Raw genomic sequence first — 54616 nt, forward strand, 5'->3', positions numbered from 1 at the left:
CCCTTGTGATAGGGTAGAACGAAGCGCATCGGCCAGATGACATGCGGCGCCATTGCCCAGAGCACCTCGCGCTCCATCAGCGCCTCGCGCACCAGCCGGAACTCGTAATGCTCGAGATAGCGCAGGCCGCCATGAATGAGCTTGGTGGAGCCGGACGAGGTGCCGGAGGCGAAGTCGTCCATTTCGGCAAGGGCGACCGAATATCCCCGGCCGACCGCATCACGCGCAATGCCGCATCCGTTGATGCCGCCGCCTATGACAAAGACGTCGAAGATTGCCTGCTCTGACACCGCGATTGCCCCTCCACTTTTCGCAATGCACAAATTTATGTCATCGCGAAAGTGAAGGCAGTTAAAATGAAAACATTTCGAATGTCAAACGAATGTTTCCCGAATCTCGCCGCAGCCCGCCGGCGCGCTCAAGCCTCGGTTTCGACCAGCTTGACCCCTTGCTCGGAACAGATCTTGCGAACGTTTTCAATGATGCACCGGTCGGTGATGAAGGTCTGGACCTGGGAGATATGGCCGATCCGCACAGGCGCGGTGCGTTCGAACTTCGTGGAATCGGACACGAGGATGACGTGCCGGGCGTTGGCGATGATCGCCTGTGCGACTTTCACCTCGCGATAGTCGAAATCGAGAAGCGCGCCGTCGTGGTCGATCGCGGAGGCGCCGATGACCGCGAAATCGACCTTAAACTGCCTGATGAAATCGACCGCCGCCTCGCCGACGATGCCGCCGTCCGAACCGCGCACGACGCCGCCGGCGATCACCACCTCGATCGAGGGGAAGACCCGCAACCGATTGGCGACATTGATATTGTTGGTGATGACCATCAGTTCCTTGTGGTCGAGAAGCGCTTCTCCGACCGCTTCGGTGGTGGTGCCGATATTGATGAAGAGCGAGGCGTTGTCGGGGATGAGGGCGGCGGCGGCTCGGCCGATGGCCTGTTTCTCCGACGCGGCGATCTGGCGGCGCGCGTCGTATTTCACGTTCTCCTTGCCGCTCGGAAAGATCGCGCCGCCATGGATGCGGTTCAGGACCCGGGCATCGCAGAGGTCGTTCAGGTCCTTGCGGATCGTCTGCGGCGTCACCGAGAAACGCTGCGCGAGTTCCTCGACGAGCACCCGGCCTTCGGCCTTGGCCAGTTCCAGGATCTCCGCTTGCCGTCCGCTGAGATACATGCTTCGCTCCCTCTGCTTTCGTTTGCTTTCATAATATGCAAAAACGAAAGCAGCGCAATTTCAGAATCAGCGCTTGGTTGCGGTTTGGCAGTTCGACTGCAGCAATCGCCGCGGCCAACCATTGCAATCCGTCATGCGATGCGCCAGCGTGGTTTTCCAAGAGGGAGGTAGGCAACCCATGTATCATCCGGCCTTGTTCAAGGGCATGAATGTGGTGGTGACCGGCGCCGGCCGGGGCATTGGTCTCGAGGTTGCGCGGGAGTTCCTCGATTGCGGTGCGCGCGTGCTGGTCCATGTCGGCCGGACGCTTTCCGATGTCCGCCCCGATTTTCTCGACCTGGCGGCGGGGGAGGGCAGGGCGTTTCTCGCGGCGGCGGATTTTCTCGTCCCGCGGGGCGTCAAGTCCCTTGCCGACGAGGTGAGGAGCCGTTTCGACAGCCTCGACGTTCTCGTCAACAATGCCGGCACGATGGTCGGCCGCTTTCCGGCTGCTGATTTGACCGACGACGAATACCGGACGATCGTCCAGCTCAATCAGACCTCGGTCGTGGAGATGACCCGGGCGATGCTGCCGCTCCTACGCAAGGGCGCGCATCCGGCGATCGTCAATACGGTGTCGATCTCGGCGCGCTCCGGCGGCAGCGCCGGTTCGTCGATCTATTCCGCTACAAAGGCCTTCATCGCCACCTATTCCAAGGCGTTGGCGCGCGAACTGGCACCGGAAGGCATCCGCGTCAATTGCGTCTCGCCCGGCACGATCACCACCGATTTCCACGAGCGCTATTCGACGCCCGACAAGCTGGAGGCGACGCGCAGGTCGATTCCGCTCGGACGGCTCGGAACCGCCGAGGATTGCGCCCCTGCCTATCTCTTCCTCGCCTCGCATGCGCTTTCCGGCTATATCACCGGCCAGGTGCTGGAGGTGAATGGTGGGCAGTTGATCTGCTAGGAGTTGCGCGAGTCGTGCGCGGTTCCGCCCCTCATCCGCCTGCCGGCACCTTCTTCCCGCATGCGGAGAGAAGGGATATGCCGCGCCGTTGAGGTCCCTCTTTCCCGCACTCAGGGAGAAGGAGCAAGCGGCTTCGGCGCGTGGCAGAAGGGACAAGCCGGGCGATTCCGGTCCCCTCTCCCCGCGTGCGGGGAGAGGGCTAGGGTGAGGGGCTGTCGCCAGCAGCAATTTCTAAGGGCGAGAAATGATCGACAAACTGGAATTCTTCCTCGTCCTTGCCCGCGAACGGCATTTTGGTCGCGCGGCGGAAGAGTGCGGCGTGACGCAGCCGACGCTGTCGGCGGCGATCCGCCAGCTCGAGGACCAGCTCGGCGTCATTCTCGTCAATCGCGGCTCGCGCTTTCAGGGGCTGACGCCGGAGGGCCAGCGGGTGCTGGAATGGGCGCGGCGGATCGTCGGCGATACGCGCACCATGCGCGAGGAGATGCGCGCGGCGCGCAAGGGCCTTTCCGGCCACATCCGCCTCGCCGCCATCCCGACGACGCTTTCCATGGTGCCGCTCATCACCGCTCCCTTTCAGGAGAAGCATCCCGACGTCACCTTTTCGGTACTTTCGACCACGTCGCTGCAGATCCTGGCGCTGCTCGAAAATCTCGAGATCGACGCGGGACTGACCTATCTGGAGAACGAACCGCTCGGCCGCGTCACTAGCGTGCCGCTTCAGATCGAGCAATATCATCTGGTTACCGCCGCCGAGAGCCCGCTTTCCGATCGCGAAAGCGTGACCTGGAAGGAAGTTAGCAGTATTCGGCTTTGTCTATTGACGGCCGACATGCAGAACCGGCGCATCATCAATCAGCATTTTGCCGAAGCCGGCGCGGTGGCGAGCCCAACGCTCGAATCGAACTCGATGATCGTCCTCTTTTCACACGTAAGGACAGGACGCTGGGCGAGCATCATGCCTCATAACGTCGCGAAATCCTTCGGGTTTCCTCAGGATATCCGGTTGATTCCGATCGTCGAGCCGGACGTGCGCCACACGGTCGGCCTGGTGGCGACCTATCGTGAGCCGTTTACGCCATTGGTCTCGGCCTTGCTGCACGAGGCACGCATGCTCAGCGAGCGCAATGCCGTTTAATAGATTTTTTCTATCGATCGACGGAACAGCATTATTGACCCTTCTGCCCTTAAGCGCGAAGCTTATTGCCTGTCGCAGAGGCGAAGAGGCTCCGATCTCTGCAACAGCCTATGAAATCTGGCGTGGCGGTCCAAGCAAGACCTCGATGCGCTGCGAGCCGGGAGGGCTCTTCGGGTGAATATTCATCTGCCGCGCGCAGACGTGACCGAGCGCACGCTGGCGATCGTCGGCGAACTCAAGGGGCTGGAAGGCCCGCTTCTGCCGATCCTGCACGAGATCCAGGACGAGTTCGGCTATGTGCCGCAGGAATGCCTGCCGGTGATCGCCCGCGAACTCAACCTGTCGCGTGCCGAAGTCTACGGCGTCGTCACCTTCTACCACGATTTCCGCGAGCACCCGGCCGGACGGCATGTGTTGAAACTCTGTCGTGCCGAGGCCTGTCAGTCGATGGGCGGCGATCGGCTTGCCGAGCGCGCCAAGGCGCTGCTCGGCATCGATTTCCACGAGACGACGCCGGACGGCGCCGTGACGCTCGAACCGGTCTACTGTCTCGGGCTCTGTTCCTGCTCGCCGTCGGCGATGCTCGATGGCGAGGTGCATGCGCGGCTTGACGATGCGGAGCTCGAGGCGCTGGTCGCGGAGGCACGCCGATGACCGTGAAGATCTACATTCCACGCGATGCCGCAGCGATTGCCCTTGGCGCCGAAAAGGTGGCGGCAGCAATGGCCGAGGCGGTCGCGGCGCGCGGCCTCGACGCAACGATCATCCGCAACGGCTCGCGGGGCATGCACTGGCTTGAACCGCTAGTCGAGGTCGAAACCGCCGAGGGGCGCATTGGCTACGGTCCGGTGAGGGCCCGCGACGTCGCCTCGCTCCTCGATGCCGGGTTCATCTCGGGCGACGCGCATCCGCTCTGCCTCGGCAAGACGGAAGAGATCCCCTTCCTCAAGAACCAGACGCGGCTGACCTTCGCGCGCTGCGGAGTCATCGATCCCCTGTCGCTCGACGACTATCGCGCCCATGGGGGGCTGTGCGGTCTTCAGAAGTCCGTCTCGCTGGCGCCGGCGGCGATCGTCGCCGAAGTTACCGAAAGCGGCCTGCGCGGTCGCGGTGGTGCCGGCTTCCCGACCGGCATCAAATGGAAGACCGTCCTCGAAACGGCGGGGCCGCAAAAATACATCGTCTGCAATGCCGACGAGGGCGACAGCGGTACCTTCGCCGACCGGATGATTATGGAGGGCGACCCCTTCGTGCTTATCGAGGGCATGGCAATCGCCGGCATCGCAACAGGCGCCACCAAGGGTTACGTCTACACCCGCTCAGAATATCCGCATGCGATCGCGGCGATGAGCGCTGCGATCGAGGTCGCGCGCGCCGCCGGCGTGCTCGGCACCTCCGTTCTCGGTTCGGCGCATGCCTTCGACATGGAAGTCAGGACCGGCGCCGGCGCCTATGTCTGCGGCGAGGAGACGTCGCTGTTGAACAGTCTCGAGGGCAAGCGCGGGCTGGTGCGCGCCAAGCCGCCGCTGCCGGCCCACAAGGGTCTGTTCGATTGCCCGACGGTCATCAACAACGTCATCTCGCTCGCTTCGGTGCCGGTGATTCTCGAGAAGGGCGCCGCCTACTACCGCGATTTCGGCATGGGCCGCTCGCGCGGTACGATCCCGATCCAGATCGCCGGCAACGTCAAGCATGCCGGCCTCTACGAGACGGCGTTCGGCCTGACTCTCGGTGAGATCGTTGACGCGATCGGAGGCGGCACGGCAAGCGGCCGACCGGTTAAAGCGGTGCAGGTCGGCGGTCCGCTCGGCGCCTATTTCCCGCGGGCGCTGTTCGATACGCCGTTCGATTACGAGGCCTTCGCGGCGAAAGATGGGCTGATCGGCCATGCCGGCATCGTGGTTTTCGACGACACGGCCGACATGCTGAAGCAGGCGCGCTTCGCCATGGAGTTCTGCGCCGTAGAGAGCTGCGGTAAGTGCACGCCCTGCCGCATCGGCTCAACCCGCGGTGTCGAGGTGGCGGACAAGATCGCTGCCGGCATCGAACCGGAGAAGAACCGCGAACTGCTCGCCGATCTCTGCAACACGATGAAGTTCGGCTCGCTCTGCGCCCTCGGCGGCTTCACGCCCTATCCGGTGATGAGCGCCATGACACATTTCCCGGAGGATTTCGAGCCCGCGCCGGTGGTGGAGGCTGCGGAATGATGAACGCGGCGAACACCCCCCTCTGGCCTGCCGGGCATCTCCCCCACAAGGGGGGACATCGACTCGCGGCTGGCCGCCCGCTCCCGCCAAAACGATTCTGCGGGTGGAATTCTCCGGTGTGGATGCAGAACGTGCCACATCCATTCTCCCCCCTTATGGGGGAGATGCCCGGGAAAGCAGAGGGGGGCGAGCCCTCGCTGAACGCAATTTCTCAGGAGGCCCAGAATGTCTCTCGTTCATGAAATCAATTACGGCACTCCTGCTTCCAAGTCCGAAAAGCTGGTGACGCTGTCGATCGACGGGCAGGAGATCACCGTGCCAGAAGGCACGTCGATCATGCGGGCGGCGATGGAAGCGGGCATCGAGGTGCCGAAGCTCTGCGCTTCGGACATGATGGATGCCTTCGGCTCCTGCCGCCTCTGTCTAGTCGAGATCGAGGGCCGGGCCGGCATGCCGGCTTCCTGCACGACGCCAGTCGCACAGGGCATCAGCGTCTCGACCCAGACGCAGCGCCTCAAGGACGTTCGTCGCGGCGTTATGGAACTCTATATTTCCGACCACCCCCTCGACTGCCTCACCTGTGCGGCCAATGGCGATTGCGAGCTGCAGGACATGGCCGGCGCCGTCGGCCTGCGCGACGTGCGCTATGGCTATGACGGGTCCAACCACGTCAAGGCGCGCAACAACGGCGAGATCAATCGCCAATGGGCGCCGAAGGACGAATCCAACCCCTATTTCACCTTCGATCCGGCGAAATGCATCGTCTGCTCGCGGTGCGTGCGCGCCTGCGAGGAAGTGCAGGGCACCTTCGCGCTGACGATCAGCGGCCGCGGTTTCGATTCGCGCGTTTCCGCCGGCATGAGCGAGGATTTCGTCTCCTCGGAATGCGTCTCCTGCGGCGCCTGCGTGCAGGCCTGCCCGACGGCGACGCTGACGGAAAAGTCGGTGATCGAGATCGGCCAGCCGGAGCATTCGGTCGTGACCACCTGCGCCTACTGCGGCGTCGGCTGCTCCTTCAAGGCGGAGATGCGCGGCGAGGAGCTGGTGCGCATGGTGCCGTGGAAGGACGGCCAGGCGAACCGCGGCCATTCCTGCGTCAAGGGCCGCTTCGCCTATGGCTATTCCAGCCACAAGGACCGCATCCTCAATCCGATGATCCGCGACAAGATCAGCGATCCCTGGCGCGAGGTGACCTGGGAGGAGGCCTATGCCCATGTGGCTTCCGAGTTCCGCCGCATCCAGTACCAGTACGGCCGCGATTCGGTCGGCGGCATCACCTCGTCGCGCTGCACCAACGAGGAGACCTATCTGGTGCAGAAGCTGGTGCGCGCCGGTTTCGGCAACAACAATGTCGATACCTGCGCCCGCGTCTGCCATTCGCCGACCGGCTACGGCCTCAACCAGACCTTCGGCACCTCCGCCGGCACGCAGAATTTCGACAGCGTCGAGCACACCGACGTCGCGATCATCATCGGCGCCAACCCGACCGACGGTCACCCGGTCTTTGCCTCGCGGCTGAAGAAGCGGCTGCGCGAGGGCGCCAAGCTGATCGTCATCGACCCGCGCCGGATCGACCTCGTCCGCTCGGCCCATGTCGAAGCCTCGTACCACTTGCCGATCAAGCCGGGCACAAACGTCGCCATCCTGACGGCACTCGCCCATGTCATCGTCACCGAGGGCCTTGCCGATGAAGCCTTCATTCGCGAGCGCTGCGACTGGTCGGAATTCGAGGACTGGGCCGCCTTCGTGGCCGAGCCCTATCACAGCCCGGAAGCGACCGAGGCCCATACCGGCGTCCCGGCTGAACTGGTGCGCGGTGCAGCGCGCCTTTACGCCACCGGCGGCAATGGCGCCATCTATTACGGTCTCGGCGTCACCGAGCATAGCCAGGGCTCGACCACGGTGATGGCGATCGCCAACCTCGCCATGGTGACCGGCAACATCGGCCGGCCGGGTGTCGGCGTCAACCCGCTGCGCGGCCAGAACAACGTGCAGGGCTCCTGCGACATGGGCTCCTTCCCGCACGAACTGCCAGGTTACCGGCACATATCCGACGACGCCACGCGCGAAACCTTCGAGAAGCTCTGGGGCGTGACACTCAACAACGAGCCGGGTCTGCGCATCCCGAACATGCTCGACGCGGCGGTCGACGGCACCTTCAAGGGCATCTACATCCAGGGCGAGGACATCCTGCAGTCGGATCCGGACACCAAGCATGTGGCCGCCGGCCTCGCGGCAATGGAATGCGTCGTGGTGCAGGACCTCTTCCTCAACGAGACGGCCAACTACGCGCATGTCTTCCTGCCGGGCTCGACCTTCCTCGAAAAGGACGGCACCTTCACCAATGCCGAGCGCCGTATCAACCGCGTGCGCAAGGTGATGCGGCCGAAGAACGGCTATGCCGACTGGGAGGTGACGCAGAAGCTCGCCCAGGCGATGGGATTGGACTGGAACTATGGTCATCCGTCCGAGATCATGGACGAGATCGCCGCAACGACGCCGACATTCGCGCTCGTCTCCTATGACTATCTCGACAAGATGGGCTCGGTGCAGTGGCCCTGCAACGAAAAGGCGCCGCTCGGCTCGCCGATCATGCATGTCGACGGCTTCGTGCGCGGCAAGGGCAAGTTCATCCGTACCGAATATGTGGCGACCGACGAGAAGACCGGCCCGCGCTTCCCACTGCTGCTCACCACCGGCCGTATTCTCAGCCACTACAATGTCGGCGCCCAGACGCGGCGTACCGACAATGTCGTCTGGCACCCGGAGGACCGGCTGGAGATCCACCCGCACGATGCGGAGCAGCGCGGCATCCGCGACGGCGACTGGGTCCGGCTTGCCAGCCGCTCGGGCGACACGACGCTCCGGGCGCTGATCACCGACCGCGTCGCGCCGGGCGTCGTCTACACCACCTTCCATCACCCGACGACGCAGGCGAACGTCATCACGACCGACTTCTCCGACTGGGCGACCAACTGCCCGGAATACAAGGTGACGGCGGTGCAGGTCTCGCCCTCGAACGGTCCGACCGACTGGCAGCTCGACTATGACGAGCAGGCCCGCCAATCGCGGCGGATTGCCGGCAAGCTGGAGGCAGCGGAGTAGGAAGCGCGATGGCAGGAAAACGACGCCCGCCTCCCATAGCCGCCACCGTCGGCGCGGCGGAAAGGAGCCGCTTCACGACGACGGCGAAGGTTCCGGAAGTGGCGCGGCGGGCGGGCGTGCTCGTCTCGCAATCGCGCCTCGTGCCGGAGGAGACGGCGATCGCGCTCACCTATGGCGGCTCGACGCATGCGGTGATGATGGCAACGCCCGCCGATCTCGAGGATTTCGCCGTCGGCTTCAGCCTGACCGAAGGCATCATCACCGACCCGGACCAGATCGACGACGTCGAGGTCATCGCCGAGGACAAGGGCATCGACCTGCAGATTCGCCTCCGGGACGAGCAGAACGAGGCGTTGCGCCTGCGCCGCCGCCATATGGCGGGGCCTGTCGGCTGCGGCCTTTGCGGTATCGAATCGATCGAGCAGGCGGTTCGGACGACGCCGGATGTTTCCGGTTCGTCGCTGCGGCTTTCCGATGAGGATGTCGTCCGCGCCGTCGGGATGCTCAACGGTCAGCAGCCCCTGCACCTAGAAACGCGCGCCGTTCATGGTGCTGCCTTTTACGTGCCGGGCCGGGGGCTGATAGCGGTTCGCGAGGATGTCGGCCGCCACAATGCGCTCGACAAGCTGACGGGGGCCGCCGCGCTGGCCGGCTTCAGGGGCGACCAAGGCGCCGTCGTCGTCACCTCGCGGGTCTCCGTCGAGATGGTGCAGAAGACGGCGATCACCGGAAGCCCGGTGATCATTGCCATTTCGGCGCCGACGGCGCTTGCCATCCGCACGGCGGAGCAGGCCGGCATGACGCTGATCGCGCTGGTGCGCGGCGACGAGTTCGAAATTTTCACCCACCCCGAGCGCTTGGAGCGGGACGAGGAGGAGCGGGCGCCGTTCTCCCCGCGCGCCTCTCGCTCTGAACCATTTTGAGAGAAGCGGAGCTGTCGCCGATGTCTGCAAGTACCAACGCCAAGCTCATCTACATGGCGAACCAGATTGCCACCTTCTTTCAGAGTCAACCGGCGCATGAGGCGGCGCAGGGCGTGGCGACGCATATCAACAAATACTGGGAGTCGCGGATGCGTCGCAAGCTGTTCGAGCACATCGAGCACGGCGGCGAGGGATTGAACCCGCTGGTGCTGGAAGCAGCACCGAAGATCCGGAAGCCGGAAGCAGCGTAGGCCAACAGCAATGTCAGGCATTTAACCGGCAAGGGAAGGCGGCACAGGTGCCGCCTTCCCTTGTTCGAGCGCGAGGTTCGGGGTGCGCTCAGAAATTCTGCCAGCCTTCGGCAGCCGAAACGACCGCGAGGTTTCCCTTTTGGACGCCTCTTGCCGCCCTCGGCGCGCGTAGCCGAGCCGGTGAGGCGGAAGTCTCGGCGTGCACTTCGGCCGGACGACCGGCCATAGCCTGGCCGATGCGGAATTGCCGAAGAAGGTCGTAGAGAGCCTCTGCCTCGCGCGACATGGCGTGGCTTGCGGCGGTGCTTTCCTCCACCATGGCTGCGTTCTGCTGCGTTGCCTGATCCATCGCGTTGACCGCCTGGTTGATTTCCCTGAGGCCCGTCGCCTGTTCCCGCGCCGCTTCGACGATCGCCGAGACGTTAAGGTTGATCTCCTGGACCTGCCGTGCCCGTCTGTCCGACCCGCGAGACGCGTTGCGGACATGCTCGCCGGAGGTGGTGATCAGCGCCTTGATATCCTTCGCGGCGCTTGTCGATCGCTGGGCCAGTTCCCGCACTTCGGTCGCCACCACCGCGAAGCCCTTGCCGGCCTCGCCGGCGCGCGCCGCCTCCACGCCGGCATTGAGCGCCAGGAGGTTGGTCTGGAAGGCAATATCCTCGATGACGCCGATGATGTTGCTGATTTCGCGACGATTGCGCGATCTGGTCCATCGCGCCGATGGCGTTCTGGACGACCAGTTTCGAGTGTTCGGCTCCATCCTTCGCCTTTGCAACGAGCAGGCCGGCTTCCTCGGCTCGGCGGCTCGAATCGGCGACGGTGGTAGTGACTCGTCGAGTGCCGCGGCCGTTTCCTCGACAGATGCGGCCTGCTGCTCGGTCCGCTTCGACAGGTCGTCGGCGGCGGATCGGATCTCGCGTGCGCCCCCGGCAATCGCACCGGCGTTTTCTCCGACCGTTTGCATGGCGCGACAGAGGCGGACGACCGCATCGTTGAAGTCGCTGCGGCACGGCCTCCATGCTCGGCACGAATGGCGTGTCCAGTGACCGGGTCAGGTCGCCCTCCGCCAGCGACCGCAGGCCGGCGCCGAGCGTGTTGATCGCCGCCATGCGTTCGCTGACATCGGTCGCGAACTTGACGACCTTGTAGACCTTGCCGTTCGGATCGCGGATCGGGTTGTAGGCGGCCTGGATCCATATCTCCTTGCCGCCCTTGCCATGGCGGACGAATTCGCCGGCGATGAACTCGCCCTGGGCAAGCCGCCTCCAGAACTCGCTGTACTCGGCGGTCCGGGCATAGTTCGGCTCGCGTCAGGCGGCGAGGTCTTCCACCTCACGCTCCTTGAACATGCGGGCGAGGTTGAGGAAGCAGATCATGCCGCTCTCGTTGGCGATGATGCCTTCCGCGAAGCTCTTGTCGAAGGAAGCGGTGACTTCCGGCACCGGCTGCACCTGGTTGCCCTGCACCGTCAGGATGTCGGAGACGCGGTCGACGACAAGGCCGATCACCATGTTGTGGACTTCGGCGACAACGATGGCGCTGCGCTCGTTGGCAACGGTCGATTTCATGCCGAGCTTGTGGGCGAGGTCAATGATCGGGATCACCGTGCCGCGCAGGTTCATGACGCCGATCACTTCCGGCGGCGAATGCGGGATCGGCGTCGACGGCGCCCAGCCGCGGATTTCGCGGATCGTCGTCGTCTTGACGCAGAATTCCTGATCGTGGAGGCGGAACGCGATGATCTCCAGCGTCTCGCCGTCAAATCCAGCCGTTTTCAACGTGCCTGTCATTTAAAGCTCCTTGCCGTCGGCGCCCGCAAGGCGCGACTTGGTGATGGGGTCCGCCGACGACATCCGGCGACGCGCAAGCCGCATCATGCGCGGGGAGCCCGCCTTGCGCTTTGGCGGACATCCTAGTCCGGGATTCGTTAAGAGTTGCTTTTTGCGAGGCCCTGCAAGGCCGGCCCTCCCCGCCGATGCCGACTCAGACGGAAGCGAGCACCGCCGCAAAGTGCTCGAGCGCCCAGTCGACCTCGCCCGCAGTGATGACGAGAGGCGGGGCGATGCGGATCGTGTCGCCATGGGTGTCTTTGGCGAGGATGCCGCGCTCCTTCAGCGCCTCGCAATATTTACGGGCGCCGCCGGCCTCGGGCACGAGTTCCACGGCGAGCATCAGGCCGCGGCCGCGGACTTGCCTGATGATGTTGGAGCGAATGTCCGTCAGCCCGGTCATGAGGCGCTCGCCCATCAGCGCCGAATTCTCGATCATGCCCTCTTCGGTGAGCACGCTCAGTGCCGCCCTGGCGATCGCGCAGGCGAGCGGGTTGCCGCCGAAAGTGGATCCGTGCTGGCCAGGTTTCAGGACGCCGAGAACCTCCGAATTGGAGAGCACGGCAGAGACAGGGTAGAAGCCGCCGGAGAGCGCCTTGCCGATCAGCGTCACATCCGCCTCGATGCCCTCGTGCTCTTCCGCAAGCAGCTTGCCGGTGCGGCCGAGGCCGGTCTGGATCTCGTCGAGTACGAGCGTGATGCCGTGCTTGGTGCAGAGTTCGCGCACCGCCTGGAAATAGCCGGTGGGCGGCACGATGACGCCGGCCTCGCCCTGGATCGGCTCGACCAGAAAGGCGACGGTGTTTTCGCTGATCGCCGCTCGGAAGGCGCCGATGTCGCCAAAGGGGACGATCTTGAAGCCGGGTGCGAAAGGGCCGAAGCCGTCATGCGATTCCGGATCGGTTGAAAAGCCGACGATGCCGGTCGTGCGGCCGTGGAAATTGTTGGAGCAGACGATGATCTCGGCGCGATCGTCGGCAACGCCCTTGACCTCGTAGCCCCATTTTCGGACCGCCTTGAGCGCCGTCTCCACCGCCTCGGCGCCGGAATTCATCGGCAGCACCTTGTGCGAGCCGGTGAGGGCGGCGACCTCCTCATAAAAGAGAGCTAGTTGGTCGTTGCGGAAGGCGCGCGAGGTGAGCGTCAGCTTCTGCGCCTGCTCGACCATCGCCCTGAAGATCTTCGGGTGGCAATGGCCCTGGTTGACGGCTGAATAGGCGGATAGGCAGTCGAGATAGCGGTTGCCCTCGATGTCCCAGACATAGACCCCTTCGCCGCGCGTCAGCACGACGTCGAGCGGCTTGTAGTTGTGGGCGCCGAGCAGGTGTTCGGTCTCGATCAGGGCTGCCGTGGTCTTCATCATTCCCCTCCGCTATCTCCTTCCGGCCGCCGCTTCGGATCGGCGGAGGTCCGGATCGATCATTCTCAGGCGCTCCGGGTCGGCCGGTCAAGGATGCGGCGGCCGAAGAGGCTTGCGGTCAGTTCCACCAGGATGCGGGCGCTCTTGCCGCGGTCGTCGAGGAACGGGTTGAGTTCGACGACGTCGAGCGAGGAGACGAGGTCGCTGTCGCAAAGCATCTCCATGATAAGATGGGCCTCGCGAAAGGTGGCGCCACCCGGCACGGTGGTGCCGACCCCCGGGGCAAACTCCGGATCCATGAAATCGACGTCGAGGCTCACATGCAAGAGGCCGTTGGCGGCGCGCACCTCGTCGAGGATCTGACGCATGATATGGGCCATGCCGATCTCGTCGACGGCGCGCATGTCGAAGACATTGACGCCGTGTTCGGCGATCTCCTCGCGCTCGCGTGCATCGACCGAGCGGATACCGACCTGGTAGACCCTTTTCGGATCGACGAGCGGCCGGTTCGACTGAAGGATCGGGGCGAATTCCGCCTCGCCGCAGAAGAAGGCGACCGGCATGCCGTGCATGTTGCCGGAGGGCGAGGTCGAAGGCGAATTGAAATCCGCATGAGCGTCGAGCCAGAGCACGAAGAGCGGCCGGCCAACCTCGTGTGCATAGCGCGCCATGCCGGAGACGCTGCCCATCGAGAGGGCATGGTCGCCGCCGAGAATGATCGGAAAATGCCCCTTGCGCGCCGTGTCGTGCACGGTGTCGTTGAGCGCCCGGGCAAAGGCGGCGACCATCTGCAGATTGTTTGCGCCCGCATGGTTTGGAAGGTCGCGGGCCGGCAGCGGCGTTAGGTCGCCTTCGTCGTGAACGGTGTGACCAAGATCCGCGAGGACCGTGTCGATGCCGGCGATCCGGAGCGCCGTCGGGCCCATCGCAGCGCCGCGACGCCCCGAACCTTCCTCGATGGGTGCACCGATCAACGTGATGGTTTTCATGTCCTTCTTCCCTCGCTCGAATCTGTGAGTCCGGCAGAGATTATCGCCAATAGCTGTGACGGCAAAAAGATGGAAAACTGCCGATAAGAAGGCTACTCTTCTCACTATGAAAAGCAATGTTCGACAAAATGACAGAGAATGGACGACCTCGACCAGGCCCTGATCAGCGCCCTTCGTCAAAATGCGCGGACACCGGTTTCGACGCTGTCGGCGATGACCGGCGTTTCGCGCGCCACCATTGCTGCCCGCATCGACCGGCTGGTGAGGAATGGAACGATCGCCGCATTCACCATCCGGACGGGATCGGAAATCCCCGCCTCGGGGGTTCGCGCCGTCGTCATGATCGAGGTTCACGGCAAGATGGCCGACCGGGTTGCCGAGCAGTTGCGCGGCCTGCCGCAGGTGAGGGCGCTGCACAGCACCAACGGGCGGTGGGACTTCATCGCCGAGCTTGAGGACCGCGACCTCGCGAGCTTCGACGAGACCTTGCGCCGCATCAGGCTAATTGATGGGATCACCGTCACTGAAACGAACATCCTGCTCAAGACGAGCAAATTGTCCGGCGCGTTTTAGTCGCACGGATTCGGGCTGCGCGGACAATTTGTTCTTGATTTGTTCTAATGCCCGTGTAGGATGCTCCGTCTCAGCGAACAAGGGAGGATGTCATGGCCATTTCCGGTGGCGGCCCAATGGCGCGACAGATCTGCATCAAACTGTTCGTCAGGCATGGAGACGAGGAGCGGGCAATCGCCTTCTATCGCGAGGTTTTCGGTGCAGAGCTCCTCCAGCGCCATGAATGGAGCGGCATTCTGACGAGCGCTGATCTCAGCATTGGCGACTCGATCTTCCGGGTCGCCGGCGCCAATCCGCGCCGCGATGCCGAACCGCATCTCGGGGGACCGCGCTCGCCGCATGCGCTCGGCACCACCGCGGCGATCCTCGAGCTGCAGATCGACGATGTCGATCGTGTGCTCGCCCGGGCAATGGGCGCCGGCGCCAGCCTGCGTAACGCCGTCGAGACCCTGCCGACCGGCGACCGTGTCGCCGCCCTCATCGACCCGTTCGGCCATATCTGGGCACTGTTCACGGCGGTCGACGAGAGTGAATTTTTGAATGCCTTTGGGGCTGACAGGAATGCGGCTTGAGAGAGGATTGTGTTCCTGACCCAAGGCCCCACCCCAACCCCTCCCCACAAGGGGGAAGGACTTCGATGCCGCAGCCGCTTCCTCTCTTTTTTGACCGTTGCAGCCGTCTCATAAGAATTGCGGGACTGGAGGAGGGCGCTGCGCGTTAAGCCCCTCCCCCTTGTGGGGAGGGGTTGGGGAGGGGACTTTCCTCAAGCCCCGATTAATACTCTCTCTCGAAGAAAATACCGCCGGCAGCCGAACCATCGCCGGCTGCCTCGCCTTTCAGTTTCACGCCGCGGCCGACATCGAGGTTGATGATCGCCTTACTGGAGGCCGAGTCGGAGCCCTGCTGCAATTCGAGATAGGTCCGGTCGTTCAAATACTTGCCAGCCCGCACCTGGGCGCCGCCGCTCTCGTCGGTGGTGATGTCGAGGTCGTCGACACCAAGCTTGTTGCGCAGGCCGTCGAGCAGCGACGTCGAGCCGCCGCCGGCAAGCTGGCTGACGGCGGAGGCGAGTTGGGCGATCTGGAACGCCGAAAGATTGTTGAGCGAGCGGTTGAAGATCAGCTGTGCCAGGATCTCGTCCTGCGGCAGCGCCGGCGAGGAGGAAAAGGTCACCGTCGGGTTGTTGGCCGGCCCGGCAATGTTGACCGTGATGGTGGTCGAGCCCGCGCTCGAGGTGGCGTCGAGGTCGAGCGTCGGAATGAGGTCGCCGCCGAAGCCGATGTGACCGTCCGTGAAGGTCAGCCTCTTGCCGAGGATTTCGAGCCGGCCGCGCCGCATGTCGAAATCGCCGGAGACGATCGGCCTGACGGCGGTGCCGCGGATCGTCAGGTCGCCACCGAGCTCGGCATCGATGCCGCGTCCGCGGACGAAGAACTGCCCGGGCGAACGGACCGCGAGATCGAAGGCGATGACGCCGCCGGCATTGACGCCTGCACCGCCCGACGAGGACGTTTCCCTGCGCACGTCGCGTGCCATCTGCCGCACGCCGGCCGGCGCATTCCGATGGTGGATGTCGATCGCCGACAGCGAGGTCGGCAGTTTTTCCGGCACGGTGATCGCCGCCCTGTGGATCGTCAGCTGGCCGCCGAGCGTGGGCGTCGCGACGAGCGGACCTTTCAGCGTCAGATCGCCGGCAAGATTGGCGGTGAAGAGCGTGCCGTCGACATAGGTGGCGTTGTTGAGGCGGATTCTGAGGTCGGCCGGGAAGTTGGAAGCGGCTGCAATGCCGACAGTGCCGCTCGCCTCGATCGACCCGCCGCTGGCGAGATTGCCGGAAAGCCGGCTGATCGTCGCCTGCCGGCCGTCGAGCGTAACGTTGGCCGCAAGGTCGTTGAGGGCAAGATTGCGCCGGACATCGACGAGCCGGCCGCCGGTGGTCGCAACCGTGCCGGTGATCTGCGGCGCGCGGGCCGGACCGGAAAGGGAAAGATCGACCCCGGCCGAGCCGGTGAGGGTGAAACCTTGCTCCGCCAGCTTGGCGGCAAGCAGCGCGAAGGGCACGTCGCCGGCGAACTTCATCGACATCGGCATGCTGCCGGCGACATCGACATGGCCGCCGCCCCGGAAGGAGAGGCCACCCGGCCCGGAGATGGTCGCGTCGAGCGTGACGCGATTATCGGCAAAGCGGCCTTTTGCCGTGATTTGGAGCCCCGATACGCCGGCGCCGCGCGCGGCCGAGACCGAAGCGCCGCTCCATCTCAGATCGTAGTTGACGACCGGCGCTGCGGCAGTGCCGCTGATCTCGACCGTTCCGTCGATCGTCCCTTCGGCGCCGAGCGTCGCCGCGAAGGTGTTGATCAGCGCCGCGGGCAGGGCATTGAGCTTCGCGGAAATGTCGAGCGTCGCGCCGGCCGTGCCGGCGACGGAAATCGTACCCTTGGATGCCTGGATGGTGAGGTCGCCGAGGCGGACGGTGCCGTTGTCGATAGCGACGACGGTCGGCTTGGCAAGCGTCAGCGGCAATCTCCGCGGGGCTGCCGAAAACGAGGCCAGACGGATCTCGGTGCGGCCGCCGGCGCTTGCCAGATCGCCCTTGGCCGAGAGCGGAGCGCCGTCATATTGGCCGGCGATCTCGAACCCTGTTCGGCCACCCTGCTGGTCGAAGGCGAGGTTGACGGCGGAGACGCGGTTCTGCCCCTGGGCAACGCTTTCGGCCCTGACGCTGCCACGGATTGCCAGGGCGGCGATATCGGCGATGCGGATATCCGCCACGGGCTTGGTGATCGTCAGCGCGTCGCGCTTTATGCTGCTGCCGCTGGCCTTGACGGATACGGAAGTGATGCCGTTCGAGGTCGCGACCGTCGCCGATCCTGAAAGGTCGCCGGACGCCTTCTGGCCGGCCATGGCGGCGACCAGGCCGAGATCGGGCAGGTTGAAGTCGACGGTGCCGTTCGGCTTGAAGTCCGCCGTGAGCTCGATCGCGCCGGTGACGCGGTTGTCGCCGATCTTAGCCTCGAGCGTCGGGATGGATGTGCGGCCATCCGCCGATACCACTTCGGCCCTGACGTCTATCGGCTGGCCGTCGAGCCCGCCGGTGGCGGTGAGCTTCGCCTGCGGGCTGCCCGGCTTGACCGTTGCGTCGGCGGTGACCGTCAGGTCCGTCAGCGATCGGCCGGCAAGCATGGCGCCGCTCGAGGTCAGCTCTCCCTTGACGGCGAGCGCGTCAAGCGGGCCGGAAATCTCTGCGTTGAAGCCGGCCTTTCCTTGCGCGTCGGCGAGCAGCTTGCCGAGATCGGGCAAGGTGCCCTCGACATCGGCCGTCAGCTGACCTGCCGCGATCGTCGCCGAGCCCTTGGCGTTGACGGTGCCGGACTCGACCTCGAGGGCGCTCAGCCTGACGCTGCCATCAGCGCCGGTCTCGACCTTGCCCGAGACAGTCACCGGCGTGTCGAATCTCGCGGCCAGGCCACCCGGCAGGAAGCTCGGTTCGGCACGCACGTCGAAGGTCGCCGTTGCCGCTTTTTCGGCGCGGGCGAGGCTGCCGGTGAGATTGCCCCGGAAGCCGGGGCTCTCGATCACCGTCGGGTCGAAGCTGATCGCCGCCTCCGTGACGGAGACCGTGCCCTTGGCGGTCAGGTCCTGCGCGGCAAGACCGCCGGCGCGCAGCGAGGACATCGAGGCGCCGCTCCAGGCGAGGTCGTAGGCGACCACCGGCGCCTGCGCCTCGCCGTCGATATCGACGGTGCCGGCAATGGTGCCCTCGGCACCGAGCGTCGGTGCGAAGGTGTTGATGAGCACGGCGGGCAAGTCGTTGAGATTCGCGCTGAGGTCGAGCCGGTCGCCGGCCGTGCCGGAGACGGCGACGGTACCCGTCGATGCCTGGATGGTGAGGCCGTCGAGCCGAGCCGCGCCGTTTTCGATCGCGATCACGGTCGGCGCTGCAAGCTGCAGCGGCAGGCGCCGCGGCGCCGCAGAGGCGGAGGCGAGGCGGATTTCGGTGCGGCCGGCCTCGCTCGTCAGTTCGCCCGAAGCCCTGAGCGGTGCGCCGTCATAGAGGCCCTCGGCCGAGAAGCCGGTGCGGCTGCCCTGCTGTTCGAAGGCGAGATTGAGGTCCGCCATCCGGTTTTCACCCTGCGCAACGCTCTCGGCGCTGACATTGCCCTTGATGGCCGGCCTGGCAATATCGGCGATAGCTAGATCGACCGCTGGTTTTGCGATCGTCAGCGTGCCCCGCTCTACGCTGTTGCCATTGGCTTTGAGCGCCACCGAGGTAACGCCATTTGCGGTCTCGAGCGTCGCCGAACCGGCGAGGTCGCCGGATGCCTGCTGGCCGGCCATGGCGGCAAGCAGCCCGAGATCCGGCAGGTTGAAGTCGAGCTTGCCGTTCGGCTTGAAATCGGCCGTCAGGTCGAACGCACCGGTCAAGCTGTTGCCGCCGATTTTCGCTTCCAGCGTCGGAACGGCGGTAAGACCGTCCTTCGAGACGACGTCGGCGCGAATGTCGATCGGCTGGCCGTCGAGCGTGCCGGTGGCGGTGAGCTTCGCTTCGGGGCTGCCGGGCGTCGCCGTCGCATCGGCGTTGATCGTGAGTTCGCTTAAAGTACGCCCGGCAAGCGTCGCGCCGCTCGACGTGATCTCTGCCTTGACGCCGAGCTTGCTCAAGGGCCCTGATGCGGCCGCCTGGAAATCCGCGCTGCCCTTCACGTCAGGCAGAAGCCGGCCAAGCTCCGGTAGCGTGCCCCTGATATCGGCCGTCAGCGTCTCGCCCGAAAGCGTCAGCGAGCCGGAGGCTTCGACGGCTTCGGATTTGACATCGAGGCCGCTCAGCTGGACGCTGCCGTCCTCTTCGGTCACCAGATTGCCGGAGACGGCGATCGTCTTTTCGAATTTTTCGGCAAGCGCCGGCGGCAGAACTGCCGGCACTGCGAAGAGCTTGAAGGCGGCTTCGAGTGTGCTGTCGGCGCGATCGAGTGCCCCGGTGACGGAACCGCCGATGCCGGGGCTTTCAAGCGTCAGCGGATCGAAATGGATGGCATCCGGCGCGATCCCGATCGTGCCGGCGAGCTTCATCGGCGCCTGTATCGCCCGATCGAGATCCGCGTTTGCGAACCGCGCCTCGCCGATCTCCACGGTTGCCTTCAGCGATCCGGCCTGCATTTCCAGGTTGAAGGCGTCGCTTTGCGCCGCGAGCCGGATGGCGCCGAGACTGCCTTGAGGCAGTCCGAGCGAGACGACGTCGGCGGCGACGTCGAGGATCGCCGATTGTCCCTCGCCGATCAGCGACAGGTTCGCCGTGTTGACCCGTGCTTGCAGCTCGCCATCCTTCAGCGGCCAGCGGAAATCGAACGGACCGCTCGTGCCGGCGACGCTTGCCTGAAGATTGTTCTCGCCGCGGCTGTCGACCGTGCCCGAGGCGTTCAGCGTCAAGGCGCCGGTCGCAAGCTTGCCCGCTTCGATCCGGACCTTGCTCTTTCCGTCGAAGGCGGCGGTCAGGTCGATGCTGGTCGATCCCTCGAAAAGCGGCCTGAAAGCGGCCGGCATCAGCTGGGCGAAAGCCCCGCCGCCGGTGAGCTTCAGATTGTGCATGCCGTCGGCGGCTAGCACGTGCCGGCCTTCCAACCGGAGAAGCTCGCTGCCGTCGAGCGATGCGGTGCCGGAGCCCGTCCAGTCGGAGAGGGGTCCTTGTCCGGTCACCTGGATATCGACTGCCGGTTCGCCCGGCAGCCGCAGCAGCTTGGCGAGCAGCCCGCCCTTCGGCTCGGCGATCTCGGCCTCGAGCCTCAGCTCGTTTCCGGCCGGATTGAAGACGAGATCGGCGACGGCGCGTGCTTCCGGGCGGTCGCGCTCGGCTGCATCCAAGGCGAGCGCGATCCTCGAATTCGTCGCGTCGACCCTGCCTTTCGCGGTTAGGAACTGGTCCTTGCCGGCGATCGCCTTGCCGATAACGATCTCTTTGAGATCGAAGGCATCGATTTTCACGTCCACGGGCAATGCGAGTGTCCGTCGGACCTCTTTCGTTTCGGTGGAGGGGATCGGCAGCCGTTCGAGGCGTACGGAAGCCGCCGAGATGCTGCTTGCATCGAAGCGCATCGACAGAAGCTCGGCCGGCGACCAGTTCACCGAGAGGTCGCGGACCTCCGCATAGATTCCCTCGCCGTCGAAGAGCGTCACCGTTCCGGCGGTGAAGTCACCGGTGAGCAGCGCACCCGGATCGGAGATGCGGACGATCTGGTCAGGGGTCGCCGCATATTTTTCGATCGCCCAGGCGACGACACGTGCGCCGGGCACGGTGAAGCCGAGAAAGGCGACGAGGAGAAACAGCGCAACGACGACCACGCCGAGAAAGGCGAAGACGTAGCGCAGCGCTGACCGAAATGTGCCGATGACCTGATTCATGTCCTATCCATAGACCATGTTACGCCGCTCTGGAATCGGCAGGACGGAACCTCATCGCCCGCAGGCGGATTTGCCTACTGCATGTCTTTGTCCGTAAATCGACCTGGACTTAGGGACAAAGACATGCAGCAATTCAAAGTGCTACAGCGACCTTTGCGCGTCTGATAAGACGCGCGGCGCTGTAGTTTACCATGGCATTGCCGCGCGCATCAGAAAGATTGTCCGATGCCCGCATATATCCCGTATTCGGTGCCGCCCGGATATTTGTTGAGCGGCACCGCGAAATCGAGACGGATGGGCCCGAAGGGCGTCGCATAGCGCAGGCCGATGCCGGCCCCGGCGCGGATGTCGGAAAAATCCGGCGCCGTGCTCGTCGAGACGCTGCCGGCATCGATAAAGGGCACGACACCGATCGTATCGGTTACCGCAATCCGGACCTCCAGCGAACCGTTCACATAGGAGCGGCCGCCGGTCTCCTCGTTGTCGTCATTGCGCGGGCTGATCTCCTGGAAGGAATAGCCGCGCACCGAGCCGCCGCCGCCGAGGAAGAAACGCCGGGTTGCCGGAATGTCGGAAAGTTCGTCGCCGCCGACGAGCACGCCGGCGCCGAGCTTGCCGGCCAACACGAAGCGATTTTCGCTGCCCGGCGCGTAATAGGCGGAGGCGGAGGTCTCGAAGGAGCTGAAGAAGGTCTGACCTTCGATCTCGTAGCTCGGCTTCGCGTTGATCATCGCCCGGTAGCCTTCCGTGGGGTTCAGCTTGTCGTCGCGGGTGTCGCGGACATATTCGAGCGGGATCGCGGCCGTCAGATAGGAATTCGAGCCGAAGGCGTCGTCGATATCGGCCCAGCTGAGCTCGGCGCCGACGGAAACGGTATCCTCTGGCGTAAGCTCGAAGCCGGCGCCGGCCGCGGCGGTGATCGTCTTGGCGTTATAGGCATCCGGATCGACGATTGCCGCCTTGAGGCTTGCCGTGAACGTCGATGCCGGACCGAAGGCGCCGGGCTTGGCAAAGAGAATACCGGCCGAATAGTCGAGCCCGCCGACATCCGTGGTCTCGCCGATCCGGTCGACGGAGCCCTCGATCCGGAGCGACTCGGCCCGGCCGAAGAGATTGCGATGGCCCCAATAGCCCTGCAGACCGAGCCCGTCTGTCGTCGATACCTGGCCGCCGAATCCGAAATAGCGGTGCTTGCCCTCCGACACCTGGATGTTCATCGGGATGGTGCCGTCGGGAGCAAGCTGATCAGCCTCGACAATGGTGACGCTGGAGAAGACGTTCAGCGTCCTGAGCCGCTCGGCGGCCTTGCGGATGTTTTCCGGCGAATAGGGCCGGCCATGGTTGAGCCGCGAATAGTCGCGAACGAAATTCGGGTCGACGGTCCTGGTGCCGGTAACCGTGAGAGCGCCGACCGGCGCGACCGGTCCGGATTCGGCCCTGATCGTCACGTCGACGGTGGAGGTGGCATGGTCGGCGACGACGCTGCGCTCGGTGATCTTGGCAAGTGGCCGGCTCTGTTCCTTGAGATCGACGACGATCTGCTCTCCCGCCTTGATGATCAGCGTGGAGTCTGCACGGGCGCCGCGTGTGAGATCATAGGTCGCCGGGTCGAGCCCTGCCGCATCGCCCTCAAACCTCACCGAGCCGAGAGTGAAGGCTGGACCCGGCGCGACGCGCACGGTCACCGGCACGGCCTGGCCATCGGGGAAGGAGGGGTCGGGCGGCAGGCTGTCGATGTCCTGGCCGTTGATCAGGATCGTCACGGTGCCGCCGTAGCGCGCCTTTTCGTAGAGCGCGGCGAGCAGCCGCTCCCGGTCGTCGCGCGCCTTGATCAACAGGCCGAGGTCGCCGGAGACCGGCTTTTCCTGATCCTGATTGAGCTGCGAAGCATTTTCGAGCGCCTCGCGCAGCTCCTCATCATCCGTTCCAGGCTCGAATGTAAGCGTGTAGTTGACCGGGTCGAGAACCTGGACCTGCTCCTCGGCGCTTTCGAAAAAGCGCATGCCGAAGATCCGGATCGCCTGCGCTTGGCCGGCGAAAATCGGGCCGAGCGCCGTCGAGGCCGCAAGCGCGAACACTGTCGCCGCCTTCAAATACGCAGTACTCGAGCGTGGTGGAGACATCCTCCGCATCCCGTTTCAGGCGACTCTTTACTCAATGCCTGCATGTGCGGCAATGGGCACTCTAGCAGGGCAAAGTTTTCCATTTGTTAACGATCAGGGCCGGTTGCATCCACCCTGCAGCGGCGATTCGGGTCGGATTCTGGCCAAAAAGGACTCGTTCTGTGGTGCTTCGGGCACAAAGAGCGGCGGGTAGGCGGCTGGGGAGGATCGGGGCCGCAAGCGGCCGTCGCAGCGATCCTGACTGCTCGCCTCCTGCTTCCGGAATGCCGCCTCTCCGTCGCTCGATGCTCGGTCTACTTCTTGTCTGGAGCCTCGCTTTCGACGTAGCTGTCGTGCCAGTTCCACCACTTGTAGGGCGGGGTCTGGGGATAGCCCTCGGGCGAATCCTCCCAGACCTCCTGCCGGCCGAGGGGCGTTAAGTCGAGATAGTTCCAGGTGCTCCCCATCTGCTCGTCGCCGCGGTTGTTGATGAAATAGGTGCGGAACAGGCGGTCTCCGTCACGATAGAACACGTTCGTGCCGTGCCATTCGTCAACGCCGAAATCGGCGTCGAAGCCGTCCGTAATCGTAAACCATGGGATCTCCCAGCCCATCCGCGCCTTCAGCCGCACGATGTCCGCCTGCGGCGCCCGTGATATAAAGACGAGGGTGGTGTTACGAGCATTGAGGTGGGCGAGGTGGGCGACCTGGTCGGCCACCATGGAACAGCCTACGCAGGCGTGGTTGGGCCAGCCTTCCACGCCGGGCTCGAAGAAGGCGCGGTAGACGATCAATTGGCGCCGGCCGTCGAACAGGTCGAGCAGGCTCACTTTGCCTGCTGGCCCCTCGAAGACATAGTCCTTCGTCACAGCCATCCAGGGCATCCGCCGGCGCTCGGCGGCGAGCCGGTCACGGGCGCGTGTCAGGGCCTTTTCTTTCACGAGCAGATCTTCGCGGGCCGCCTCCCAAGCCTCCGGCGCAACGACCGGTGGTGTGGGCATGGCAGGCTGTCCGCCCGTCGGTTGCTTCTCGGCTGATGTGGTCATGGCTTCCTCCTCGGTTGCCGCGCCTCATGGCTGAGCGCGCGTTCCATTCGGTTCATCACAATTGCTTGTCACACAGTCTTGCACACAAGTGTGGCGGCAACCCGATGCAAGGCTGATTGGAGCCCGCGTCGTTCGGCGCCAATTGATCGGTATCCTCGCCAGTCGAGTTGACTGGAAGTTGAGGTATTCGTGACTATGTATTCGTCTTTCACGGGAGTGAGCGGATGGCCGACAAGGCGAGAATGGAGAAGAAGGCCGACACCAAGCGCATGTCTGCGAAAGCCAAGTCGCCCGAGCCGGCTGCCAAGTCACCCGCCCGCAAGCCTACTAAAGCCGCGGCGAAGGCATCTCCGGCGCGCTCCGCAATGCCTGAATCCACCGCAGAAAACAGCGAAAGCGCGGAAGCGGCGACGAAGCCGAAGCTTCTCTCAGGCGGCAATCCGCAGATCGCCAAGGGCTACGGCGACGCGCCGGTGCAGGCCTATATCGCCGCAATGCCCGGCTGGAAAAGCGATCTCGGACGCCGCCTCGACGCGCTGATCGAGCGGACCGTCCCCGATGTCCGCAAGGCGGTCAAATGGAACTCGCCGCTCTATGGAATGGAGGAGCAGAGCTGGTTCCTCGGCATTCACTGTTTCACGAAATACATCAAGGTGGCGTTCTTTCGCGGCACCTCGCTGCATCCGGTGCCGCCAGGCGAGTCCAAACAGAAGGAAGTGCGGTACCTGAACATCCATGAGGACGAGGAGCTGGACGAGGCTCAGTTTGCCGCCTGGGTGAAGCAAGCCAGCCAATTGCCCGGCGAACGCATGTGAGCGGAGAGGGCAAGGGCGTGCGACGGCAATCATGAAGAGAGTGAAACAGCCATGGAGAAGAGGATGGAAGGGGAAAACTCTCCCTCGCAGCTGATCGATGCGAGGATAGAAGAGCTGGGCGACTGGCGGGGCGAGACGCTCGCCCGCGTGCGAAAGCTTATCAAGGATGCCGACCCGGACGTGGTCGAGGAGTGGAAGTGGCGGGGCGTTCCGGTTTGGTCGCATGCCGGAATCATCTGCACCGGCGAGACCTACAAGAGCGTCGTCAAGCTGACCTTCGCCAAGGGTGCTTCGTTGGAGGATCCTGCGAGCCTGTTCAACTCCAGCCTCGAAGGCAATACCAGGCGCGCCATCGATATCCATGAGGGCGAAAAGATCGACGAAGAGGCGTTGAAGGCGCTCATTCGGGCGGCCGCGGCACTGAACCTATCGTCAAAGGCTGGTCACCCCCAGAAAAGATCGAAGAGCGCCTGAGAATCATCGTGCAATCGGCCCAATGACGGCGCCGCAATCCCGCCAAATGACTCCACGCAAAAAGAAAGCCCCGGATTGCTCCGGGGCCGTTCGTTCGATGATTGCCGGTGGCGATCAGCAACGGTCGATATAGCGGCGGCCGTAGCGGTCGCGGTAGTAGCACTGGCCCGGCTGCTCGGTGACGTTGCCGATCACGGCGCCGGAAACGCCGCCGATGGCGGCGCCGACCGCCGCGCCGCGCACGTCGTTCGTGATGGCGCCGCCGATGATCGCGCCCGACGCCGCGCCGATGCCGGCACCCTTCTCCGTCTGCGTGCAGCTTGCAACCGACAGGGCGACCAGAACAAGTGCGATGGCTTTCTTCATGTTGTCCTCTCCGATCTCTACGGATGTCAGCCTGTCGCTTCGTCCGTCTCTTGGGTGGTGGCGGCGAGACGCGACCCGCGTCCCTCCACTTGAACTTGCAATGCGGAAAATACCCCGCCGCCCAGGAAAGTCCACTGGAGGCGGCGCGGTCGTCCGGCCGCAAGATAATGCGATCCTTCCTGAACAGAAGATGAAGGCGCTGTTTCCGCCGTTACATGCCGTGACGGATTTTTTTGCCCTTCTGCGGCCGAGACGGTTGCGACATTCGGCAAAAAGACAAATGATACAATGTCGACAATGGTCCGGGAGGAGCGGACCACTGGCAAAGGGCATTGATATCAGGGCGCGTACTTTCAGTCGCGTGAACATATCTCACCCGATTCGAAGCCGCGCTCGCCCTGGTACGGACCGACCCCGGAGGAGCGAAATGGCGAAAGTAACAATGACGGTCAACGGCCGCCAGGTAAGCGGCGTCTGCGACGACCGGACGCTGCTGGTGCACTTTATCCGCGAAAATCTCGGACTGACCGGTACTCATGTCGGCTGCGACACATCGCAATGCGGTGCCTGTGTCGTCCATATGAACGGCCAATCGGTGAAGAGCTGTTCCATCCTTGCGGCGCAAGCCGCAGGTTCGGCGATCACGACCATCGAGGGATTGGCGCAAAATGGCGAGCTCCACCCAGTGCAGGCAGCCTTCAAGGCGCATCACGGCCTGCAATGCGGCTTCTGCACGCCCGGCATGGTGATGACGGCGGTCGACATGATCAGGCGTCACGGCAGCGGTCTCGACGAGGCGACGGTCCGCTTCGAACTCGAAGGCAATATCTGTCGCTGCACCGGCTACCACAACATCGTCAAGGCGATCCTCGCCGCGGCCCAGGAAATGGGCGGCGTGCGTCAGGCAGCGGAATGAGCGGCACGCCGCTACCGGCAGAACCAATCCAGCTGAATGTCTCGGGAGGAGATAGGCAATGGGCGTTGATGGCATCGGCGCGCGCGTGGCGCGCAAGGAAGACAGGCGTTTCCTGACGGGCAAGGGGCGCTATACGGACGACATGTCGGTTCCCGGCATGAAATATGCGGTCTTCGTGCGCAGTCCGCATGCGCATGCGACGATCACCGGCATCGACGCGACCGCCGCCAGGGCGATGCCGGGCGTCATCGATGTGCTCGACGGGAAGCAATTGCTGGCCGACGGGATCGGCAACCTGATCTGCGGCTGGATGATCCACTCCAAGGACGGTTCGCCGATGAAGATGGGCGCCTGGCGGCCGCTGGCCGACAAGACGGTGCGTTATGTCGGCGACGCCGTGGCGATCGTGGTGGCCGACAGTGTCGCCGAGGCGCGCGATGCGGCCGAAGCGGTGGTCGTCGACTACGACCTCCTGCCGGTGGTCACCGATCCGCTGCAGGCGCTCGCCTACGGAGAGCCGCAGCTTCACCCCGAGGCGCCCAACAACCTGATCTTCGACTGGGAGCTGGGCGATGCCGCGGCCGTCGACCGGGCGCTTGCGGCCGCGGCCCATGTGACCGAGCTCAAAATTTACAACAACCGCCTGGCGCCCAATCCAATGGAGCCGCGCGCCACGCTCGGCATCTACGACGCCGGCGACGATCACTATACCTGCTACACGACCAGCCAGAACCCGCATCTGGCGCGGCTGGTAATGAGCGCCTTCTACAATGTCGCACCGGAAAACAAGCTCAGGGTGATCGCCCCCGACGTCGGCGGCGGCTTCGGCTCGAAGATCTATATCTATCCGGAGGAGATCGTCTGTCTCTGGGCCTCGAAGCGGACCGGCGTGCCGGTCAAGTGGACCTGCGACCGCACCGAAGCCTTTCTCACCGACGCCCATGGCCGCGACCACGTCTCGACCGTGAAGATGGCCTTCGATGCCGGCAACCGGATCATCGCGCTGAAAGTCGACACCATCGCCAATCTCGGCGCCTATATGTCGCTCTTCTCTTCCTGCGTACCGACCTATCTCTACGCGACGCTGCTTTCCGGTCAGTACGACATCCCGGCGATCCACGCCAATGTCCGCAGCGTCTATACCAACACGGTGCCGGTCGACGCCTATCGCGGCGCCGGACGACCGGAGGCGACCTACCTGCTCGAGCGGACGATGGAGACGGCGGCGCGCGAGCTCGGCATTTCGCCGGCGGAACTGCGTCGCACCAATTTCATCCGCTCTTTCCCGCACCAGACGCCGGTGATCATGAACTACGATGCCGGCGACTACGAAGCCTCGCTCAACGCGGCGATGACGACGGCAGACTGGAGCGGCTTTGCGGCCCGCAAGGCCGAGGCCGAAGGGCGCGGAATGAAACGCGGCATCGGCATGAGCTGTTACATCGAGGCCTGCGGGCTTGCGCCCTCGGCGGCGGTTGGTTCGCTCGGCGCCGGCGTCGGACTGTGGGAATCGGCCGAGGTCAAGGTCAACATGGCCGGCACAATCGAGGTAATGACCGGTTCGCACAGCCACGGCCAGGGGCATGAAACAACCTTCGCCCAGCTCGTCGCCGACCGGCTCGGCCTGCCGATCGACAGCATCAACATCGTCCATGGCGACACCGACAAGGTGCAGATGGGCATGGGCACCTACGGCTCACGCTCCGGCGCGGTCGGCATGTCGGCGCTGGCCAAGGCGCTCGACAAGGTCGAGGCCAAGGCGAAGAAGATCGCCGCGCATTTGATGGAGGCGGACGAGAGCGACATCGTCATCGAAGACGGGGCGCTGAAGGTCGCAGGCACCGACAGGTCGGTCCCCTGGTTCCAGATGGCGCTTGCCGCCTATACCGCCCATAACCTGCCGCCGGGACTCGAGCCGGGGCTGAAGGAAAGCGCCTTCTACGATCCGGCCAACTTCACCTTCCCGGCTGGCTGCTACATCTGCGAAGTGGAGGTCGATCCGGAGACTGGCCGCACGCATATCGTCCAGTTCGTCGCGGCGGACGATTTCGGCAACATCATCAATCCGATGATCGTCGAGGGCCAGGTGCATGGCGGGCTGGCGCAAGGCATCGGCCAGGCTCTGCTCGAGGGGGTCCGCTACGATGACAGCGGCCAACTGCTGACGGCGAGCTACCTGGACTACGCGATGCCGCGCGCCGACGACGTCCCGTCGTTCAACGTGTCGACCTCGAACACCCCCTGTCCGAACAATCCGCTCGGCGTCAAGGGCTGCGGCGAGGCTGGCGCGATCGGCTCACCGCCGGCGCTGATCAACGCGATCACCGACGCGATCGGCAACAATCAGCTGACGATGCCGGCGACGCCGGAAAAGGTCTGGTCAGCGGCTCAAGCCGCGCACTGATCGGGAGGAACTTAGGATGTATGAGACCAACTATCACAGAGCCTCCTCGATCCAGGAAGCGGTGCAGATGATGGGCGCCGCGGCGGAGGGCAAATATCTCTCTGGCGGCATGACGCTCATCCCGACCATGCGCTTGCGGCTCGCCGCGCCGAGCGATCTTGTCGATCTGCGGCACATCACCGAGTTGAAAGGGATCGCGGTCGACGGCCGCTCCGTCCGGATCGGCGCTGCTGCGACGCATGAGGAGGTCGCCATCTCAGCCGAGCTCGGCGCGGTCTGCCCGGCCCTCTGCGACCTCGCCGGCCACATCGGCGACCCGGCGGTGCGCCACATGGGAACGATCGGCGGCTCGATCGCCAACAACGACCCGGCGGCGGACTACCCGGCCGCGATGCTGGGGCTCGATGCGGTGATCGTCACCGACCGGCGTGAGATCAAGGCGGACGACTTCTTTACCGACCTGTTCGAAACGGCGCTGGAGGAAGGAGAAATCATCACCGCCGCGCGCTTCGACGCGCCGGCCAAGGCTGCCTATCAGAAGTTCGCCAACCCAGCCTCGCGATACGCCATGACCGGCGTCTTTGTCGCCCGGCGCGACGACGGCAATGTCCGCGTCGCGGTGACGGGAGCCGGCTCCAACGGCGTCTTCCGCCATAACGGCCTGGAGGCGGCGCTTTCCGCCAACTGGTCGCCGGATGCGGTGGCGAATGTAACGGTCGACGCATCGGATTTGCTGACAGACCTTCACGCCAGCGCCGCCTACCGCGCCAATCTCGTCAAGGTTATGACCAAGCGTGCCGTGGCGGCTGCCTGAGGACGCGAGAAGGAAAGAAAGGACGGCCGCGGCCGTCCTTTTTGCAATTGCTTGACTTCGATCAAAGTTAAGGGGATTGAGTTGCCTTAGCCGTTTTGGAATAGTTCAAAACTAGAGGCCTTTTGCCGCAGTCGCGTGGCCGGAGGCCGTTCCGGGGTTGACCCCTGGTCGCTTTGAATGAAGAAAGGCGGCAGGGCATCGGAGATGATGATGGATTTCGAGAGTTTCTTCAAAAACGAGCTGGACGGGCTGCATTACGAAGGCCGCTATCGGGTCTTCGCCGATCTCGCCCGCCACCGCGGTGATTTTCCGAAGGCGACGCGCTACACGGCCGACGGCACCCAGGAGGTCACGGTCTGGTGCTCGAATGATTATCTCGGCATGGGTCAGTCGCCGGTCGTCACCGAAGCGATGAAGCGGGCGATCGACGAATGCGGCGCCGGCGCCGGCGGAACGCGCAACATCTCCGGGACCAATCACTACCACGTTCTCCTCGAGCGCGAACTTGCCGACCTGCACGGCAAGGAATCGGCGCTGCTCTTCACCTCCGGCTATGTCTCCAACTGGGCCGCCCTCGGCACGCTCTGTTCCAAGATTCCCGGCGTCATCGTCTTCTCGGACGCCGGGAATCACGCTTCGATGATCGAGGGAATCCGGCATTCGAAATGCGAGCGCGTCATCTTCAAGCACAATTCGGTGGCCGATCTCGAGGCGAAACTGGCGGCTGCTGATCCGCGTGCACCGAAAATCATCGCCTTTGAATCCGTCTATTCGATGGATGGCGACATCGCGCCGATCAAGGAATTCTGCGATCTCGCCGACAAATATGGCGCGATGACCTATCTCGACGAGGTGCATGCGGTCGGCATGTACGGCCCGCGCGGCGGCGGCATTGCCGAGCGCGAGGGGCTGATGCACCGGTTGACGGTGATCGAGGGTACGCTCGGCAAGGCCTTCGGCGTCATGGGCGGTTACATCACCGGTTCGGCGGCGCTCTGCGATTTCATCCGCTCCTTCGCCTCCGGCTTCATCTTCACGACCGCTTTGCCGCCGGCGCTTGCCGCCGGCGCACTCGCCTCGATCCGGCATCTCAAGGAAAGCCAGCGCGAACGCTTCGCCCATCAGGAGCGGGTGCGCCGGCTGCGATCGCTGCTCGATCAGCGCGGCATTCCGCACATGGTTAATCCGAGCCATATCGTCCCGGTGATGGTCGGCGACGCCGCCAAGTGCAAGTGGATCTCCGACCTGCTGCTCGACAATTTCGGCGTCTATGTCCAGCCGATCAACTATCCGACGGTTCCGAAAAAGACCGAGCGACTGCGCATCACGCCGACGCCGCTGCATTCGGATGACGACATCGACCACCTGGTCGGCGCGCTGCATTCGCTGTGGTCGCGCTGCGCGCTGGCAAGGGCGGTCGCGTAAGCTACGGCGAACCTGGATCAGATCAGCCCGGCCGCCGCATGCCGGGCTTTTTCATCCGCCGCGAAGACGTCGTCCATGGTCATCGCGGCCGGCAGGTCTGAGAGCCGATCCATCACTTTTTCGACGATTTCCGCCATGGCGAGAAAGCCGATGCGGCCCTTGATGAAGGCTTCGAGGGCAGTTTCCTTGGCGCCGTTCAGCACCGCACCCTGAATCCCGCCGGCCTCCATGGCGCGTCGCGCCAAGCGGAGTGCCGGGAAGCGCGCCTCGTCCGGCGCCTCGAAATCGAGCCGCGCGAGCTTGGCGAAGTCGAGCCGCTCGATCGGCAGGTCGCAGCGTTTCGGATAGGAAAGCGCATAGCCGATCGCCGTACGCATGTCGGGGCAGCCGAGTTGGGCGAGCACCGATCCGTCGCTGTAGCCGACCATCGAATGGACGATCGACTGTGGATGGACGATCACCTCTATCTGGTCTGGGCGCAGGCGGAAAAGATGGCGCGCCTCGATCATTTCGAGCGCCTTGTTGAACATCGAGGCGCTGTCGATCGAGATCTTCAGCCCCATCGACCAGTTCGGGTGGGCGCGGGCGATGTCGGCGGTCACATGCCGCATCTCTTCGAGCGTCTTCGTGCGGAACGGACCGCCCGAGGCCGTCAGGACGACCCGTTCGACGGCATGGCGCTGGTCGTTCTCCAGCACCTGGAAGATCGCATTGTGCTCGCTGTCGACGGGCAGCAGCCGGCCTCCGCCCTTGCTGACCGCCTCGATGAACAGGCTGCCAGCGGAGACGAGGCATTCCTTGTTGGCAAGCGCGATGTCGGCACCGCGCCGCGCCGCAGCAAGCGTCGGCGCAAGACCCGCATTGCCGACGATTGCCGCCATCAGCCAGCCGGAATCGCGTTCGGCCGCCTCGACCAGGCCGCTCCGCCCGGCGGCCACTTCGATGCCGCTGCCGGCAAGGGCATCCTTGAGTTCGTTGTAGCGGTGTTCGTCCGCGGTTACCGCCAGCTCTGCCCCCATGCGCCGCGCCTGCTCGGCGAGAAGGGGTATGTTGCCGTTGCCGGTCAGGGCCGCGATCTCGAAGCGGTCGCGCCCGCCGAGCCGCTCGACGACGTCGAGCGTGTTGGTGCCGATCGAGCCGGTCGAGCCCAGTACCGTCAGGCGGCGCTTGCCTTCCTCGCCGGATGCCATTGCCAGATCCCGTTTTCTTCTTGTTGATACGTTTTGGATAGGCTCTACAGCCGAAACCCGCCGGCAACAAGCGTAGAAGCGGCCGCTCTTCTTTATCCGGCGCTCCTGGGGTAGGAATCGATGCGGCGGCAATGCCGCAGCGATCGCATGAGGAGTTCCGATGCTCAACGTCCTGACAGCCGCATCCTGCGCCTGCGTGCTGATCGAGCTTGCCTCGCTGCGATCGGTCGGCGCCGAAAACGTGCCGCAGGAATTGATCGGTTCCTGGCGCGCCGAGACCATCAACTCCGGCGAAGCGGTCGACGATCCCGAGGCGGTTCTCGAAATCCGCGAGGACGGTACCTATGGCGGCACGGGCGGCTGCAATTTCTTCACCGGCGCCTTCAGCCTCTCGGAAGGAACGATCACCTTCGGCCCGACCGAGGTGACGCATACCACCTGTTCCCCCGCCGTCATGGAGCAGGAGCAGAGGCTTCTCGACATGCTGAAAGCCGCACTCGCCTGGAAGGTGAATGGCGCGATGCTTGCTCTGGCAGGACCGGACGGCGCGTCGGTCATGCGTCTTGTGAGTGTCAAGGGCTAGCCAAGTCTTATCCGCAGCATCTCCAGATGTTCGAGGTGTTCTTCGATCAGCAGGCGGGTAAGCCTTGCGACGTTCCGTCGCTCGCGGTCCCGGCCCGATCTCACATATTCCTCGTGGATCGCCAGAAGTTTCTTGTGCCCGTCAGACTGCAGCAACACATAGGCCTTGTCGAAGGCGGGCCCCTGCAAGCTTCTGAGCTTTTCAAGCGCGGTGCGGCCTTCCGCGTCCAACATCGTTTCCAATTGAGCGTCGGCGGGCGGGCCGGAACCGTCGCTTGTCCCGCCATAGGGTTCCATCGATCGAAGGACGTTGGAGGCCGCCTCCTGCTCGGCGATTTCCCATTTGGCAAATTGCTTCAGGAGGGCGTCGCTCGTCGTGTTTTCGGCCGTACGGCTGGCGGCCAAGGAGAGGGCGCCGACCCGCATTGCCGATCGGGCGTGTTTCCGCTCGGCATCATCAGCCGCCATCTCTTGGGCGACAGCGCTTTCCAAGGGCGGCCAGATAGGCAAGGCGCCGGCGGCGGCCAGACAGAGAACATGACGGCGTCTCATGACGGATCCTCGCGAGCGCTAAGGGACGGTAGACACGCCCCGGCAGTGCCCGCAGATGCGGACACTGCCTACAGCGAAGGTGGGGGACTTGATTGTCGCTACCATCTCTGGAGCGATGCCCAATTAATTCGCGACGCGGAAAATTGTTCCAGAGCGCGGAAAGCGAAGCCGACTACCCCGCGTAAGCTGCTCCGCGGCCGGTGGTGCCGTTGCTCCGGAACGTCGGCCAATGGTCGCAATCGACGGCCGCAGGAACAATCGGCCAAATCCACCATTACTCCCTCCGTTGCAAGAAGATCCGGATCGAGCGAAGGAGACAGACATGGCGGACTCACATGCGATTTCCCGTCCGCAGCGGGATGCAGACTATCCGGGCCGGCAGGCAGACTGCGTCGCGGCTCTGAGACCGGCGGTGGCGGACCTCGCTGCAAAATCCCAGGACAGTATCGTGGCAGCCATCGGCGGAGAAATGACCGACGACCTGGCCGCTCTGGCTCACCAGGCCGAAGCGGCAGGCTGGAGCTACAAGGAAGCGTCTTCCGCCATCGAGACACTGGCGCGCGAATATGAGGGCGCAAAAGGGGCGATCTTCGACTGAAGAGCTCTGCACCTTCGAGGAGGAACATTCGCTCTCGGACACCGGTACCCAGGGCGTTTGCGCGTGCAAAAATCAGCCAAAGCGCCTCAACTGCTCCGCTTCCTTCTCGAGTAGTTCGGCCACTTCGTCCAGCGACATGTGCGTGGCACAGAGGTGAATGGCGCATTCGAGAAAACGCGTCGACGACCGGCGCAGGTAGAGCGCCTCTTCCCGGGCGGACAATTCCGGAAGGGGGTTTCTTTTGTCGGGGCGAGGATCGGGCATTCGAAACTCCTTCGGTTCGCCACGTCGCGAGACGGCGTGCCCCATCACAGCCAGTCGGCGGCGACGGCGTAGATCAGAATGGTTGCGGCAAGCACAACGCCGAAGATCAGCAGCGACAGTCCCAGCCGCGGCCTCGAGGGGCGGTCATGTTCGGTGGCAAAGGGGCGCATGGCATCGCCGAACTCCGTGGAGACAGCCGGTTCGCCGTGATGCTGCGCTGCTCTCGCTTCTTGCGTCATCTGCGCATCGAGCGGAGTTCCCGCCGCCTCGCCGTCGGTCTCGAGCGGTGCCGCGGCCGGATCGAACCCCGGCCTCTTGTCGCCGGTCCTGCCGTGCTGGATGTCTCCGCGCAACTGTGCCGGGTTGTTTGCCGTCTTGGGCAGCTTGGACATGCTTTTCTCCCTTCTGCCGCCAGAACAACTGGCTTTTGCAGCGTTTGTTCCCGTTCGGGCCCGCCACCGATTCGCTCCGGAACCTCCAGGAGTGCCCGAGCGTTGGGTGCAGCGGGAAGCACCGGTGGGATTGACCGAGCCTCGAGCTATGGACAGAAAAGCGTTCTACGAAGAGTGTTCGCGTATCCTCGGCGCCTCCCACGCTTATGAGGCGCCGCGCTACCGCGAGGTCAATCGCTGGAACAATCGGCGCCCCGGCAATGGACGGTTTCCTGGCTACGGTCTGATCCGAGCGTCCGGACCGCATCATATCCAGATCGCTTTGCGGCAGCCGGTCGAGCTCAATCTGTTGTGCCACTCGGAAGGGGAGGCGCTCGCGGCATTGGAACGCACGGCGAGGCAAGCGGGTCCTGAGGCGACTTAGCGAGCGTTGTTTTCCGGAGGACGCTCGTAGAGCCTATCGATCTCGCGCTTCTGGGCTTCCTTCGTCACGGGCGGGAGCGCTTTCTGCCGCATGATCGCATAGGCGATGGCCGCGCCGAGGAGGAAGGCACCGCCACCGGTCACCAATAGCCAGAAATAGTCCATCAACATGTTCGGTGCCTCCTTGCGATAGAGCCCCGGCCGCGGGTCAGTCAGGCTTCGGCGCCTTCACATCGCCGAAGCGCACCTCTTCGCGCGAGGGATTGTCGGCGATCGACTGCTCCTCTTCGTCACTTGGAAGGGTCTCGTCCGGATCGACGTTCTGCTCGTCTCTGCTGCGCACCGGGCGTACACGGCCTTGGACGACCGGTCGGACTTTCATGCTTTCCGGCGTGCCCGGCACCTCTTCATCGGCGGGCGGAGCGGGGTTCCTGCGAGGGTCGTTTGCGCTGTTGCGTACCATCGTGTCCTTCCTTCTTCTGAGAGAGGAAAGCGGAGTTAAAGAGTTTGTTCCCCTGGTTGGGGCGTGCCACAGGGCTGGCATCACCTATCAATGCTTGGCAGTCACGCCGCGCTGATCCCGCTCCAGGAAGGTGCGAGTGATTTCCGCCGCATGCTGGTCGAGCCACTCGGCCATCTCGACTTCCTGCTGTAGGATGGTTTCGCAGACCCGCTTCGTCTCCTCGTCGCCCGCATAGTCTGCGGCAGCGATCAGGATCTTGTAGCTGGCGATTTCCATATGTTCGAACGTGTAGCTGGCAAGCGAACCCTTGACGACTTCGTCGCTGACGAAGAGCCCGCTCAAACCCTGCCCGATGGCTACGATCTTGCCGCTGATATCCTTGACTGCGGAGGTCCCGCCATGCAGTCGCTCCAGGCACCGCTTGAGCATCGCGGCCTGGTCGCGGGTCTCCTGCAGGTGGCGATCGATCCGGGCTTTGAGCTCAGGATAGTTTTCCAGCCGCCGGGATTGACTGGTCAGCATCGTGATCGCCTGCTCCTCCATGGCATGCGCATCCCGGAGCCAAGCCTGTAAGTGTTCGCTCGCCTTGTGCATCGCTTGTTCCTCCTGATTGGACGTGATCCAACCGGCCTTGCTGCGAAAGGTTCCGTGGGGAAGGGTGGAGTGCGAAGACCGCCGCGGAACAATTCCAATCCCTGGCGATTGATAGGAAGCAGCAAAACCGCAGGTTTTTCTGATTCAATCACAGCAATCGCCGGAAGGTACGATGTCGAAGACCGTGGCCGCAGCAGTGATCGTCGCCCTGATATTGGTTGCCGTGCTTTGGACGATCTTTCCGTTCGACGGACCGGCCGAAGAGGGGCAGCCGGCGCCCCATGCGATCGACCAGTCGGAATGACCACCTCGAGGAAGCTCATGCAGGAAGAACTGAAGATTTACCGGCTAACGCCGCTCGCTGATCCTGGGGACCCGAACTGGCAGAATGCCAGGTACCAGGGTGAAGTGGTCGTCGCAGCACGCTCGGCCGGTGACGCCCGGATCGTCGCCTCGGAAGCCGAGCTCGATTTCCGTGAGATCGACGCAAAGCCGGCGGAAGGCGTGACTACCGACATGGCGAGCGCCTTTCGCAATGAAAAGCTCTATACCGTGATCGAAGAGGGACCGGCGCCTCCGGGCTGGGAACGCGGACTGATCGCCGGCCAGGTCACGGTCGACAACATCATTTCCACCCAGCTTTGAAGATCGCCCGCAACGGCAGGCGCGCACTCCGTTCATAGTCCGAAGGGGAAGGTCTCGGGCAGGCCCGGTCCGACATGTTCGCGCGCCAGCGGTATAACCGGCGACGTTTTGTCGAACCAGACAAAGGCGTCGAACTGCCGCGGCAGCGAGGCATGGGCATAGTGGCTCAGCCGCTCGGTATCCGGCCGGTAGATCACGCCGATGAATCGCTCGATCTTCGGTTCGAGCAGACGGTCGCGAAGTTCCCGGTCTTGGGAGAGGTCCAGGAGAAAGCGGCCGACCCGTGAATCATGGAAATGCCGCTCGTAACTGCCCCCGAGCGACGGCCGTATCGCCTTCACCTCCATCTCGCTTCCCCAGTCGCTTGCCGCGGCGACCTGCCCGTCATGGGTGCCGAAGCCGATCAGCGCCGTCTCATCGGGGAAATGCTCGCGGCAGAGCTGACCGATATTGAGCTCGTCGCGTGCCGTTCCCATGTCCGTGTGGCGGGCGTCGCCGATATGAGAATTATGGGCCCAGACGACGGCTTTGGCGCCGGATCCGCGCGCATTGAGAACATGCCGCAGCGTCTCGAACATATGGGTGTCGCGCATGTTCCAAGACTCCGCACCGGCGTAGTACATGACGCGGTAGTATTTTTCCGCCGAGGCGACGAGCCGCGCATTCTGCGCAGCATCCAGCAGGTCGTCGCCGCTCTCCCGGCCGGCCTCAAGTTGTCTTTCCAGCAAGTCGCGGCACTGCCGGACGACCGCCTCCTCGCATTCGCGGAAGCTCTTGCTCAAGGCCGCCCGGCCATAGGTGGACGGTTCGTTCTGCCAAGGCGTCAGGCATCCATAGCGCTGGCGTGCAATCGCTCCCGCCTGCGGATCGACCTTGTCGAGATATGCGAGGACTGCGGCAATCGAGCCGCTCATATTGTAGATGTCAAGGCCATAGAATCCCGCTCTCGACGCTTCATCCTTTTCCTCGTTGTGACTGCGCAGCCATTCGACGAAGTCCATTACCTCGCGGTTTCGCCACATCCAGGTGGGGAAGCGCTGGAAGGGAACCTGCGGTCGGGCGCTCGGCGGCCGGTGGCGGACGTAGCGATCGACCGCCGCGGCATCCGGCCAGTCCGCCTCGACGGCGACGATGGTGAAGCCATGCGCCTCGATAAGCCGCTGCGTTATGGCGGCGCGCGCGCGATAGAATTCCGACGTGCCGTGGCTTGCCTCGCCGAGCAACACCAACCGGCGTTCGGCGAAGCGGTCGAAGAGGCGCCCGAAGGCGGGGTCGTCGAAATCGGGGAGCGGTTCGGCCGCGTCGGCGATCAACTCGGGCAGGCTGCGCGAGCGGCCGGGTTGGTTCCTCTCTTCCTGCCAGCCCTGCTCACCGATGAGCGGCACGAACCTAACGCCGCCGAGATCCTGTTCCTCGAACGTAGTGGCATTGACGCGGGTGATCCTCATAAGGCGCTGCGCGTCACGCGGGCCGATCGGGATTACCAAATGGCCTCCGAGATCCAACTGCTCCTTGAGGGCCTGCGGCACGTCCGGACCGCCCGCTGCCACGAGGATGGCATCGAACGGCCCGGCTTCCGGCCAGCCCGTCGTTCCATCGCCGACCCGCAGGGAGATATTGTCGAAGCCCAGCTTGGTGAAGCGACTTTCGGCGGCCTCGGCCAAGCCGGCATGGCGCTCTACCGTGTAGACGTGGGCAGCAATGCGGCTCAAGATCGCCGCCGCATAGCCCGATCCGGTGCCGATCTCCAGAACGGTATCGCCCGGCTGCAGCTCCGCCTTTTCCGTCATTAGCGCGACGATGAAGGGCTGCGAAATGGTCTGGCCATGGCCGATCGACAGCGCCGAATCCTCATAGGCGAATTCCTCGAAGCCGGGCTCGACGAAGGCCTCGCGAGGGACGATCCGCATCGCTTCAAGAACGTCGGGATCCCGGATGCCGCGGCGCGAGAGGTGGGACAGGATCATTCTCTCGCGAGCATGGGAAAAATCGATCATGACGGACCCTCCTTGCAGCGATGCAACCGCCGGCACCGACGCCGCTCAGTCCGACAGCCGCGAAACGCACCGATGTCCCATGCCCGCGAGGCGTGGCGCAGCCGCTGGCGGCGAGCGGGATGCCGCTACAGTATCGGCTTGCCACCGGTCACGGCGATCGTCGCGCCGGAGACGTAGCTGGACAGCGGATCCGCCAGCATGACGTAGGCCGAGGCGAGTTCCACCGGTTGCCCGGGCCTTTTCATCGGCACCTGCTTGCCGAAATTCATCACCGTATCCTCGGGAAGGGTCGAGGGGATGAGCGGCGTCCAGATCGGACCCGGCGCCACAGCGTTGGCGCGGATACCCTTGTCTGCAAGCATTTGCGCCAGGCCGGCGGTAAAGTTCTGGATGGCGCCCTTGGTGGTCGCATAGGCGAGCAGGATCGGGTTCGGGGCATCCGCATTGATCGAGGCGGTGTTGATGATCGAAGAGCCCGGCTTCATATGCGGCACCGCTGCGCGGGTGAGGAAGAACATCGCATGGATGTTCACGCGGAAGGTCAGCTCCCATTCTTCGTCGGTGATGTCGGCGATATCCGGGAACGAGGCCTGGTGGGCCGCGTTGTTTACGAGAATGTCGATGCCGCCGAGTTCGTTCATCGCCGTCTCGACGATGCGCTTGCAGTGTTCCGAGGTCTGGATGTCTCCGGCGACGAGCACGCCCTTGCGTCCGGCCTCTTCGACGAGCGCCTTGGTCGATTTCGCATCCTCGTGCTCATTCAGATAGGAGATCAGGACATCGGCGCCCTCCCGCGCATAGGCGATCGCGACCGCCCGGCCGATGCCGCTGTCTCCGCCGGTGATGATGGCTTTCTTGCCCTGCAGCCGGCCCGATCCCTTGTAGGTTTTCTCCCCGTGGTCCGGCAGAGGATTCATGCGGTCCGTGGTACCGGGCATGGGTTGGCTTTGACGCTCGAACGGCGGGCGCGGAAAATTCTCCATGGTCCAGGTCTCCTTGGTAATTCGATGCGATTGATTTCGGTCCGCCATCGGAGACGGCGGCAGCCCCCAAACTCGTGCTTGCCGGGCTTTGTTCCGATCGGAGAGCCGGGGTGATGGAACTTCGCCTTAGGGCTGGCGTTGACCAAGCGACAACCCGAGGAGGGCGAGAAATGGCAAAAGACGAGAACAGATCAAAGGGCGTGCCGGACGTCACGTCGGACAGCGCCCAGCCCGTGAAAACCGACAGCGATCCTCATCCGGAGGCCGGCGACCAGCCGCTCGAGCCGGACGAACTCGTCAGGAAGAGCGCCGCCCGCGAGGCGATGCACAGCAAGAGGGATGGCTATGTCGTCGAATCCGACCTCGAGGACGAAGACCAGCGGTTCCCGTTGCCGACGATGAAGGATCAGGACTGAGAAAGACCAGGAATGAAGGCGGCTCAACAGGAGAAAGACGATGAAGACCCCGAAGGACGGAGCGCCCGGCACCACGGAGCAATCGCCGCGGTGGGAAGGGCCGAAGGAGACGCGGCCAAGAGGCTATTTGCCGGCGAAGGACGACCCGGAGCATGACCGGGATGCGGCCGACGAAAACCTGAAGGATCCGCACCGAGGCAAGGTCTCGCACGCCCTTAAGACAAAGGACGACTGACCCGGCCCGCGATGGCGCCTCGGTTCCGTTGTGCATTGCGCGCAGCGGAACCGAGGCGCTTTTTGCTGGTTTGGAAGAGTGAACATCATGAAAGGAACCGAAAGGGAAAGGAGCTACCGATGGCCAGGAGAAAAGAGTGGAAGCGGGACGATCCCGATTGGCGTTCGCGCGAAGCCGGCAGGGATTGGTACGGTGAGGAAAGACGCAGCCGGCGGCACTTCGCGCAGACAGTCGAACCTCGCGGCGCCGATTACGAGAACTCCGAGTATTTTCCGGATGCCGAGTCCACCGCCGGACCCTATCGCCGGATGGGCGAGGACTACGGCCGTTGGAACCGGGATCGTGGATATGGCGATTATGGTTCCGACTACGGCGACCGCAGCCGGTCCTCCCACTCGCGCTCCGGCCGGGACTGGGACGAGGAGAGGGGCTTCTTCGAGCGGGCCGGCGACGAGGTGGCCTCCTGGTTCGGCGACGAAGATGCCGAGCGCCGGCGGCAGATGGACCAACATCGCGGCAAGGGGCCGAAGGGCTATACCCGTTCCGACAGCCGCATCCAGGAGGATGTCAGCGATCGGCTGAGCGATGACGGAGCGCTCGACGCTTCCGAGATCGAGGTTTCGGTCACGGGCGGCGAGGTTCAGCTCAGCGGCTTCGTCGAGTCCAAGTGGGCGAAACGCCGCGCCGAAGACCTGGCGGAAAACGTCTCCGGCGTCGGCCATGTCCAGAACAATATCCGTGTGCGAGGCGCTGGCGGAACCTCGGGTGGGACCTCCGGCTGGAATACCGGCGAAACCAACCGGAACCTCTAATCAGCCGGCGGCGGGGCTCACTGCACGATTCCTTAAATCGGAATCGAGTCAAGGGAATGACGATGCGGCCATTCGAAGTGCTGCCGCGACGCGTCTAATTAGACGCTCGGCGCTGTTAGGCCCGCCGCCACTCCGTTCATCGAGGCGTTGGCCTGCCGCTCCGCGCGTGCGGCGCGCACAAGGAAATTGAGCATGCGCGCTTCCTCGACCCGGAGTTCCGGGTTAGCCCGCCCGCGGCGGCTGAGCTTGCTGGCGGAGGCTGCACTGGCAGCGCCGGCGAGCGCAATGATGTCCGGATGGATGTAGCTTTTGCGGCAGATTGCCGGCGTGTTGCAGAGGGTCTCGGCGGCCGCCTCGCACATTTCTCTGACCGTTGGGCGCTTACCTTTATCCATCGCCTCGCGGGCGGCCGTGAAGGCGGCAACGCTGCCCGCCCAGGTTCGGAATGTCTTGGCCGAAACCGGAAAACCCGCCACCTCCGCCAGATAGCGGTTGAGACGACCCGAGTCGACGGGGCGCAGTATGTCGTTGTCGTCCCTCCACACGAAGAGCTGCCGTCCCGGCAGGTCGGCGATGTCCTCGAGCAGGCGTTGCAGCTTCGGGCGCCGCAGCCGCCTCTGCACGCGCTTGCCGCCCTTGGCGGTAAAGCGCAGTTCGATGCTGCCGTCGAGGAGCCGTAAATGGCGTTTCAAAAGCGTCGTCGCGCCATAGGTCGAATTCGCCTGGACATAGGCGGGACTTCCCGTCCGGAGATGCACTTCGTCGAGGAGCGCGACAAGCGCGGCGAGGACCGTTCGTGCGTCGCCGGTTCCGCCTTCCATGTGCCGGCGGACCGTGCGCCGGATCCTCGGCAGCGCCTTCCCGAACAGAAGGAGCTGGGCAAATTTGTCGCCGCTTCGCAGCGCCTGCCATTCCGTGTGGTAGCGGTATTGCTTCCGACCGCGTACGTCGTAGCCGGTCGCCTGCAGGTGGCCGTTCTCATCCAGGCAGATCCACACCTTTTCGTAGGCGGGTGGCAGGCCGAGCGAGGCGATACGGGCCTTCACGGCAGGATCGGTCAGGACGGAGCCGTCCGGCAGCCGATAGACGAAGCCCTTGCCGGCGCGTTGGCGTCTGATGCCCGGCTCCGAATCGCTGACATAGACGAGCCCGCTTTCCTTCGGCCGGGCCTCGCCTGGGGCCGGACCGCCGCTGTTGCGGCTGCGCCCGCCGCCGCGCCGCATGGCCGCGGCCTGGCGGGTCGGATTGGAAATGACTTGCAGCGGCATTGAGCGGCCCTTCCTTTGGCAGGTGTGGCAGGTGAAATTTCGATCGAGAACTAACGCGCCGCCATGCGGGTCCGGTTCCATGCCGGATGCGCCGCCGGACCGATTTAGGGGCGCCGAAGCCGGCACGGCCAGCGGAACATAATCGATCGCAGGCGGTTCCATCGGCACTTGCTCGAGCGGGAGACGCGCCATGCGGAAAGCACTCAGAGATGCAGTGGTGGTGATCACTGGAGCCTCGTCCGGAGTGGGACAGGCGGCGGCGGAGGAGTTTGCCCGGCGGGGATCGAAGCTCGTGCTCGCCGCGCGCGACGCGGTGGCGCTGCAACGGGTAGCGCGAACCTGCCGGGATCTCGGGGCGGCCGTGCTCGTCGTGCCGACCGATGTGACCGAAGCGGATGCGGTCAAGGAGCTGGCAGCCAAGGCCCTGTCCTTCGGCAGGATCGACGTCTGGTTCAGCAATGTCGGCGTCGGCGCGGTCGGCCGTTTCCAGGAAACGCCGATCGAGGCGCATGAGCAGGTCATCCGCACGAACCTGATCGGCCACGTCAACGATGCGCATGCAGCCATCCCGGTGTTCCTGAAGCAGGGCCACGGCACGTTCATCAACATGATATCGCTCGGCGGCTTTGCCTCGACGCCCTTTGCGGCGGCCTACAGCGCCAGCAAGTTCGGCCTTCGCGGCTTTTCCGAAGCGCTGCGCGCCGAACTCGCCGAAGAACCGGACATTCACATCTGCGACGTCTATCCGACCTTCCTCGACACGCCGGGAGTTGCCCATGGCGCGAATTACACCGGCCGCAGGCTGAGCGTTCCGCCTCCCGTCTACGATGCGCGGCGGGCCGCCCGCGCCATTGTTCGTCTGGCTGAACGGCCGCGCAGCTCCGTCACCGTCGGGGCCGTTGCCGACCTGGCGCGGCTTGCCCATTTTCTTGCCCCCAACACGACCTCCCGCGTCCTCGCCCGCCTGACCTCGTCCTATCTCCGGCGAGCGCCGCGCGCCGAAAGAAGCAATGGCAACCTGTTCCGGGCCCCGCCAAATGCCGGCGGTATCGAAGGCGGATGGCGTTCCGAGCGCAGGGTCCCGATCGCCGCCGTTGCAGCCGCGGCGCTCGTCGGCCTGGCTCTTGCGGCGGTGATCGTACCGCGAACCTCATACCGGCGGCGCTAAGGACTCTCCTTGGCGCGTGGCCCCGTTTTGACGACAGTGGAGGAATCCTGCAATGAAGGCTTTGACCTGGCACGGCAAAGGCGACATCCGATGCGAGAGCGTTCCCGATCCGGCGATCGAGGACGAGGGCGACGCCATCATCAAGGTCACCGCCTGCGCGATCTGCGGCTCCGACCTGCATATCTACAACGGCCTCATCCCGGCGATGGAGCACGGCGACGTCATCGGCCACGAGACCATGGGGGAGGTGGTTGCGCTCGGCAAGGCGGCGACGAAGCTGAAGGTCGGCGACCGTGTCGTGGTGCCCTTCACCATCGCCTGCGGCGAGTGCTTCTTCTGCCAGCGGGGCTTTCACTCCGCCTGCGAGCGAACCAATCCAGACCGGGAGAAGGCGGTGAAGATGTGGGGCAATTCGCCCGCCGGCCTGTTCGGCTATTCGCATCTCCTCGGCGGCTATAGCGGCGGCCAGGCAGAGTATCTGCGCGTGCCGCATGCGGATGTCGGGCCGGTCAAGATACCGGAGGAGCTCACAGACGAGCAGGTTCTGTTCCTCTCGGATATCTTCCCAACCGGGTACATGGCGGCCGAATTCTGCGACATCGAACCCGGCGATACGATCGCCGTCTGGGGCTGCGGGCCTGTCGGCCAGATGGCCATCCGTTCGGCCCTTCTACTCGGGGCGGAACGGGTGATCGCCGTCGATACCGTTCCCGAGCGGCTGCGGCTTGCCGAATCGGCGGGCGCGGCGACGCTCGACTACATGAAGGAGGATATTTACGAGCGCATCATGGAGATGACCCATGGGCGCGGCGCGGATGCCTGCATCGATGCGGTGGGGACGGAGGCCGACAGCCGGGCGAGCCTCGATTCGCTCGTCGACCGCGTCAAGGTTGCCGCCTATCTCGGCACCGACCGTCCGCATGTGCTGCGCGAGGCAATTCATTGCTGCCGGAATTTTGGCACGGTCTCCATCGTTGGCGTCTATGGCGGATATCTCGACAAGATACCCTTCGGGTCGGCGATCAATCGCGGGCTGACCTTCCGCATGGCGCAGACACCCGTTCAGCGCTACTTGCCCATCCTGCTCGATCGCATCCGCAAGGGCGAGATCGATCCCTCCTTCGTCATCACCCATCGAGGCTCGCTGGAGGAGGGGCCGGACCTTTACCAGACCTTCAACAAGCGGGCAGACGGCTGCGTCAAGGTCGTCCTGAGGCCTTGAGGGGAGGTGCTCCCTCAGAACTCCAGGATCGCATAGGGCCGGCCTGTCGGCTTCTCGACGTGAGCAGCGACGTTGAAGACCGGTGCGCCGCCCGGCGTCGTGCCTTTGTAGGTGCCCTTGTGGGCGTGGCCGTGGACGACGGCGCTGACGCGGAACCGGTCGATGGTTTCCGCGAACCGGGAGGAGCCGAGGAAGGGATAGATCTCTTCCGGTTCTCCCGCGACGGTCTCGGCGATCGGCGCGTAGTGAAGCACGACCACGGAATGCTCGGCGCTGGTCTTGCGCAGCGCGTTTTCGAGGCGCATCGCTTCATCGACGGTCGCCGATACCATGGTCTTCAGTGCAGCTTCGCCGAAGGAACCGAGCATATGCCGTCCGAAACCGCCGACGAAACCCTTCGTGCCGGCAAAGCCGATACCGGCGATCTCGACCGCCTGGCCATCCAGGAGATGGACACCTGCCCTCATGAAGATCGACGAGATCTCCTCGACCGCGTCACATTGGTGATCGTGATTGCCGAGAACCGCCACCACCGGAACCGTGCAATATTTCAGATCGGCGGCGAGCAGCTCCGCTTCGGCCGGCTTGCCGAGATCGGTCAGGTCGCCGGCGATCACCAGCACATCGGCGACTTTGGAGACCTCCGAAAACAGGTCCGTAAAGGAGACCGAACCATCCTCTTTCATGTGGAGGTCCGCAACCGCGGCGACTTTCACCTTGCCCATGGTGACAACTCCCTATTTTCCTGTCGGCATCTCGAGGTCGCCGCCAACATCGGCAAACCCCCATTCGGTCACGTCGATCTGGTAGTCGGTGCGCGAATACATCCGCCCGCGGCAGATTTTCGTCTGCGGCAGCGGCAGATCCCGCTGCGCCGCCAGCCGGCTCAAAAGCTCGTCCATCAGCCACAATGGAACCCTGTCGCGCTCCGAAGGGTAGATCCACCGGAAATTGAGGAGGTGGATCAGCAACACCTCCCAATGCGCTTCCATATATTCGAGCAGCCGGCGCCAATCGATGCGGTCGTGGGTCTTGAGGATGGTGTGGGCGACGTCGGCGCCGTCGTAGCGCTCGCGAAGCTGGATGAAGGATTTCGACCAGACCAGTTCGGTCGGAGAGACGATCGATACCGGCGAGGCGCTGAGTTCCACCGGAAGAGCGTGTTCGAACCAGGCATCGTTGACGAGCATGGTTCCGTTCGGCGAGGCGAAGATGACGTCGAAGAAGAACTTGCCCTTGTAGACCTTGCCGAGCCAGCGGTCGTCCTCAATCTCGACCGAGTAGCCGCGCGATTTGAAATGCTTGAGGATGCGGGTGTAGTCGCCGGCCTTGCAGAAGACGTCGAGATCCTTCGTCGGCCTCGAGATGCCGGTATAGGCGCTGACGGCGAAGGTGCCGGCGATCAGAAACGGGATCTTGGATTTGACCAGTTCCGCAATCGCAGTGGCGACGAAGGCTTCGGCCTTCTCATCGACAAGCTGCGGCAGCGCGAGTGGCCTGCGGGTCGTTCGCGGCGACTTCGACTTGGGTGGCGTTGCCGATGGCATGCTTTCTCTCCTGCGACGGAACACCTACGAGAACACGCGAGAACTCGGCTAGGTTCCGCAGCATCGACAGCGCCTAGTGACTGGGTCGTTTGTGCGGCAGCTCCTCTCCCTCATTTCTGTGCTTGTCACAGAAATCCAGCCAGCCAAGTCCTTGGCTGAGAGACTCTTCCGCACCGCGGACGCGACGCTGCTGTATCCCTGTGACAGGCACAGAGAAGAAGCCGGAGAAAGACCTCCGCCGGAAGCACGTGGCGAAGTCGGATTCATGGGCGCGGCCGCGTGCGGCTGCGCCCATGGGGCCAATGCTACAGCGCCGGTGGGCGGTAGCGCTCGCGCTCGCGCTGAACGTCATCGAGGCTCATCGGCGCCGACGCGGCGTCGAACGTGCTCCAGCCTTCCTCGACATAGGCGCGCCGGCGAACCGAGGCGTCGACGGCATGGCGGTTTCTTAAGATCGCATCGGCTTGCGGGACGAGGGCCTCGTCGACCTTTGCCACGACCAGCGTGCCGCCCCGCCGCACGCCCTCGGCGTAAAGATGGGCGTCCTCTTCGGGAACGCCGGAGTCCGTCAGCGAGCCGACAATGCCGCCGGTGGCGGCACCCGCCACGGCTCCGGCGACTGCGCCGGCCGCCGTCGAGGCGAGCCAACCAGCGGCGACGACTGGTCCGACGCCCGGAATGGCCATCAGCCCGAGCCCGGTCAAGAGACCGACGGCGCCGCCGCCGGCTGCACCGAGACCAGCACCGACGCCGGCTCCTTCAGCCGCCCCTGAACTCTCGCCCGAATAGCGATCGCCGACATTGTTGGCGACGATGCTGATATCCTCCGACGGAATGCCTGCCGCCTCTAGGTCGTTCACCGCCTGTCGGGCATCGTGATAGTCGTCGAAAAGCCCTGCCACAGTTCTCATCTTCTTCTCCCTTTCTGTAGCGTTGAAGGGGATCACCGCCTCGTTCCCGGCCGCAACCACGCAGCTAGAGTGCGGTAATGTTGCCCTGGTAATCGAGAGCGACGGTGACGGACTTGCCGTCCTTCATGGCGGTTGCACGCCAAATACCCTGATCGTCGAGCTTCAACCCCTTGACGTCGGCATATCCGGCTTGCTCGATCCGCTCGCGCGCCTGGTCTTCCGTAAAACTGTTCTTGCCGGCGACGGGGGCTTCGGGGTTCTCAGCGCCGGGAGTGGCGATCGCCGGTGTGCTTCCGCCGGAAGTTGCCGACTGCCCAAAGGCCGGCATTGCCGCAGCGCTCAAAAGCACTGCAACGCCAAAGATCGTGTTTTTCATAGCCTTTCCTCTCTCGGGGATTCTTTCCCCGGTTAACCAAACTGGCCGGTCATGGTTTGGTTCCGAGTTGCGCGCCGCGGAGGAGTGCGCCGGGTAAGCGGGCGCCAAGGAGAGGCGTTCTCCCGGAACTTTCCCGGGCTTCGACGGTTGGCGCTGCCGTCAATCGAAATCTCTGAGGAGAGCGCAATGGCTACAAATGTGAAGGACGGCAAGGCGCCGAAGGGCTCCAGCGGAACGCATGCCGGAAATCGCGCAGGCGACCAGGCTAAGAAGAACGCCAACCAGAAAGGCGAGACGAAGAAGAGCAGCCAGGCGACGGGCAAGGACCCGCAACGGGGCAAGGGCTGAGGCCTTCAAGCAAGGGCGCAAACAAAAGGCCGGGCTCAGCCCGACCTCTCATCGCCACCTCCCGCCACTGCCAGTACATCCGTGGTCAGCGACGAGAGGGACAGTAAAAGCAGTGTAGGCGCCGATTGTTACAGTGGCAAGACGCTCAAAAGGGGGTGTTTGGCTATGAGACGTCATGTTCTTTGACGTCGCGACTTTCGGATTCCGGCCGCAATCCGCCTGCCGTCGCGGTTGACACGGTCCCACAACGCCGCGCGTTTTTATCAGACGCGCAAAGTCGCTGTCGCACTTTGAAATGCTGCATGTCTCCGGGGGCGCCGACGAGATCTAGCCCGCGCACCTCGCCATCACGACGTTTGAGCGAAGTTTGTCTCCCGCAAAACATCGCGTTCGGGCGGGGCGAACCGAATCTATTTACCGGCATGTACCAGTTGGGGAGCGTGCTCGGCGCCTTCCACGAAGAGTTTGCCGCCGGTCCGGGAGATTTCGACGGCTTGGCTGGGCTCGTCCAACCGGCCTGGAATCGAAATCGTGAGGCCTCGGCCCTCGTCCAGTGTCACCTCGAAGCGCACGGGAGAACCCGCCTCTCCGTCCGCGATCGTGGTGACCACACGGAAATCGTCACCGGCTTCCGTGTAATAGACGACGCCATGGTAAGCGCCGAGGTCGATGCTTTCGCCTTGCAGGGCCTCAAGTTCACCCGCGAAGGCGCTGCTTGCCGTCACGCAAAGAGCCGCGAGAACTGTGTATCTGCACATCGTCGCCTCCCTGCTGCATAATTCCTTAGATCGGGAATCGATTTAAGGACAAAATCATGCAGCAATTCAAAGTGCTACAGCACCTTTGCGCGTCTTGTACGACGTGCGGCGCGGTAGCCGAGAAAGGTCCGAACAAGACCTGTGCCTGAGGTTACTAGGCGTGCATAACTTCGTCTGTGATTATTCGCACAGGGGCTGACAATCCAACTCAAACGGAGACCGTGCGCCGACGGCCAGGGCCCTATTTCCATTTGCTGCCGAAGCCAAAGGATGTAGATTTGGCCGAACGGAAGCACTGGCCATGACACGTTCGCCTGATTTCCTTTCGAGACTGGACAATAAGGCCGTTGCTGCGTTGTCGGAGCGCTGGATCGTTCGTAGTTACGCCCCCCAGGAGTTGATCATCGCCCATGGCGAAAGCGGGCGCGATGTGTTCTTCATACTTGAGGGACACGCCCGCGTGACCCTCTTTTCGACGAACGGTCGCGAGGTCCTTTACGGTGACCGCGGGCCCGGTGATATCGTCGGGGAACTGGCCGCTATCGATGGCAAGGCGCGATCGGCGACAGTCCTGGCCATCGACGCGACGCGTGCCGCAAGGTTGCCGGCGAAGGACTTCCGCAGCCTGATCGCGGACCACCCGGAGTTTTCGTGGGCTCTCCTCGAATACCTGTCGGCGGGCATAAGGCACATGACCGACCGGGTTTACGAGTTCAGTACTCTGGTCGTGCGTCGGCGTCTCATCCTCGAATTGCTTCGCCGCGCTGACGAAGCGCATGCAGACGACAGGCAGGCCGTCATAAACCCGGCGCCCACTCATTTCGAACTGGCCGCCTCCATCAGCACGCAGAGGGAAGCGGTTTCTCGGGAAATGAGCACTCTCTCGAAAAGGGGACTGATCGAGAGACGCGGCCGCAGGCTGTTGCTCTGCGACCTTGCGGCCCTTGAAATGCTCGCGGGAAAGGAAGGGTAGCGGGCCAAAGTGCTGCAGCGACCCTTACGCGTCTGATAGGACGCGCGGAGCTATGGGACCGATTTCCTTGTAGAAGAACTGCTCGGCCACTGCATTCGCGGCATGGTTTCGACGTAGCGCTGGAGCAACCACAAGAGGATTACTCGCCATTTGGAAGACAATACGAAAAGCCATACCGATTTATTTGTCGGAATGCGGCCTTCAACGCGCACAAACCTCATCGTTGTTTGCTATACTCCCGAAGGGGAATTCGCGATGCTGCTCGATCGAGAGGGTCCACTCGAGGCTTTGCTGGCCGCAATACGGAGTGCGGCGGTCGGTCGGGGCAGCACAGTGCTGCTGGAAGGCGAAGCCGGGATCGGCAAGAGTTCTCTCCTGCGCGAGTTCGCCGAGCAGGTGGATAAAGACTGCCGGGTGTTGTGGGGCTGGTGCGAGGCGCTTTTCACGCCGTGTCCGCTCGGACCTTTGCAGGACATGGGGCAATCGTTTGACCCGCGCGTGGCAGCACTGCTCGATCAGGCGGCTCCGCCAGAGCGCCTCTTTCCGGCGTTATTGAATGTGCTCCAGCACGCCAGTAGTGCGATCATACTCATCTTCGAGGATGTACACTGGGCCGACAACGCGACGCTGGACCTTGTGAGATATCTTGGTCGCCGCATCTCGTTGCTTCCCACCGTGCTGGTACTCAGTCTGCGCAGCGATGAAATCGGCGCCGATCATCCCCTGACGCACGTGCTCGGCGATCTTCCGTCCGCGTCAGTCACGCGCATAGTGCTTGAACCGCTGTCTCCCGCAGCAGTGGCCATACTGGCTGAGCAGGCGGGCCGCTGCGCCGCTGATCTCTATCGCATTACGGAGGGCAATCCCTTTTTCGTCACCGAACTTTTGGCAAGCGGCGCGACCGAGCCTGGGCGCGTACCGGATTCGATACGCGATGCGGTCTGGGCGCGCCTGTCGCGGCTGACAGCGGGTGAGCGTGAAGTACTTGAAGTGATCAGCATAGTGCCAGGCAGCGTGGAGCCTTCCCTTACCCGGGCTCTGCTCGGTGTCGAGGCCGAGGCACTGGTTGACCAGTGCGTGGCGCGCGGACTGTTGCGGCGAGACAACCAAGGGGACGTGACGTTTCGACATGAGCTTGCCCGGCAGGCGACGCTCGACCGGCTGGCACCGACCCTTCAGAGGTCACTCCATGCAAAGGTGGAGACAGCGCTGTCGCAAGTCCTCACGACACAAGCATCTACCCTGCTTTCACGCCGGGTACACCACGCGGCTGGAGCCGATGATGGGGCACGCGTTCTCGAACTCGCGCCGCAAGCCGCAGCGCATGCGGCGCGTCTGGGCGCCCACCGAGAGGCGGCCTCGCATTTGGCGATGGCTCTCAGATACGTTGCGCGGGCGGCACCGGAGCTGACCGCACGGCTTTACGAGGACTGGGCTTACGAGGCCGGACTGACGCTCCTCGTCTACGAACCGGTGATCGAGGCGCACCATCGTGCCATCGCGATCTGGCGCGAACTCGGACGCATCGACAGGATCGGTCCCAACCTGTGCAGGCTATCGCGGCTGCACTGGCGCCGCGGCGAAGGCCAGCCGGCAGAGGACTACGCAGAGCAGGCGGTGCGCGAAATGGAAAAGCTGCCGCCCGGCTCGGAACTGGCGATGGCCTATAGCACACGCTCTCAACTTCATATGCTCCACTATCGCTTCGACGAAGCGATAGATTGGGGGATGCGGGCGATCGCACTCGGCGACCGATTGGGTGAGATCGAAACGCGCGTTCACGCTTTGAACAATGTCGGCACCGCGCTCCTTTTCGCCGCCCGCCCGGGCGGCCGCGAGCGGCTTGAGGAAAGCCTGGCACTGGCGCTCGAGCACGAGTTCCACGACCATGCGGCGCGAGCCTACACCAACTTCGCGGAATGCGCGGTCGTGTCCAAGGACTTTGTCCTGGCCGAACGCCTGTTGGCCGAAGGCATCGCATTCGCCAGCAGGCACGATCTCGATTCGGCAGCGCAATACCTGCTCGGTCGACAAGCGCAGCTTCGGATGGAGCAGGGCCGTTTTCGCGAAGCTGAGACCATTGCGCAGGGCGTCATGAATCTGGTACGCCTGCCGATGGTCATGCACTTGCCGGCGCTTACCGTGCTCGGAACTGTGCGTGTGCGGCTGGGCGAGCCCGGTGGTTTGGCGCTTCTCCAGCAGGCCCTCCATGAGGGATTGGCGACGGGAGAGCCCCAGCGTATCGTGCCAGTCCGCCTGGCGCTGGCCGAAGCGGCCTGGCTTGCCGAAGATCACAGTGCTGGTCACGAGCAGTTGACTGCCGTCGCGGCAATGGATCTCGACAATTTCCGTAGCTGGGACTTCGGCGAACTGGCGGTCTGGTGGCAGCGATGCGGTATGGCCACGCCGCTGCCGGAGTCGAAGGTACAGATTCCCTTGCCGCGCTCTGCCGAACTCCGCGGCGATCCCTTGGCGGCGGCAGCCGAATGGGATCGCCTCGGGCTTCCCTATGAAGCGGCGCTCGCCCTGATGCAGGTTCGCGGAGGCGGTACTGGGCCGGCACTGGCTCGCGCCGTCACGATGTTCGAGTCGTTGGGGGCGCGTCCCGCTGCGGCGCTGGCGCGGAAGCAGGCGCAGCGCTTAGGTATTGCGGGCCAATTGCCGAAGAGCCGCAGGGGGCCATACGGGACCGCCCGCCGTCACCCGCTCGGGCTGACGCGGCACGAACAACAAGTGCTCGCCTTGATCGCGGCGGGCATGAGCAACAAGGAAGCCGCCCAGCGTCTGTCACGCTCTCCGCGCACGATCGAGCATCAGGTCTCGGCCGTGCTTGGCAAATTCAACGCCGCCAACCGGATGGAAGTGCTCCTGCGCCTGCGCGGCGAGCCATGGCTCCTGTCAACCGCCGACGCCCTGCAAACTGTCGAAAACTAGGCAAGCTCGCGAAATTTAGGGAACCGGCGCCCGGCAAATTGGGGGCCGGTACCGATGTGACTTGGCGGCTGCACGCATAGGCTCCGATGATGGGAAAAGACTGCCCAGACAGTCTATTGCGGAGGAGGAGAAACGATGACCAGATGTTCTACCGCATGCGCAATGGCCTTACTCGCCATGACAGGGGTTGCCGTCGCGTCAGAACTGGCGCCGGGAAATGGCCACAGCGTTCATCTCGGTCTCTTCGATGGTGCGGTGTATTACACGGTCGAGAAAGACGGCTATCGGGTGGTTGCGACTTTGGCCTCTGGAGCGGAAGCGCAGCCGATACGCTTCGTGTCCACACTCGGACCGGGGGAGCGGCTGATGATCTCTGTGCCGCAAGCCATCGGCCAGCCGTCTGCCGACTTCGAGATCATACGCGAGGGCGAAATTCTCCACGTGCAGGAGCCCAGCGGCAATCTGATCGACAGCGTCGCAACCAGCGCCGTACTCAAGGAGTGACTCTTTTTGGGTCAAAGATATCTCGGGTGATTCGTGCGCGCTTCACTCAGGAGATGCCGGCCCAGCAGCCCGCCCCCTCACCACCGCAGGAATGCGAATTCGGGACGTCGACCATCGTACACGCGGCCGATCGCCTCCTAAACGCCTTCCTGTGGAAGAGGCGTCCATTGCAACCGCAGCACCTGGTTCTATTCGCCCTCGCCTGTGGCTTCGCGCTCGGTTCCGGGGGATTTTCGCAGGACGCCGCGGCCGACAAGCTCTATAAAGTTGTCGATGGCATGGCCGATGCGCGGACCTACAATGGTTACCGACGTTATCATGGCGGGTGCAACCATTGCCACGGCCCCGATGGAGTGGGCTCGACCATTGCGTCCTCTCTTGTCGACCGGCCGCTCGATATCGAGAACTTCAGGCGCGTTGTTCGCGACGGCCAGAGCAGCAGCGAAAACTCGTTCATGAAAGGGTTCGCCGACGACCCCAATTTCGCGCCTTATATCGACGACATTTACGCCTATCTGCAGGCCCGCGCCGACGGCGCACTCGGCCGGGGGCGGCCAAAGAGACTGGAGCCGTAGAGCCGCTTCGACAACGTAGAAGCTTGATTTCCGGAGGGCGAAGCGTTCTCAAGAGCGCTGGCGCAAAAGGACCTTCGGGAGTCACCCGATCAGACACGTTCTGCGCTTAGGTGATTATTGGGATTCAATTCAAATGGTGATCCCGGCGCGATTCGAACGCGCGACCCCCAGATTAGGAATCTGATGCTCTATCCTGCTGAGCTACGGGACCACTCGGCATAGACCCATACAAAAGCGAGACCTGTTCGCCAAGTGTTTTTGCGCCTCGGCCGGCGATTTGCCCCCGTGTGGAGGCCGATGCGCCGATGCGAAATCATGGGGCTAGCGTCATCGACGGGGTGGATGCTAAGCAGGGGCCGGCGGCGGCTGGAGGAGATGCCGCCCTTTCCCGCAGCTACATCCATCCTGGGACCTGATCCGCGCATGTTCATCGGAATCGATTGGGGCGGCACCAAAATGGAAGTCATCGCGCTTAGCCGCGATGGCGAGACGCGTGCCCGGCATCGCGTCGCAACCCCGACCAGCGGCTATGACGCGTGCATCCGTGCCGTGGTCGATCTCGTCGCTGCCGCCGAAGAGACGGCCGGCGAACGCGGGTCGATCGGCATCGGCATTCCCGGC

At 63.9% G+C, this 54616-nt stretch carries 55 protein-coding genes, 1 tRNA gene and 1 pseudogene (2 of these 57 only partly in view); 31 read left to right on the forward strand and 26 right to left on the reverse strand.

Going from position 1 to position 54616, the window contains the following annotated elements; genetic code table 11:
• A protein-coding gene (gene glpD / locus CO656_RS14010; RefSeq protein ID WP_097526176.1) for a glycerol-3-phosphate dehydrogenase crosses the window boundary here: on the reverse strand, positions 1–290 show its beginning. It extends 1228 nt beyond the left edge of the window; the window shows 290 of its 1518 coding nt (coding positions 1–290); it begins with the start codon at positions 288–290; its stop codon lies beyond the left edge, outside the window.
• Between the two features lie 128 nt (positions 291–418).
• On the reverse strand, positions 419–1183 hold the full coding sequence (locus CO656_RS14015) for a DeoR/GlpR family DNA-binding transcription regulator (protein WP_037417687.1): 765 nt from the start codon (positions 1181–1183) through the stop codon (positions 419–421).
• Between the two features lie 178 nt (positions 1184–1361).
• On the opposite strand from CO656_RS14015, the gene CO656_RS14020 reads away from it, so the two are divergent.
• The 7 genes from CO656_RS14020 to CO656_RS14055 all read left to right on the forward strand — a co-directional run bounded on the left by CO656_RS14020 (position 1362) and on the right by CO656_RS14055 (position 9756).
• Positions 1362–2132 carry an SDR family oxidoreductase gene (locus CO656_RS14020; RefSeq protein WP_097526177.1) on the forward strand — a complete coding sequence of 257 codons (771 nt, stop codon included), beginning with the start codon at positions 1362–1364 and terminating at the stop codon, positions 2130–2132.
• Positions 2133–2376: 244 nt separating this feature from the next.
• Entirely contained in the window at positions 2377–3270 is an 894-nt protein-coding gene (locus CO656_RS14025; RefSeq protein WP_097526178.1) for a LysR family transcriptional regulator, read from the forward strand.
• A gap of 174 nt (positions 3271–3444) precedes the next feature.
• Complete coding sequence (locus CO656_RS14030; protein ID WP_097526179.1) at positions 3445–3924, forward strand: formate dehydrogenase subunit gamma; 480 nt, start codon at positions 3445–3447, stop codon at positions 3922–3924.
• Complete coding sequence (locus CO656_RS14035; protein WP_097526180.1) at positions 3921–5477, forward strand: NADH-quinone oxidoreductase subunit NuoF; 1557 nt, start codon at positions 3921–3923, stop codon at positions 5475–5477. The genes CO656_RS14030 and CO656_RS14035 overlap by 4 nt, the downstream gene beginning before the upstream one ends.
• A 225-nt stretch (positions 5478–5702) precedes the next feature.
• On the forward strand, positions 5703–8582 hold the full coding sequence (fdhF, locus tag CO656_RS14045) for a formate dehydrogenase subunit alpha (protein ID WP_097526182.1): 2880 nt from the start codon (positions 5703–5705) through the stop codon (positions 8580–8582).
• An 8-nt stretch (positions 8583–8590) separates the two neighbouring features.
• Positions 8591–9505 carry a formate dehydrogenase accessory sulfurtransferase FdhD gene (gene fdhD, locus CO656_RS14050; protein WP_095678014.1) on the forward strand — a complete coding sequence of 305 codons (915 nt, stop codon included), beginning with the start codon at positions 8591–8593 and terminating at the stop codon, positions 9503–9505.
• Positions 9506–9525: 20 nt separating this feature from the next.
• Positions 9526–9756, forward strand: a complete 231-nt coding sequence (locus CO656_RS14055) for a formate dehydrogenase subunit delta (RefSeq protein WP_037417624.1) — start codon at positions 9526–9528, stop codon at positions 9754–9756.
• 88 nt (positions 9757–9844) lie between these two features.
• Here the strand turns inward: CO656_RS14055 and CO656_RS14060 are convergent.
• The 4 genes and pseudogenes from CO656_RS14060 to rocF all read right to left on the reverse strand — a co-directional run.
• Positions 9845–11045 (reverse strand): annotated as a pseudogene (locus tag CO656_RS14060) (PAS domain-containing methyl-accepting chemotaxis protein); the annotation flags it as partial.
• Positions 11046–11066: 21 nt separating this feature from the next.
• The gene (locus CO656_RS14065; protein ID WP_037417621.1) at positions 11067–11546 is read right to left on the reverse strand and encodes a chemotaxis protein CheW; all 480 of its coding nucleotides are present in this window, start codon (positions 11544–11546) and stop codon (positions 11067–11069) included.
• Positions 11547–11739: 193 nt separating this feature from the next.
• Positions 11740–12945, reverse strand: coding sequence for an ornithine--oxo-acid transaminase (gene rocD / locus CO656_RS14070; protein ID WP_097526223.1), 1206 nt, complete (start codon positions 12943–12945; stop codon positions 11740–11742).
• Between the two features lie 65 nt (positions 12946–13010).
• Positions 13011–13934 carry an arginase gene (rocF, locus tag CO656_RS14075; protein WP_097526183.1) on the reverse strand — a complete coding sequence of 308 codons (924 nt, stop codon included), beginning with the start codon at positions 13932–13934 and terminating at the stop codon, positions 13011–13013.
• Between the two features lie 138 nt (positions 13935–14072).
• Here rocF and CO656_RS14080 point away from each other — a divergent pair, with 138 nt between their 5' ends.
• Both CO656_RS14080 and CO656_RS14085 read left to right on the forward strand, forming a co-directional pair.
• Entirely contained in the window at positions 14073–14507 is a 435-nt protein-coding gene (locus CO656_RS14080) for an Lrp/AsnC family transcriptional regulator (protein ID WP_037417614.1), read from the forward strand.
• Positions 14508–14599: 92 nt separating this feature from the next.
• Entirely contained in the window at positions 14600–15079 is a 480-nt protein-coding gene (locus tag CO656_RS14085; protein WP_037417610.1) for a VOC family protein, read from the forward strand.
• Positions 15080–15281: 202 nt separating this feature from the next.
• Here the strand turns inward: CO656_RS14085 and CO656_RS14090 are convergent, their stop codons facing one another.
• The 3 genes from CO656_RS14090 to CO656_RS14105 form a co-directional block, all read right to left on the reverse strand.
• Entirely contained in the window at positions 15282–20903 is a 5622-nt protein-coding gene (locus CO656_RS14090) for a translocation/assembly module TamB domain-containing protein (protein WP_097526184.1), read from the reverse strand.
• Between the two features lie 209 nt (positions 20904–21112).
• A complete protein-coding gene (locus CO656_RS14100; protein ID WP_097526185.1) occupies positions 21113–23026 on the reverse strand; it encodes an autotransporter assembly complex family protein in 1914 nt (637 codons plus the stop codon).
• Between the two features lie 293 nt (positions 23027–23319).
• Positions 23320–24051: a DUF899 domain-containing protein gene (locus CO656_RS14105; protein WP_179864762.1), complete on the reverse strand. Its 732-nt coding sequence runs from the start codon at positions 24049–24051 to the stop codon at positions 23320–23322.
• 224 nt (positions 24052–24275) lie between these two features.
• Here CO656_RS14105 and CO656_RS14110 point away from each other — a divergent pair, with 224 nt between their 5' ends.
• Together CO656_RS14110 and CO656_RS14115 are read left to right on the forward strand one after the other, a co-directional pair.
• The gene (locus tag CO656_RS14110; RefSeq protein ID WP_179864763.1) at positions 24276–24866 is read left to right on the forward strand and encodes a DUF1801 domain-containing protein; all 591 of its coding nucleotides are present in this window, start codon (positions 24276–24278) and stop codon (positions 24864–24866) included.
• Positions 24867–24929: 63 nt separating this feature from the next.
• Positions 24930–25340, forward strand: coding sequence for a DUF1801 domain-containing protein (locus CO656_RS14115; protein ID WP_086022748.1), 411 nt, complete (start codon positions 24930–24932; stop codon positions 25338–25340).
• A gap of 114 nt (positions 25341–25454) precedes the next feature.
• Here CO656_RS14115 and CO656_RS14120 read toward each other — a convergent pair whose 3' ends face one another.
• Positions 25455–25706 carry a YMGG-like glycine zipper-containing protein gene (locus CO656_RS14120; protein WP_014766143.1) on the reverse strand — a complete coding sequence of 84 codons (252 nt, stop codon included), beginning with the start codon at positions 25704–25706 and terminating at the stop codon, positions 25455–25457.
• 427 nt (positions 25707–26133) lie between these two features.
• On the opposite strand from CO656_RS14120, the gene CO656_RS14125 reads away from it, so the two are divergent.
• From CO656_RS14125 to hemA, 4 genes are all read left to right on the forward strand, one after another.
• A complete protein-coding gene (locus CO656_RS14125; protein WP_097526186.1) occupies positions 26134–26622 on the forward strand; it encodes a (2Fe-2S)-binding protein in 489 nt (162 codons plus the stop codon).
• A 58-nt stretch (positions 26623–26680) separates the two neighbouring features.
• On the forward strand, positions 26681–29026 hold the full coding sequence (locus CO656_RS14130; RefSeq protein ID WP_097526187.1) for a xanthine dehydrogenase family protein molybdopterin-binding subunit: 2346 nt from the start codon (positions 26681–26683) through the stop codon (positions 29024–29026).
• 16 nt (positions 29027–29042) lie between these two features.
• A complete protein-coding gene (locus tag CO656_RS14135) occupies positions 29043–29840 on the forward strand; it encodes a xanthine dehydrogenase family protein subunit M (protein WP_097526188.1) in 798 nt (265 codons plus the stop codon).
• A gap of 210 nt (positions 29841–30050) precedes the next feature.
• Entirely contained in the window at positions 30051–31265 is a 1215-nt protein-coding gene (hemA, locus tag CO656_RS14140) for a 5-aminolevulinate synthase (protein ID WP_179864764.1), read from the forward strand.
• A 17-nt stretch (positions 31266–31282) separates the two neighbouring features.
• Here hemA and dxr read toward each other — a convergent pair whose 3' ends face one another.
• Positions 31283–32455: a 1-deoxy-D-xylulose-5-phosphate reductoisomerase gene (gene dxr, locus CO656_RS14145; RefSeq protein ID WP_037417589.1), complete on the reverse strand. Its 1173-nt coding sequence runs from the start codon at positions 32453–32455 to the stop codon at positions 31283–31285.
• Positions 32456–32615: 160 nt separating this feature from the next.
• Between dxr and CO656_RS14150 the strand changes: the two genes are divergently transcribed.
• Entirely contained in the window at positions 32616–33038 is a 423-nt protein-coding gene (locus CO656_RS14150) for an META domain-containing protein (protein WP_097526189.1), read from the forward strand.
• Here the strand turns inward: CO656_RS14150 and CO656_RS14155 are convergent.
• Complete coding sequence (locus CO656_RS14155) at positions 33035–33589, reverse strand: DUF4142 domain-containing protein (RefSeq protein ID WP_097526190.1); 555 nt, start codon at positions 33587–33589, stop codon at positions 33035–33037. The two genes, CO656_RS14150 and CO656_RS14155, sit on opposite strands and share 4 nt — an antisense overlap.
• A gap of 322 nt (positions 33590–33911) precedes the next feature.
• Here CO656_RS14155 and CO656_RS14160 point away from each other — a divergent pair, with 322 nt between their 5' ends.
• Positions 33912–34187, forward strand: coding sequence for a hypothetical protein (locus tag CO656_RS14160; protein WP_037417583.1), 276 nt, complete (start codon positions 33912–33914; stop codon positions 34185–34187).
• Positions 34188–34259: 72 nt separating this feature from the next.
• Here CO656_RS14160 and CO656_RS14165 read toward each other — a convergent pair whose 3' ends face one another.
• Together CO656_RS14165 and CO656_RS14170 are read right to left on the reverse strand one after the other, a co-directional pair.
• Positions 34260–34451, reverse strand: a complete 192-nt coding sequence (locus tag CO656_RS14165; RefSeq protein WP_037417580.1) for a hypothetical protein — start codon at positions 34449–34451, stop codon at positions 34260–34262.
• Between the two features lie 44 nt (positions 34452–34495).
• Positions 34496–34843 (reverse strand): hypothetical protein, encoded by a 348-nt coding sequence (locus CO656_RS14170; RefSeq protein ID WP_097526192.1) that lies wholly within the window; start codon positions 34841–34843, stop codon positions 34496–34498.
• A gap of 148 nt (positions 34844–34991) precedes the next feature.
• Between CO656_RS14170 and CO656_RS14175 the strand changes: the two genes are divergently transcribed.
• A complete protein-coding gene (locus tag CO656_RS14175) occupies positions 34992–35267 on the forward strand; it encodes a hypothetical protein (protein WP_097526193.1) in 276 nt (91 codons plus the stop codon).
• Here CO656_RS14175 and CO656_RS30220 read toward each other — a convergent pair.
• The 3 genes from CO656_RS30220 to CO656_RS14190 form a co-directional block, all read right to left on the reverse strand.
• Positions 35264–35437, reverse strand: a complete 174-nt coding sequence (locus CO656_RS30220) for a hypothetical protein (protein WP_086022744.1) — start codon at positions 35435–35437, stop codon at positions 35264–35266. The genes CO656_RS14175 and CO656_RS30220 overlap by 4 nt on opposite strands.
• Before the next feature lie 37 nt (positions 35438–35474).
• Complete coding sequence (locus CO656_RS14185) at positions 35475–35729, reverse strand: hypothetical protein (RefSeq protein ID WP_097526194.1); 255 nt, start codon at positions 35727–35729, stop codon at positions 35475–35477.
• Between the two features lie 87 nt (positions 35730–35816).
• A complete protein-coding gene (locus CO656_RS14190) occupies positions 35817–36323 on the reverse strand; it encodes a DUF892 family protein (RefSeq protein WP_037417568.1) in 507 nt (168 codons plus the stop codon).
• Between the two features lie 172 nt (positions 36324–36495).
• Here CO656_RS14190 and CO656_RS31245 point away from each other — a divergent pair, with 172 nt between their 5' ends.
• Positions 36496–36627 (forward strand): hypothetical protein, encoded by a 132-nt coding sequence (locus CO656_RS31245; protein WP_083853972.1) that lies wholly within the window; start codon positions 36496–36498, stop codon positions 36625–36627.
• A gap of 17 nt (positions 36628–36644) precedes the next feature.
• A complete protein-coding gene (locus CO656_RS14200; protein WP_037417565.1) occupies positions 36645–36968 on the forward strand; it encodes a hypothetical protein in 324 nt (107 codons plus the stop codon).
• A 32-nt stretch (positions 36969–37000) separates the two neighbouring features.
• Here CO656_RS14200 and CO656_RS14205 read toward each other — a convergent pair whose 3' ends face one another.
• Positions 37001–38965 carry a protein-L-isoaspartate(D-aspartate) O-methyltransferase gene (locus CO656_RS14205; RefSeq protein WP_097526195.1) on the reverse strand — a complete coding sequence of 655 codons (1965 nt, stop codon included), beginning with the start codon at positions 38963–38965 and terminating at the stop codon, positions 37001–37003.
• 125 nt (positions 38966–39090) lie between these two features.
• Positions 39091–39948 carry an SDR family oxidoreductase gene (locus CO656_RS14210; RefSeq protein WP_037417562.1) on the reverse strand — a complete coding sequence of 286 codons (858 nt, stop codon included), beginning with the start codon at positions 39946–39948 and terminating at the stop codon, positions 39091–39093.
• A 170-nt stretch (positions 39949–40118) separates the two neighbouring features.
• Here CO656_RS14210 and CO656_RS14215 point away from each other — a divergent pair, with 170 nt between their 5' ends.
• The 3 genes from CO656_RS14215 (at position 40119) to CO656_RS14225 (ending at position 41411) form a co-directional block, all read left to right on the forward strand.
• Complete coding sequence (locus CO656_RS14215; protein ID WP_097526196.1) at positions 40119–40364, forward strand: hypothetical protein; 246 nt, start codon at positions 40119–40121, stop codon at positions 40362–40364.
• A 40-nt stretch (positions 40365–40404) separates the two neighbouring features.
• On the forward strand, positions 40405–40599 hold the full coding sequence (locus tag CO656_RS14220; protein ID WP_037417555.1) for a hypothetical protein: 195 nt from the start codon (positions 40405–40407) through the stop codon (positions 40597–40599).
• Between the two features lie 119 nt (positions 40600–40718).
• Positions 40719–41411, forward strand: a complete 693-nt coding sequence (locus CO656_RS14225; protein ID WP_037417552.1) for a BON domain-containing protein — start codon at positions 40719–40721, stop codon at positions 41409–41411.
• 98 nt (positions 41412–41509) lie between these two features.
• Here CO656_RS14225 and CO656_RS14230 read toward each other — a convergent pair whose 3' ends face one another.
• Positions 41510–42634 carry a DNA topoisomerase IB gene (locus CO656_RS14230; protein WP_234819777.1) on the reverse strand — a complete coding sequence of 375 codons (1125 nt, stop codon included), beginning with the start codon at positions 42632–42634 and terminating at the stop codon, positions 41510–41512.
• Positions 42635–42869: 235 nt separating this feature from the next.
• Here CO656_RS14230 and CO656_RS14235 point away from each other — a divergent pair, with 235 nt between their 5' ends.
• Both CO656_RS14235 and CO656_RS14240 read left to right on the forward strand, forming a co-directional pair.
• Positions 42870–43847: an SDR family oxidoreductase gene (locus CO656_RS14235; RefSeq protein WP_097526197.1), complete on the forward strand. Its 978-nt coding sequence runs from the start codon at positions 42870–42872 to the stop codon at positions 43845–43847.
• 52 nt (positions 43848–43899) lie between these two features.
• Positions 43900–45069, forward strand: coding sequence for a zinc-dependent alcohol dehydrogenase (locus CO656_RS14240; RefSeq protein ID WP_037417546.1), 1170 nt, complete (start codon positions 43900–43902; stop codon positions 45067–45069).
• A gap of 14 nt (positions 45070–45083) precedes the next feature.
• Here CO656_RS14240 and CO656_RS14245 read toward each other — a convergent pair whose 3' ends face one another.
• The 4 genes from CO656_RS14245 to CO656_RS14265 form a co-directional block, all read right to left on the reverse strand.
• Positions 45084–45794, reverse strand: coding sequence for a metallophosphoesterase (locus CO656_RS14245; RefSeq protein WP_037417544.1), 711 nt, complete (start codon positions 45792–45794; stop codon positions 45084–45086).
• A 12-nt stretch (positions 45795–45806) separates the two neighbouring features.
• Entirely contained in the window at positions 45807–46616 is an 810-nt protein-coding gene (locus CO656_RS14250; protein WP_037417541.1) for a hypothetical protein, read from the reverse strand.
• 305 nt (positions 46617–46921) lie between these two features.
• Positions 46922–47527, reverse strand: coding sequence for a general stress protein (locus CO656_RS14260; protein ID WP_037417538.1), 606 nt, complete (start codon positions 47525–47527; stop codon positions 46922–46924).
• 64 nt (positions 47528–47591) lie between these two features.
• Complete coding sequence (locus CO656_RS14265; protein WP_037417535.1) at positions 47592–47903, reverse strand: PepSY domain-containing protein; 312 nt, start codon at positions 47901–47903, stop codon at positions 47592–47594.
• 186 nt (positions 47904–48089) lie between these two features.
• On the opposite strand from CO656_RS14265, the gene CO656_RS14270 reads away from it, so the two are divergent.
• Positions 48090–48251 (forward strand): hypothetical protein, encoded by a 162-nt coding sequence (locus tag CO656_RS14270; RefSeq protein ID WP_097526199.1) that lies wholly within the window; start codon positions 48090–48092, stop codon positions 48249–48251.
• Between the two features lie 410 nt (positions 48252–48661).
• Here the strand turns inward: CO656_RS14270 and CO656_RS14275 are convergent, their stop codons facing one another.
• On the reverse strand, positions 48662–49009 hold the full coding sequence (locus CO656_RS14275) for a hypothetical protein (RefSeq protein WP_097526200.1): 348 nt from the start codon (positions 49007–49009) through the stop codon (positions 48662–48664).
• A gap of 355 nt (positions 49010–49364) precedes the next feature.
• Here CO656_RS14275 and CO656_RS14280 point away from each other — a divergent pair, with 355 nt between their 5' ends.
• The 4 genes from CO656_RS14280 (at position 49365) to CO656_RS14295 (ending at position 53995) form a co-directional block, all read left to right on the forward strand.
• Positions 49365–49982, forward strand: coding sequence for a Crp/Fnr family transcriptional regulator (locus CO656_RS14280; RefSeq protein ID WP_234819767.1), 618 nt, complete (start codon positions 49365–49367; stop codon positions 49980–49982).
• A gap of 150 nt (positions 49983–50132) precedes the next feature.
• Positions 50133–52916, forward strand: a complete 2784-nt coding sequence (locus CO656_RS14285) for a LuxR family transcriptional regulator (RefSeq protein WP_234819768.1) — start codon at positions 50133–50135, stop codon at positions 52914–52916.
• Between the two features lie 135 nt (positions 52917–53051).
• Positions 53052–53420, forward strand: a complete 369-nt coding sequence (locus CO656_RS14290; protein WP_037417529.1) for a hypothetical protein — start codon at positions 53052–53054, stop codon at positions 53418–53420.
• Positions 53421–53446: 26 nt separating this feature from the next.
• Positions 53447–53995, forward strand: a complete 549-nt coding sequence (locus tag CO656_RS14295; RefSeq protein ID WP_234819769.1) for a c-type cytochrome — start codon at positions 53447–53449, stop codon at positions 53993–53995.
• A gap of 134 nt (positions 53996–54129) precedes the next feature.
• Here the strand turns inward: CO656_RS14295 and CO656_RS14300 are convergent.
• Positions 54130–54206: transfer RNA gene (locus CO656_RS14300), tRNA-Arg, on the reverse strand.
• A 212-nt stretch (positions 54207–54418) separates the two neighbouring features.
• Here CO656_RS14300 and CO656_RS14305 point away from each other — a divergent pair.
• A protein-coding gene (locus tag CO656_RS14305) for an ROK family protein (RefSeq protein ID WP_037417449.1) crosses the window boundary here: on the forward strand, positions 54419–54616 show its start. 699 nt of this gene lie beyond the right edge of the window; the window shows 198 of its 897 coding nt (coding positions 1–198); its start codon is at positions 54419–54421; the stop codon falls past the right edge of the window.

The organism is Sinorhizobium sp. FG01 (assembly GCF_002531875.1).
Classification (GTDB): domain Bacteria; phylum Pseudomonadota; class Alphaproteobacteria; order Rhizobiales; family Rhizobiaceae; genus Sinorhizobium; species Sinorhizobium fredii_C.

What these genes read in the sequence shown, in the direction of transcription:
- CO656_RS14015 (WP_037417687.1), bottom strand. Translation starts at nt 1,183, where the DNA reads ATGTATCTCAGCGGACGGCAAGCGGAGATCCTGGAACTGGCCAAGGCC.
- CO656_RS14020 (WP_097526177.1), top strand. Translation starts at nt 1,362, where the DNA reads ATGTATCATCCGGCCTTGTTCAAGGGCATGAATGTGGTGGTGACCGGC.
- CO656_RS14025 (WP_097526178.1), top strand. Translation starts at nt 2,377, where the DNA reads ATGATCGACAAACTGGAATTCTTCCTCGTCCTTGCCCGCGAACGGCAT.
- CO656_RS14035 (WP_097526180.1), top strand. Translation starts at nt 3,921, where the DNA reads ATGACCGTGAAGATCTACATTCCACGCGATGCCGCAGCGATTGCCCTT.
- fdhF (WP_097526182.1), top strand. Translation starts at nt 5,703, where the DNA reads ATGTCTCTCGTTCATGAAATCAATTACGGCACTCCTGCTTCCAAGTCC.
- fdhD (WP_095678014.1), top strand. Translation starts at nt 8,591, where the DNA reads ATGGCAGGAAAACGACGCCCGCCTCCCATAGCCGCCACCGTCGGCGCG.
- CO656_RS14055 (WP_037417624.1), top strand. Translation starts at nt 9,526, where the DNA reads ATGTCTGCAAGTACCAACGCCAAGCTCATCTACATGGCGAACCAGATT.
- CO656_RS14065 (WP_037417621.1), bottom strand. Translation starts at nt 11,546, where the DNA reads ATGACAGGCACGTTGAAAACGGCTGGATTTGACGGCGAGACGCTGGAG.
- rocD (WP_097526223.1), bottom strand. Translation starts at nt 12,945, where the DNA reads ATGAAGACCACGGCAGCCCTGATCGAGACCGAACACCTGCTCGGCGCC.
- rocF (WP_097526183.1), bottom strand. Translation starts at nt 13,934, where the DNA reads ATGAAAACCATCACGTTGATCGGTGCACCCATCGAGGAAGGTTCGGGG.
- CO656_RS14080 (WP_037417614.1), top strand. Translation starts at nt 14,073, where the DNA reads ATGGACGACCTCGACCAGGCCCTGATCAGCGCCCTTCGTCAAAATGCG.
- CO656_RS14085 (WP_037417610.1), top strand. Translation starts at nt 14,600, where the DNA reads ATGGCCATTTCCGGTGGCGGCCCAATGGCGCGACAGATCTGCATCAAA.
- CO656_RS14090 (WP_097526184.1), bottom strand. Translation starts at nt 20,903, where the DNA reads ATGAATCAGGTCATCGGCACATTTCGGTCAGCGCTGCGCTACGTCTTC.
- CO656_RS14100 (WP_097526185.1), bottom strand. Translation starts at nt 23,026, where the DNA reads ATGTCTCCACCACGCTCGAGTACTGCGTATTTGAAGGCGGCGACAGTG.
- CO656_RS14105 (WP_179864762.1), bottom strand. Translation starts at nt 24,051, where the DNA reads ATGACCACATCAGCCGAGAAGCAACCGACGGGCGGACAGCCTGCCATG.
- CO656_RS14110 (WP_179864763.1), top strand. Translation starts at nt 24,276, where the DNA reads ATGGCCGACAAGGCGAGAATGGAGAAGAAGGCCGACACCAAGCGCATG.
- CO656_RS14115 (WP_086022748.1), top strand. Translation starts at nt 24,930, where the DNA reads ATGGAAGGGGAAAACTCTCCCTCGCAGCTGATCGATGCGAGGATAGAA.
- CO656_RS14120 (WP_014766143.1), bottom strand. Translation starts at nt 25,706, where the DNA reads ATGAAGAAAGCCATCGCACTTGTTCTGGTCGCCCTGTCGGTTGCAAGC.
- CO656_RS14125 (WP_097526186.1), top strand. Translation starts at nt 26,134, where the DNA reads ATGGCGAAAGTAACAATGACGGTCAACGGCCGCCAGGTAAGCGGCGTC.
- CO656_RS14130 (WP_097526187.1), top strand. Translation starts at nt 26,681, where the DNA reads ATGGGCGTTGATGGCATCGGCGCGCGCGTGGCGCGCAAGGAAGACAGG.
- CO656_RS14135 (WP_097526188.1), top strand. Translation starts at nt 29,043, where the DNA reads ATGTATGAGACCAACTATCACAGAGCCTCCTCGATCCAGGAAGCGGTG.
- hemA (WP_179864764.1), top strand. Translation starts at nt 30,051, where the DNA reads ATGGATTTCGAGAGTTTCTTCAAAAACGAGCTGGACGGGCTGCATTAC.
- dxr (WP_037417589.1), bottom strand. Translation starts at nt 32,455, where the DNA reads ATGGCATCCGGCGAGGAAGGCAAGCGCCGCCTGACGGTACTGGGCTCG.
- CO656_RS14150 (WP_097526189.1), top strand. Translation starts at nt 32,616, where the DNA reads ATGCTCAACGTCCTGACAGCCGCATCCTGCGCCTGCGTGCTGATCGAG.
- CO656_RS14155 (WP_097526190.1), bottom strand. Translation starts at nt 33,589, where the DNA reads ATGAGACGCCGTCATGTTCTCTGTCTGGCCGCCGCCGGCGCCTTGCCT.
- CO656_RS14160 (WP_037417583.1), top strand. Translation starts at nt 33,912, where the DNA reads ATGGCGGACTCACATGCGATTTCCCGTCCGCAGCGGGATGCAGACTAT.
- CO656_RS14165 (WP_037417580.1), bottom strand. Translation starts at nt 34,451, where the DNA reads ATGCCCGATCCTCGCCCCGACAAAAGAAACCCCCTTCCGGAATTGTCC.
- CO656_RS14170 (WP_097526192.1), bottom strand. Translation starts at nt 34,843, where the DNA reads ATGTCCAAGCTGCCCAAGACGGCAAACAACCCGGCACAGTTGCGCGGA.
- CO656_RS14175 (WP_097526193.1), top strand. Translation starts at nt 34,992, where the DNA reads ATGGACAGAAAAGCGTTCTACGAAGAGTGTTCGCGTATCCTCGGCGCC.
- CO656_RS30220 (WP_086022744.1), bottom strand. Translation starts at nt 35,437, where the DNA reads ATGTTGATGGACTATTTCTGGCTATTGGTGACCGGTGGCGGTGCCTTC.
- CO656_RS14185 (WP_097526194.1), bottom strand. Translation starts at nt 35,729, where the DNA reads ATGGTACGCAACAGCGCAAACGACCCTCGCAGGAACCCCGCTCCGCCC.
- CO656_RS14190 (WP_037417568.1), bottom strand. Translation starts at nt 36,323, where the DNA reads ATGCACAAGGCGAGCGAACACTTACAGGCTTGGCTCCGGGATGCGCAT.
- CO656_RS31245 (WP_083853972.1), top strand. Translation starts at nt 36,496, where the DNA reads ATGTCGAAGACCGTGGCCGCAGCAGTGATCGTCGCCCTGATATTGGTT.
- CO656_RS14200 (WP_037417565.1), top strand. Translation starts at nt 36,645, where the DNA reads ATGCAGGAAGAACTGAAGATTTACCGGCTAACGCCGCTCGCTGATCCT.
- CO656_RS14205 (WP_097526195.1), bottom strand. Translation starts at nt 38,965, where the DNA reads ATGATCGATTTTTCCCATGCTCGCGAGAGAATGATCCTGTCCCACCTC.
- CO656_RS14210 (WP_037417562.1), bottom strand. Translation starts at nt 39,948, where the DNA reads ATGGAGAATTTTCCGCGCCCGCCGTTCGAGCGTCAAAGCCAACCCATG.
- CO656_RS14215 (WP_097526196.1), top strand. Translation starts at nt 40,119, where the DNA reads ATGGCAAAAGACGAGAACAGATCAAAGGGCGTGCCGGACGTCACGTCG.
- CO656_RS14220 (WP_037417555.1), top strand. Translation starts at nt 40,405, where the DNA reads ATGAAGACCCCGAAGGACGGAGCGCCCGGCACCACGGAGCAATCGCCG.
- CO656_RS14225 (WP_037417552.1), top strand. Translation starts at nt 40,719, where the DNA reads ATGGCCAGGAGAAAAGAGTGGAAGCGGGACGATCCCGATTGGCGTTCG.
- CO656_RS14230 (WP_234819777.1), bottom strand. Translation starts at nt 42,634, where the DNA reads ATGCGGCGCGGCGGCGGGCGCAGCCGCAACAGCGGCGGTCCGGCCCCA.
- CO656_RS14235 (WP_097526197.1), top strand. Translation starts at nt 42,870, where the DNA reads ATGCGGAAAGCACTCAGAGATGCAGTGGTGGTGATCACTGGAGCCTCG.
- CO656_RS14240 (WP_037417546.1), top strand. Translation starts at nt 43,900, where the DNA reads ATGAAGGCTTTGACCTGGCACGGCAAAGGCGACATCCGATGCGAGAGC.
- CO656_RS14245 (WP_037417544.1), bottom strand. Translation starts at nt 45,794, where the DNA reads ATGGGCAAGGTGAAAGTCGCCGCGGTTGCGGACCTCCACATGAAAGAG.
- CO656_RS14250 (WP_037417541.1), bottom strand. Translation starts at nt 46,616, where the DNA reads ATGCCATCGGCAACGCCACCCAAGTCGAAGTCGCCGCGAACGACCCGC.
- CO656_RS14260 (WP_037417538.1), bottom strand. Translation starts at nt 47,527, where the DNA reads ATGAGAACTGTGGCAGGGCTTTTCGACGACTATCACGATGCCCGACAG.
- CO656_RS14265 (WP_037417535.1), bottom strand. Translation starts at nt 47,903, where the DNA reads ATGAAAAACACGATCTTTGGCGTTGCAGTGCTTTTGAGCGCTGCGGCA.
- CO656_RS14270 (WP_097526199.1), top strand. Translation starts at nt 48,090, where the DNA reads ATGGCTACAAATGTGAAGGACGGCAAGGCGCCGAAGGGCTCCAGCGGA.
- CO656_RS14275 (WP_097526200.1), bottom strand. Translation starts at nt 49,009, where the DNA reads ATGTGCAGATACACAGTTCTCGCGGCTCTTTGCGTGACGGCAAGCAGC.
- CO656_RS14290 (WP_037417529.1), top strand. Translation starts at nt 53,052, where the DNA reads ATGACCAGATGTTCTACCGCATGCGCAATGGCCTTACTCGCCATGACA.